Annotated in this window: 40 protein-coding genes; 16 read left to right on the forward strand and 24 right to left on the reverse strand. The window is 61.8% G+C overall.

Annotated features, from left to right (window positions below):
• Positions 1–205 precede the first annotated feature (205 nt).
• Positions 206–3,148 (forward strand): T9SS type A sorting domain-containing protein, encoded by a 2,943-nt coding sequence (locus WC326_15345; GenBank protein ID MFA7332443.1) that lies wholly within the window; start codon positions 206–208, stop codon positions 3,146–3,148.
• Between the two features lie 448 nt (positions 3,149–3,596).
• Here the strand turns inward: WC326_15345 and WC326_15350 are convergent, their stop codons facing one another.
• Positions 3,597–4,025: a DNA adenine methylase gene (locus WC326_15350; protein MFA7332444.1), complete on the reverse strand. Its 429-nt coding sequence runs from the start codon at positions 4,023–4,025 to the stop codon at positions 3,597–3,599.
• A gap of 128 nt (positions 4,026–4,153) precedes the next feature.
• Positions 4,154–4,651 carry a hypothetical protein gene (locus WC326_15355; protein ID MFA7332445.1) on the reverse strand — a complete coding sequence of 166 codons (498 nt, stop codon included), beginning with the start codon at positions 4,649–4,651 and terminating at the stop codon, positions 4,154–4,156.
• Positions 4,652–5,011: 360 nt separating this feature from the next.
• Between WC326_15355 and WC326_15360 the strand changes: the two genes are divergently transcribed.
• The 11 genes from WC326_15360 (at position 5,012) to WC326_15410 (ending at position 10,414) form a co-directional block, all read left to right on the forward strand.
• Positions 5,012–5,854, forward strand: coding sequence for a tyrosine-type recombinase/integrase (locus WC326_15360; GenBank protein ID MFA7332446.1), 843 nt, complete (start codon positions 5,012–5,014; stop codon positions 5,852–5,854).
• A 179-nt stretch (positions 5,855–6,033) separates the two neighbouring features.
• Positions 6,034–6,438: a hypothetical protein gene (locus WC326_15365; protein ID MFA7332447.1), complete on the forward strand. Its 405-nt coding sequence runs from the start codon at positions 6,034–6,036 to the stop codon at positions 6,436–6,438.
• 36 nt (positions 6,439–6,474) lie between these two features.
• The gene (locus tag WC326_15370; protein ID MFA7332448.1) at positions 6,475–6,741 is read left to right on the forward strand and encodes a hypothetical protein; all 267 of its coding nucleotides are present in this window, start codon (positions 6,475–6,477) and stop codon (positions 6,739–6,741) included.
• A 205-nt stretch (positions 6,742–6,946) separates the two neighbouring features.
• Complete coding sequence (locus WC326_15375) at positions 6,947–7,183, forward strand: hypothetical protein (protein ID MFA7332449.1); 237 nt, start codon at positions 6,947–6,949, stop codon at positions 7,181–7,183.
• Positions 7,184–7,211: 28 nt separating this feature from the next.
• Complete coding sequence (locus WC326_15380; protein MFA7332450.1) at positions 7,212–7,406, forward strand: hypothetical protein; 195 nt, start codon at positions 7,212–7,214, stop codon at positions 7,404–7,406.
• Between the two features lie 12 nt (positions 7,407–7,418).
• On the forward strand, positions 7,419–7,544 hold the full coding sequence (locus WC326_15385) for a hypothetical protein (protein MFA7332451.1): 126 nt from the start codon (positions 7,419–7,421) through the stop codon (positions 7,542–7,544).
• Between the two features lie 300 nt (positions 7,545–7,844).
• On the forward strand, positions 7,845–8,426 hold the full coding sequence (locus WC326_15390; protein ID MFA7332452.1) for a hypothetical protein: 582 nt from the start codon (positions 7,845–7,847) through the stop codon (positions 8,424–8,426).
• A 62-nt stretch (positions 8,427–8,488) separates the two neighbouring features.
• Positions 8,489–8,737, forward strand: coding sequence for a hypothetical protein (locus tag WC326_15395; protein ID MFA7332453.1), 249 nt, complete (start codon positions 8,489–8,491; stop codon positions 8,735–8,737).
• Complete coding sequence (locus WC326_15400; protein ID MFA7332454.1) at positions 8,730–9,050, forward strand: hypothetical protein; 321 nt, start codon at positions 8,730–8,732, stop codon at positions 9,048–9,050. The genes WC326_15395 and WC326_15400 overlap by 8 nt, the downstream gene beginning before the upstream one ends.
• The gene (locus WC326_15405; protein ID MFA7332455.1) at positions 9,047–9,445 is read left to right on the forward strand and encodes a hypothetical protein; all 399 of its coding nucleotides are present in this window, start codon (positions 9,047–9,049) and stop codon (positions 9,443–9,445) included. The genes WC326_15400 and WC326_15405 overlap by 4 nt, the downstream gene beginning before the upstream one ends.
• A 264-nt stretch (positions 9,446–9,709) precedes the next feature.
• Entirely contained in the window at positions 9,710–10,414 is a 705-nt protein-coding gene (locus WC326_15410) for a hypothetical protein (GenBank protein MFA7332456.1), read from the forward strand.
• Positions 10,415–10,614: 200 nt separating this feature from the next.
• Here the strand turns inward: WC326_15410 and WC326_15415 are convergent, their stop codons facing one another.
• From WC326_15415 to WC326_15460, 10 genes are all read right to left on the reverse strand, one after another.
• The gene (locus WC326_15415; protein MFA7332457.1) at positions 10,615–11,193 is read right to left on the reverse strand and encodes a plasmid pRiA4b ORF-3 family protein; all 579 of its coding nucleotides are present in this window, start codon (positions 11,191–11,193) and stop codon (positions 10,615–10,617) included.
• 1,267 nt (positions 11,194–12,460) lie between these two features.
• Entirely contained in the window at positions 12,461–13,600 is a 1,140-nt protein-coding gene (locus WC326_15420; GenBank protein MFA7332458.1) for an ATP-binding protein, read from the reverse strand.
• Between the two features lie 123 nt (positions 13,601–13,723).
• Positions 13,724–14,794, reverse strand: coding sequence for a Fic family protein (locus WC326_15425; GenBank protein ID MFA7332459.1), 1,071 nt, complete (start codon positions 14,792–14,794; stop codon positions 13,724–13,726).
• A gap of 1,763 nt (positions 14,795–16,557) precedes the next feature.
• Positions 16,558–17,136, reverse strand: coding sequence for a hypothetical protein (locus WC326_15430; GenBank protein MFA7332460.1), 579 nt, complete (start codon positions 17,134–17,136; stop codon positions 16,558–16,560).
• Between the two features lie 199 nt (positions 17,137–17,335).
• Entirely contained in the window at positions 17,336–17,812 is a 477-nt protein-coding gene (locus WC326_15435; GenBank protein MFA7332461.1) for a hypothetical protein, read from the reverse strand.
• Positions 17,813–17,854: 42 nt separating this feature from the next.
• Positions 17,855–18,475, reverse strand: a complete 621-nt coding sequence (locus WC326_15440) for a hypothetical protein (protein MFA7332462.1) — start codon at positions 18,473–18,475, stop codon at positions 17,855–17,857.
• Between the two features lie 103 nt (positions 18,476–18,578).
• Positions 18,579–21,500 carry a toprim domain-containing protein gene (locus tag WC326_15445; GenBank protein MFA7332463.1) on the reverse strand — a complete coding sequence of 974 codons (2,922 nt, stop codon included), beginning with the start codon at positions 21,498–21,500 and terminating at the stop codon, positions 18,579–18,581.
• A gap of 77 nt (positions 21,501–21,577) precedes the next feature.
• On the reverse strand, positions 21,578–21,904 hold the full coding sequence (locus WC326_15450) for a hypothetical protein (protein ID MFA7332464.1): 327 nt from the start codon (positions 21,902–21,904) through the stop codon (positions 21,578–21,580).
• A gap of 1,088 nt (positions 21,905–22,992) precedes the next feature.
• Positions 22,993–23,619 (reverse strand): hypothetical protein, encoded by a 627-nt coding sequence (locus WC326_15455; protein MFA7332465.1) that lies wholly within the window; start codon positions 23,617–23,619, stop codon positions 22,993–22,995.
• A gap of 295 nt (positions 23,620–23,914) precedes the next feature.
• Positions 23,915–24,424 carry a hypothetical protein gene (locus tag WC326_15460; protein MFA7332466.1) on the reverse strand — a complete coding sequence of 170 codons (510 nt, stop codon included), beginning with the start codon at positions 24,422–24,424 and terminating at the stop codon, positions 23,915–23,917.
• A gap of 993 nt (positions 24,425–25,417) precedes the next feature.
• Here WC326_15460 and WC326_15465 point away from each other — a divergent pair.
• Both WC326_15465 and WC326_15470 read left to right on the forward strand, forming a co-directional pair.
• The gene (locus WC326_15465; GenBank protein MFA7332467.1) at positions 25,418–29,479 is read left to right on the forward strand and encodes a T9SS type A sorting domain-containing protein; all 4,062 of its coding nucleotides are present in this window, start codon (positions 25,418–25,420) and stop codon (positions 29,477–29,479) included.
• Between the two features lie 8 nt (positions 29,480–29,487).
• On the forward strand, positions 29,488–32,037 hold the full coding sequence (locus WC326_15470; protein MFA7332468.1) for a T9SS type A sorting domain-containing protein: 2,550 nt from the start codon (positions 29,488–29,490) through the stop codon (positions 32,035–32,037).
• 103 nt (positions 32,038–32,140) lie between these two features.
• Here WC326_15470 and WC326_15475 read toward each other — a convergent pair whose 3' ends face one another.
• From WC326_15475 to WC326_15485, 3 genes are all read right to left on the reverse strand, one after another.
• Entirely contained in the window at positions 32,141–35,872 is a 3,732-nt protein-coding gene (locus WC326_15475; GenBank protein MFA7332469.1) for an AAA family ATPase, read from the reverse strand.
• Positions 35,869–37,131: an exonuclease SbcCD subunit D C-terminal domain-containing protein gene (locus WC326_15480; GenBank protein MFA7332470.1), complete on the reverse strand. Its 1,263-nt coding sequence runs from the start codon at positions 37,129–37,131 to the stop codon at positions 35,869–35,871. Before WC326_15480 ends, WC326_15475 begins: the two co-directional genes overlap by 4 nt.
• A gap of 235 nt (positions 37,132–37,366) precedes the next feature.
• Entirely contained in the window at positions 37,367–41,179 is a 3,813-nt protein-coding gene (locus tag WC326_15485) for a hypothetical protein (protein MFA7332471.1), read from the reverse strand.
• 730 nt (positions 41,180–41,909) lie between these two features.
• Between WC326_15485 and WC326_15490 the strand changes: the two genes are divergently transcribed.
• Together WC326_15490 and WC326_15495 are read left to right on the forward strand one after the other, a co-directional pair.
• Positions 41,910–43,097, forward strand: coding sequence for a tyrosine-type recombinase/integrase (locus WC326_15490; protein MFA7332472.1), 1,188 nt, complete (start codon positions 41,910–41,912; stop codon positions 43,095–43,097).
• Positions 43,098–44,503: 1,406 nt separating this feature from the next.
• The gene (locus tag WC326_15495) at positions 44,504–44,719 is read left to right on the forward strand and encodes a hypothetical protein (GenBank protein MFA7332473.1); all 216 of its coding nucleotides are present in this window, start codon (positions 44,504–44,506) and stop codon (positions 44,717–44,719) included.
• 7 nt (positions 44,720–44,726) lie between these two features.
• Here the strand turns inward: WC326_15495 and WC326_15500 are convergent, their stop codons facing one another.
• The 9 genes from WC326_15500 to WC326_15540 all read right to left on the reverse strand — a co-directional run.
• Positions 44,727–45,233, reverse strand: coding sequence for a transglycosylase SLT domain-containing protein (locus WC326_15500; GenBank protein ID MFA7332474.1), 507 nt, complete (start codon positions 45,231–45,233; stop codon positions 44,727–44,729).
• Between the two features lie 86 nt (positions 45,234–45,319).
• Positions 45,320–45,535, reverse strand: coding sequence for a DUF350 domain-containing protein (locus WC326_15505; protein MFA7332475.1), 216 nt, complete (start codon positions 45,533–45,535; stop codon positions 45,320–45,322).
• 9 nt (positions 45,536–45,544) lie between these two features.
• The gene (locus WC326_15510) at positions 45,545–45,919 is read right to left on the reverse strand and encodes a hypothetical protein (GenBank protein ID MFA7332476.1); all 375 of its coding nucleotides are present in this window, start codon (positions 45,917–45,919) and stop codon (positions 45,545–45,547) included.
• Between the two features lie 9 nt (positions 45,920–45,928).
• A complete protein-coding gene (locus tag WC326_15515) occupies positions 45,929–46,672 on the reverse strand; it encodes a hypothetical protein (GenBank protein MFA7332477.1) in 744 nt (247 codons plus the stop codon).
• Positions 46,669–47,106: a hypothetical protein gene (locus WC326_15520; GenBank protein ID MFA7332478.1), complete on the reverse strand. Its 438-nt coding sequence runs from the start codon at positions 47,104–47,106 to the stop codon at positions 46,669–46,671. The genes WC326_15515 and WC326_15520 overlap by 4 nt, the downstream gene beginning before the upstream one ends.
• Before the next feature lie 24 nt (positions 47,107–47,130).
• Entirely contained in the window at positions 47,131–48,117 is a 987-nt protein-coding gene (locus tag WC326_15525) for a hypothetical protein (GenBank protein ID MFA7332479.1), read from the reverse strand.
• On the reverse strand, positions 48,117–50,741 hold the full coding sequence (locus tag WC326_15530) for a hypothetical protein (protein ID MFA7332480.1): 2,625 nt from the start codon (positions 50,739–50,741) through the stop codon (positions 48,117–48,119). The genes WC326_15525 and WC326_15530 overlap by 1 nt, the downstream gene beginning before the upstream one ends.
• Positions 50,742–50,750: 9 nt before the next feature.
• Positions 50,751–51,365, reverse strand: a complete 615-nt coding sequence (locus WC326_15535; GenBank protein ID MFA7332481.1) for a fibronectin type III domain-containing protein — start codon at positions 51,363–51,365, stop codon at positions 50,751–50,753.
• Positions 51,365–51,557, reverse strand: a 193-nt coding sequence (locus WC326_15540; protein ID MFA7332482.1) for a hypothetical protein, incomplete at its 5' end; no start/stop codon positions are given. The genes WC326_15540 and WC326_15535, both read right to left, overlap by 1 nt.

The raw sequence follows: 51,557 nt of genomic DNA on the forward strand, positions 1-51,557 counted from the left end.
ACAACACGGTGCGGCCGCACAGTTCTTTGGGCTACCGGCCACCGGCGCCGGAAGCGATTCAGCTACCGCCCATCGGGGCCGTGGCCTAACTTATCGAGTGGTACAAGCATCGGGGGCAGGTCAAATACAGAAGCTATCTCTGATAATAGACGATTCCCTGAGTTGATAGGCTAGCCGCTGTCCGATGCGGCATGATGGAGGCATCATGTATCACTTTCTGGTCTTGCTCATTCTCAGCATGGCATATCAGGCCGCTGCCCAATCGCCCCTCTGCCTCCGGAACCGGTTACACCATATGGGAGCCTTCGATCTCAACCTGACCACGACCGGCCTATTGGGCAGCAAGGACACGCTCTGGGCAATGCCGTGCCACCCAGGCCAAACATGGCCTCGGCTGGAGTATCCAAGCAGATCGGGCTCGAACTATTTGTACGAGGCTGGATTGTGGGTTGGTGCGCTTCTACAGAATTCGGATGGCAGCTGGACCCCACGCGTATCTGTGGCCAAGGAAAGCGGTGATGGCCACGCGGGGGAGCTTTACCCGGGACTTGTTTGTAGCGGGGCGTTGGAGGAACGCTCGCGCCTGTCAGACGCCACAACTTGCGAAGGGGAATCCATTTTCCATTCCGAGGCCCTGGCGGACCAGGAGTTCATCATTCACTACACGGACACGCTGGCGAACTATCCGGACTGGCAGACCGGGCAGCACTTCGATGTGGACGATGGCGATCATCGGCCGTTGGGGATTTCAGTCACTCAGCACAGTTTCCAATGGATGACGGAGCCGGACATTGGACAGATCCTGCTCCTTCGTTATGACATCGAAAGCATCAGCGATGACGTGTTGCGTAGCCCCTATGCCGGTCTGTTCGTCGACGCCGACATTTGTCTGCGCGACGACACAAACGACAACTTGTGGAACGACGATCTTATCCTGAGCCGCTCCATTCTTGAAGAGGACGGAACACGCCTTAGTGCCATGGTCTTCCTTGACAACGATGGTCGAGGTCAGGGGGGCATCATCTATCCTCACGCCATGGCTATTCTGGCAAAGGGGCAGCAAGGGGCAACGCACAGCATCAACTGGTACATGCATTGGTACGAGGGTATTTCGTATGGACCCTTCTGGCGCTACTACCGCGAGCATCCGGAGTTGGGATTGGCCTGGCAGGACACTACGCGCGTTCCTCTGGCGGACCGACACAAGTACTCCCTGATGGGCAACGGAGAAATCGACCCACCTTTCTATGGAGTAGTGGGCACGATTCCCCCACAGCCCATCTACAACGAGCAAGGCCAAGTGATCGCCGAACGATCTTGGATCAGCGCATTTGAGAATTTCCCAGTCACTGGGCAGGATGTCCGCGGCCTCATCAGTATCGGCCCCTTGGGGACTCCTGACGGAGTGGACTCACTGGGGCGCCCTCAAACGGTGCTCGCGCCTGGCGAGACTCTCCAAGCCTGGTTTGCAATCGTCATGGGAGATGACATCCATGACGCGGCCCATCCCCAGGAAACCCCGTTGGAAGAAATTGACCCAGACTTGTTCGATTTCAGTTCCCTGGATCAGCGACTGCGTCTGGCCGCAACCGAGCTGGCACAGCTGCCGGTGGATGTGCCGGAAGCGCCAAGCCTGGCCAGCGAGGTTGTGATCCCCGGACAATTGCGTCTTCATTGGACGCCCGCAACAAATGCCCCTCCGGCCAGCTATCGTCTTCAGCGAGTGAACTTGCGGAACGGCCAAACCGTCTTGCTGGCGGATAGTATTCAAGTGCTGGAGTATGTGGCATCCTATGCTGCGGGCGATTCACTGCGCTACCGTCTTACCACCACGTGGGGCGGTCAGTGGGCGGCCCGGGAACTCGATTTCACCGCGCCTCGCCTGTTCCTGGTACCCGGCGATGGATGTGTCGACATCTCGTGTTATTGCAGCACGCCCGTTGTGAGGATCGTCTATGGCCGGATGCCTGAGCAACCGAGCGGGGAGGGCTATTGCTGGCCACCTGATTGCCTTCTTGACACGGACACACTAAGAGTCCTCAACAACAGGGTCACGCACATTTCAGACCTCGAGAACCTCCAGCGGTACATGTTCCGCGTACACAGTGAGTCCAACGGCAATGTTCTGACTCCCCAATTCGACTGGGTGTCAGCCATCCCAGCCGGCCATGACCAGGGTTGGCTGGTGGCACATGTGAGTCACGGCTTGGGCGATTCCGACACCAGCGTCACTCGGCAGAAGTTCGTCGAGCTCTTTGCCTCGGCGGGGTTGGATTTCACCTGGCGGACCACCGGGATCGATAACGACCCGCTGGACCGCAGCATCCTGCAAAACCACGCGGCCTTGTGGATCGATGTGGACTGGCGCGACGACGGTTCAGCGGTCTTCCAGACCTTTCGTCCTGTTGACCTCCTTCACTTCCTGGAGACTGGGGGCCGCTTGGTGCTCTCAAGCAACTCACCCGTGAACACCACGATGGGACTGCCAAGGGATCCCGCTGACGCCGAAGACATCATAGTGGTACAGATACCAATGCCGAATCCCTCAAACGGTCAGGGCGGCATGCTCGCCCCGCCCTGGAGCGCGCAAGTGGAAGACCCGCTTTGGGGAAACCTGCATGTCACGAGCTCTGAAGAGCCCTTCTTCCTTTCCATTCCGGTCCTGGAACAGTGGTCTCACGCCGGTGTGCTGGCGGGAAGCGGCAACGATCAGTTCGACGGTCTCCTTGCCTCAGCGGCGTACCTGGAGCCCTATCGCGTCGACCTCCTGTTGTTTCCACTGAAATTCGTGGATCTGGATGCTTCGCGGGAATTCCTAACCGCGCTGTTGGAAGCATCGACAACAGATCTGCCCAAAGCAAAAGATGTGGATACCGGTCGCCCCTGGACAATGACACTGCACCCATGCGCGCCAAATCCCTTCAATCCCAGCACTCAAGTGAGTTTCAGTCTACCCCAAGCGGGCCCCATCCGCTTGTCTCTGTTCAACCTGAAAGGCCAGCATGTCCTGGAACTACTTGACCAGCCCCTTGCGGCCGGCGAGCATACGGTGTTGTTGAACGGCACCAGGATGGCCAGCGGCGTATACCTAGTGCGCCTCGAAACTCCCGTAGGCTGTGCGACACAAAAGGTGCTGCTGGTGAAATGACCGATTTCAACTCAGGGATTGATTCCTTGTTGTGATGGAGGACGTGGACAGAAAGCCCCGGTTACCAGTGAAGCGGACCAGCCTTGCACCGTGTGGAGCGCTCGACGCTGGAACGATATCCATCGGTTCATGCCACTGTGACCACTCGACTGCGCCCGCGCCCCATGGGCTCCACACGGATCTGGGTACCGATGCGCTCGGCCATGTCGTGGACATGCGAGATGACACCAACTCGACGCCACTGGGACTGCAGTCGGCCAACGCCCCCATCACCATGTTAAGCATGTCGGCGTCCAGGCTGCCAAATCCCTCGTCGATGAACAGTGACTCACCCGGCCACGCTCTGAGGACAGCGTGGCCAGCGCCAGTGCAAATCCCAGCGACATAAGGAAGCTCTCGCCACGCGACAAGAAATGCACCGTGCGCGTCTGCACGCCGAAGTCGCGGTCTACTCGTCCACAATGGCCCGCACGTGGTCAATGGCGCTATGGATCTCGGGCTTCCAGAAGAGGCCCTTGTAGGTATCTCGCACAAAGGAGCCCGCGTCCGGGTTGTCTTCGCATAGCGCCGCGATCTCGTCCTCGTCCAGCGTCTCACTCTGGTTTACCTCCACGGCCCGGGCAATGTGGAAGGGCCAGTGGAGGCTGTCATTGGCGTGGACGGCCAGGCCTTCGTTCTTCAGCCGGTAGCCGACGCTCGAGCCGCCCGAGAAGGCGTCCACATCGCTCGTCGTGCCGTCCGGGATCTGTTCGACGATCCAGTCCAGGAGCTTCCTCTTGCTGCCGACGTACGACACGGCATGGGACGGCGCGTCCCCCTGGGCGCCCTGGGCGGTCAGCTCCGGGAACAGCGCGGCTTCGACACAGAGAAACGACATGGCGGACTCCTTGCAGGTTGTCCATCAGGATGGGAAGGGAGGAGGGCAGGTCCCAGAACGCGGGAGGACATAGGAGGAACGAGGAAGAAACGAGATGAAACGCGCTGGCCAGGCAGGCCGAGTTTGTCTCACCGCAGGCGCGGACCCCAGACGGGGCCACCGCCCACCGGAAGGCCCAGGATGCGATCGGCGCGTAGGTCCAGGGCGTGTCCCATCTGGCGCCGGCTGCGCGCCCGCTCCACGGCGAAGAGGATCTGGGCACAGCCTTCGGGCGACACGGCTGGATGTAGGTCTACCGGTGCCGCATGCTGCCACGAAGCCTCGGCCATGGCGGCGCGGGGCCCCACCACCACGCAGGCCCCGTCGTACAGGTAGGAACGGCCCCCGCGCCAGGCGCGATCGCCCCCGACGCGCCAGCCGGCCGAAATGGCCAGGCGCTCGGAGCGCCAGCGGCTGGTCAGGGGCGTCCAGGCCGAGAGATCGCCCTCCACGGCCACGCACACATGGGGCCGGACCTTGATGCGCCGCGACCCCAGGGTGGCCCACACATCGCGCCGGCCCTGCAAGCGCTGCTGATCCAGGTACACGACCAGGCCTACCTGGATCTCCGCCTCGGTAACGGGCACAGGGTCTCCTTTCTTTCTTCGCGAACCCCTCAAAGAGGGCTCAACATACGGGTTGAACGGGAATGGGGCGAGACCCTGGACCGCCCGTGTACCCCCTTCCCGCGCATCTTTCCATTCAACCTGGATCCCTGCCCCTCTCTCGCCCACGTGCAGTGACCCGTTCCCGCCTTTGGCCACCTTTGATCCGCCCGTCGGTTCCGCCGTTCACAGCCCGGCTGTGCAGAGAAATATCAAGCGGATCATGGACTTGACTTCCCGCCACTCCCTCTGCATCCTGGTCCCGGGGGTAGCTCCAGCGGCAGGAAAACACTGCCGGATCACGGGCTCCCCGCATGCGGACACAAAGAAAGGACCCCATTCATGCACCCGACCACCGACGCCTTCCTGGTCCACCTGGCCGATTTGGGCCTGAGCGCCGCCAGCCTGGCGGCGTATCGCACCGAGCTCCTCCGCCAAGAACGGCTCCTTACCGGCCTGGGCCAGAGCTGGGAGACAGCGGGCACTTCCACGCTCCTGCATGCCGTGGCCGCGGGCAACCGGGCCCCGGTCACGCGCCGGCGCGCCCAGCACCTCATCGGGCGCTTCCTGGCCTTCGCCGGCCTGCCCCAGGGCCCCGAGTGGCGCCGCCTGCCCGCCCCGCGCGCCGTCTGCCCCGCGCCCGACTGCCTGTCCGAGGCCGAGGAGAAGGCCTTGCGCAAGACCCTGGCCAAGCGCGTGGACCAACCCACCCACGCCCGGGACCGGGCCCTCTTCTGCCTCTTGCTCGATACGGGCCTGCGCGTCTCCGAAGCCGCGGCTCTAACCGTGGGCGACGTGGACCGAGACGGCCGGCGCGTGCGCGTGACGGCCAAGGGAGGCAAGAGGCGCTCGCGCTTCCTGCCCACGGAGACCCGGGATTTGCTGGCGGGAATCGCGGGCACGCGGGATCTGGAAGCCCCGCTCTTCGTCTCCTCCACGGGCGGGGCCCTGACCGATCGCCAGATCCGGCGCTTGCTCTCCCGCTGGGCCCAGCTGGCGGGCCTGCAGCGGTCCGTCCACCCGCATTTGCTGCGCCACACCTTTGCCACCAGCTTGCTGAAGAAGACGGGCAACTTGCGCTTGGTGCAACTAGCCCTCGACCACGAAAGCCCCAAGACGACCGCTATCTACGCCCATGTGGCGGATGAAGAGCTTCGGACTGCCATTGAAGGGCGGCGGGACTAAACCGGGTCTTCGTAACCACCTAGACGTGAAGCCCCCTCCCTGGGGGGCTTTTCTTTGGGATCCTGTTCGATCACGAAAGGTCTTTTCTCTTCTTATCTCCTTCTTAAATAAAGCTACACGTACTTGACTTCGGAAAGTCATTCCGCGTAGTTATGCCCACCAAACGAGGAGACGGACCCATGACGAAGATGACGCGAAAAGGCTTGGTCAACCTGCTGGGCGAAGACGAAGCCGCTTTCATGCAGCTCTTGAAGACCAAGCTGATCCAGCTCCTCGCAACCGACCGTTTGGACACGGTGCAGCTTGCCAGGGACGAGATGGCCAACCGCGGCCTGGGCACGAACGGCGAGTGGATCGGCTTCCCGGCCGCGGCGAAGCTCTGGCAAGCGCCGGCTGCCGCCACCCAGCCGGACGCGCGCGAAGAGGCCATCGACGCGGGCCTTACCGCCCTGGCCCACCTCCACTGCGGGATTAGGACCCTGGAGGCCCGCCACATGGACGCCCTGGACTTCCACGAAGTCGGGGTCTGGAACCTGAAAGACGCCTTGCGCGCGGCCTTTGAGCTGGGCCGGGCCCACAAGTAACCGACACCCACAACCCAAAGACAAGGAGACATGATCATGGCAAAGCCGACCTGGGACGTGAAGGCCTTCGTGGCTGGGCAATTGGCGGATGGCAAAACGAACCTGGACGGGGCGCGCAAGCGCCTGACCCGCCTGGAGACCGTCCTCCAGCAGGCCTTCCTGCAGCTGGGCCAGGATCCCGACCTGCAGCAGCAGATGGGCGCCGTGATGGGGCGCCTGGAGGAACTGAAGCAGGGGGTGGAGCTGGTGGCGGGGTGCTTGGAGGCCAAGCTGCCGCATGCTGCGCCCAGCCAAGAGGCGTGAGCGGTTCCGCCTTGGATCAGGAATCGAAACCGAAATCTCCACAGTCACACCCGGAAAAGGCGCCCAATGGCGTCTTTTCCACTTATTTTCGATTATTCTTTCTCTGGCATTTCTAGCTATTTAAACAACCTTTTTATTTTCGCTTTAAACTTGACTAACGCTAACGTATCTGCGTTGTTATGCCCAACACTAAGGGAGTGACACCATGACGCACAAGACTACGTTTGAAACCCAGGACGCCATCAACACAACCCCCCACATCCTGGGTCGCTTTTCCAGCCCGGCCTTGGCGGTCTCTTTCGCTGCACGCGTCCCCCAGGCCTGCCGCTTCTTCATGGGCGAAGACGAGCTGATCTGGGTGGTCACGATGGCCGAGGCCGAGCGCCTACTTGCCGCCGGATACGAAGAGTTCAGCTTCACCAATCCCTCGCACCGGAGATAGACCCATGACGACCGAAAGGAGCCCGACCATGCTGCTGCTCACCAACGCACCCACGTGGGTCTTCCACACGCAGGCCGAAGCTGGCAAAGCCGCGGCCGAGCTGGCATCGGGCGAGACCGAGGGCTGGACCTACACGGTCGTCCTGGACCCCATGGGCTCCGGTCGCTGCACGATCGACGTTCGCGATGAGGACGGCGAGTTCGTTTCCAAACTGACCAACTGACAGGAGCACCCTATGAACCGCTTCCTCGTCACGCAGACCGGAACCGGCGCCATTTTCGGGACCCTCATCCTCGACCTGGATCCCAAGACCACCGCCACCCTCATGGCCTTCACCGCCAAAACCGGTAGGCAGGCATAGGGCATGGACCTCCAGCCCTTTGTCGATGCCGCCCACTGGCTGGTCAAAACAGAGGGCAATCCCCACATCACGGGTGTCTGCTTGGCATCAGGACTGACCATCAGCAGGCTGCCCAGATGACCCGCAACATCCATCGAAAACCCTAAAAGGCGCTCCGACAAGAGCGCCTTTCGTTTATTCCCATTTAACTAAGTCTTTGACTGTTTCAAGTTTTTAAATAAGTCTAAAGACTTATCACGTTTAACTTGCATCTGGAAAGTGTGTCTGCGTAGTTATGCCCAACACAAAAGGAGAGACAGCATGACGACCAAGGCCAACACCCAGAACACGACGGACACACAGAACGCCACGCCGCTGCAGACCCTGCTGGCCGAACTGGCCGAAGCCAAGCGCCTGAGCCTGGAAGCCGCCCTAGCCTACCACAATCACAGCAAGGCGGACTGGGCGGACTACCAACAGGCTGCGGCGCGCGCGCAAAGCACCTTCAGCCAGCTGCGCGCCAAAGAGCGGCTGGTTCACGACTCCTTCGCCGCCCAGGTCCAGGTCGGCGACCCGGTCACGCGCAGCGGCTACTGCGACTGCCACGCCGGCTACGTCATCCAGATCAACGCGGCGCGCACCAAGCTCGCCATGAAAGACGGGGACGCCCGCCTGCTGAACGGCGCGGGCTCCGGCGAGCCCGACGCCCTGCACTTCTCCCCCGGCGGATTCTGCGGCCACACCAGCAGCACCCAGCGCTGGGAGATCAAGCCCAGCAACCTCGCCCGGGTGACCGTTTTCACCCTGCGCAAGAACGGCCGCTGGATCGAGACCGGCCTCGCCCAAAACCAGGGCCGCCAGCTCTGCGCCGGCCACCACCACCACCACGACTTCAACTTCTAAGCCCAGCAAACACAAGCCCCGCGCCGGCCGCAAGGCCGGCCCGGCCCGCAAAGGAGATCCCCATGTACGAGCAGATGATCAAAGAAGAACTCGCGCGGCAAGGTTGGGTCGACCTCTCCTCCCGCTGGGTCGAAGGCTGGATGCGCCTGGAGCTGGGCTGCCTCGATTGGCTGGACAAGGACCGCTTCCAGCGCGAGGTCGCCCTCGCCGCCGCCTGCACACGGGCCAGCACCGAGCACGAGAACGAGACCCTGGCCACCAGCCTGCTCGGCCCGCCGCGCAGCCAGCGACTGGAGACCACCCATGCCTGACTTCACCCAGATGACCGCCCGCCAAGCCCAAGCCCTCCTGGCGCGCGAGGCTGCAGCCAGGCAGGCCTTCCCTCCCGTGGCCAAGCCCACGCCACCCCAGCCCACACTCGCCGACGTCAGGCGCCTGCTGGTGGCTGCAAACCCGGATGCCCATGGCCTCCAGATTACCTGGCGCCACAAGCCAACCCTCTACTTCGACCGCGTCGACAAGATCAGCCGCTTCTGGACCGCCGTTATCGATGTCACGGCTGTCGGCTACCATCCCCGCTGCATGGTCCTCACCCGCACGAGCAACGGAACCGACCTCCGATGAGCACGTTCCTCGCCACCGACGGCGGCCGCGCCACCAGCCGCCGGCCCCGCCAGAAGAACGACTGCGCCGTGCGCGCCTGCGCCATCGCCACCAGCACGCCCTACGAACAGGTCTACGACGAGCTCGCCGCCCTGGGCCGGCGCTGCGGCCGCGGCACGCCCAAGGAGGCCATCGCCGCCTGGCTGCAGGCGCGCGCCACGCGCCACGCCTACCCGGCCGTCGCCGGCCAGCCCCGCCTGCGTGTGGACACCTTCCTAGCCAGCCCCGGCGCCCAGGGCCGCTGGATTGTCCGCATCGCCGGCCACGTATTCGCCGCCCTGGACGGCGTCGCTTACGACACCAGCCGCCCGCGCCCAAACGCCTGCGTCTACTGCGCTTGGCGAATCAGCGAATAGGCCGCCCACCTCGCCCAGACTGTTAGAAAGGGTCGGCCCGTTTTACTTACCTGGGGAACCCGGCACCCCTGTACCATGTTCCATCTTCCACAGTGCGTTCCGCTTCGGCGGCCGTCCCCTTGAATCCAGGTGCGGGGGCGGCCGTCTTTTTTAATCTCATCCCGTCCTACTTTTGTTTGTCTCTCCTAACTTTAACACGTTGGGGATCGTGGTGGAGCGGCATGGCAGCCCCCGCCGCGACATGGTTATCAATCGGAGGACAACATGACGATCAGGCGCTTGGCATTCGCTGCTGCGGCACTCATGCTCTCAACGAACACCTGGGCCGACCAGCGCCCCTGGGTCTGGACTTATGGCTCGGCCATGATGAAGCCGGGTGAAGCGGAGCTGGAGCATTATCTGACCGTGCAGAGCCCAGACTGGGCGAAGCGGGAAACCAACCTTAAGACGGTCCACCAGGCCGAGCTGGAGATCGGCATGTCCGACCGTCTGGACGCGGCCGTGTACCAGGTGTTCTCACGGACGCCGGGTGCCCCGCTGGACTGGGATGGATTCAAGGTTCGCTTTCGTTACCGGCTTCTGCCGGATGCCCAGGCCTTCCTCCATCCCATCCTCTATCTGGAGCACAAGAACAACAGCACCCTGAGCGAGACGGTCTGGGAAGCAAAGCTACTCCTCTCCCAGACCTTCGGCCCGATTGACCTCGCCGTGAACCCCGTCGTGGAATTCGATGAGGATGAGACGGAGTTCGAGCTGGCTGCCGGGCTCAGCGTTCCCCTGCTGGACCACTTGCGCCTGGGCGGGGAGCTGCGCGCCAGCGAGGAGAGCCTGTTCCTGGGGCCTACGTTGGCTCACGGCGGGGACGGCCTCTGGATGGCACTGGGTGCGGGCTGGCGGCTGGATGAAGCCGACCTGGGGGATACAACGCACGAAGTCCGCCTGATCATGGGCGTCCAGGTGAAGGAGTAACTGGCTGGAAGCCCGGCAGGAAAACCTGTGTAGATGAACTTGGGGCTCGCACGTCTTGTACCGCGCCCGATTCACGCAGCCAGTGGCAAGTGAACCTGGAAGCACGCTCACACAGTCAGTAAAATCCGCACCTGGTTACCGGGGGAAAATGAGCCTTCGATGGAATCGGCGGCCCAGTGCCCCCAGCCCGTCTGCATCACTCAGGAGTTCCGGTCCCGCATCAACTGCAATAGGCGGAGGCGGGGATGGTCGAACTGGATCCTTTTGGGATCGAACGCGGCGGGATCAAACGTGCCACCCAGCCACTCAAATATGCTCTCGTGTTCTTCGTGGTTCGGATCCCCCAAGACTGCCAGCAAGTTCTCATACCCCGAAACCCCGCCGCAATCCTCTGGCGGACACGCGCCGGCCCCGTCCAGACAGCGGGGGAGACGGGTTCTGGGAGCGACTTCGCTGATGGCCTCCAGCACGATCTCGTGCTCCCAGCCATCCCCGAAGTCATAGTCATACTCTGCCAGGTTGCCCGGGTGCTGGAAGTATTTCCGCAGCGGGACCTCCCATCCCACGAGACCAGGCTTCTCATCCTCGAAGAGGTCTTCAATGGGGAGGCCGATCTCCTGTGATTCATCCGTCTGCGGATGCGATACCCGGAACTTGTGCAGGTGCTCATCCTCCCAGCCCATGGCGTTTTGGAGGGCCACGTGCAGGTCCCAAAAGGTGGCGTCGTCCGGCACCAGGATCCGGCGCCATACTTTCGGCTCGACCCATTTGAGGGTCACACAGAGCTAGAACACGGTGCGGTTCGGCTTCACTGTCCCTCCGGAGATAGTCGGCGGTGAGGGCGTCGCTTGATGACGGGACGGGATGTGGATACCCTGCCTATGCGCCACTGTCCCCGCGTTTTTTGATGGTTTGGGGAGCTCTCCTGGAGCCGTTTGGCGGCAGGGAAACAGACTCCCCACCACCTGAACCCGCCCACGGATGGTCCCGCCTAAATGTACGCGTGCCACACAGCTTGACCGAGGGACGGCTTGCACGGGCTCTACTGATTTGGATCCTTTCTCCCGTGAAGCCATTTGATGCTTAGGTGTGCTGACTGCATTGTATCACGGCCGTCGCCGCGGCCATTTCAAAAACCCGCTCGCGGGGAAAGACACCCCTTTGGGCCATTGTTGGGGGGTATGCCTTCCCGCTTTGCCAAAAACCACCCCCCCCCTCCCTCCATCCGAAACAAGCCCCTCCAGGGCGGTGCTAGGTCGGATGCTCAGGAAGGAGCCTGGGGAACCTCACTGGGCGAGCCACCCCTCGGACGGCCCTTGGCCCGCCTTTGCTCTCCGCGTCTCTCTACGGAGCCCGCAGGCGCTTCGCTGGAGATTCCAGCCGTAGGCGATGGTCGGCCCCTCTGTGACGGCTTGGCTGGCGTTCAGGCGTGGATGCTCAGGAAGGACCCTGGAAGCCTTTCTGGGAGATCCACCCCCTCGGACGACCAAAGAGTCCGCTTTCCCCCTCCGCGTCTCACAACGGAGCCAGCAGGAGCCTCGCTGGAGATTCCAGCCCCGGTGCATCGGGCCGGCTTGCATCCCATCGCCTCGGGAACGACCGCTGGGGAGGTCCGGGATTCGTGAATCTCGGACCTGCACAACGCATGCTGGCAAGCGATCCCTTTGACACGCAAAAGCCGCCCTAGAGCGAGCTGGCATGATCTCGGACGTAGATCTGGCGTTTTCGGCACGAAGCCGGGATTCATTCGCGGAGTGACCTGAAGCTTGGCTCCCAAATGCCTCGATCGCGCACGCGAGCGAAGTGCGGGGCTGGGCTCATCAGGATGTTCTTCGGCTGGGTTTCATTTTCTGCGATCGATGTGGTCGCGCAGGGGCAGGGCATTCCCGAAATCATAGGGCGAATCAAACGTTTTACAGCGCATTTGCCATATGATTCCAGAGCTTCGGTCCACATCCGGTCTGGATGCAGCCACCCTCCGGAAACGATGGGCGAAAGCGACAGATTTCGGCGGATTCACCCGTCATATCCGGAGCCTATGGGGATTCAGCGGGCCGGGGCGTCTTCCACGAGGAAGTCCCGGAAGCTGTCGCGGTGAAGGACCTGGAACGTGGCGTCCGGATAGCTCTCCCGAAAGGCCACCGGGCACGGTGCGCGCTTGGAGGGGCTCCACTTGAACTCCCAGGCGGTCAAGCGCCCGTCCCGTTCCTCCACCAGATCCACTTCCGCGCCGGAATGCGTGCGCCAGAAGCACAGCCGGGTCGGGACCCGCTGATAGGCGAGGAGCTTCCGCCGCTCGCTGACCAGGAAGTTCTCCCATAGGGCACCGGTGTCGGTGCGCAGATCCAGCGGCTGGAAGCTGCCCAGCAGGGCGTTGCGGATGCCGTTGTCCCAGAAGTAGACCTTCCGCGTGGAGCGGATCTCGTCCCGTCGATTCCTCAGGAAGGGTGGCAGGGTGAAGACCACATAGGCTTTCTCGAGCAAGTCCAGGTAGCTGTTGATGGTGCCCCGGCCGGCTTGCAGCAGCCCCGCCAGTTCGTTCGTGGAGACCTCGTGGCCCACCTGCAGGGCCAGGGTCTGCAGCAGCCGTCCCAGCAATTCGGGTTTGCGCAGACCTTCGTACGCCAATAGGTCGCGTGTGAGGCTCTCCCCGGAGAGCTGTGTCAGCAGGTCCCGCTCGAAACCCGGGCGGCTGACCACCTCGGGATACATGCCGTAGACCAGCCGTTGCTCCAACTGGCGGCGGGCGTCGAACGCGCCGACATGCTCCTCCAGCTCCTGCCAGCAAATGGGGAAAAGCGGGAAGTCCCACTTGCGCCCGGTGAGCGGCTCGTGGACGTGGTCCGCAAGCTCCAGGGAGGAGGACCCGGTGACCAGGATCTGCAGGTCAGGGAAGTGGTCGACCAGGAGCTTGAGGGTCAGGCCAATGTTGGGGATCCGCTGGGCCTCGTCCAGGAAGAGCACGGCCTGCCCTCCCAGCAGTCCGCGCAAGCGGGCCAGGTCCGGGTCGGTGAGAAGCTGGCGGGTCAGTGCTTCGTCGCCGGTCAGCGCCAGCACCTTCTCCCGGCCCGCCAGCAGGTTCCGGATCAGCGTGGTCTTGCCGGTCTGACGCGCCCCTTGCACAAGAATCGCCTTGCCGTCCCCCAGGCGCCCGGGGATTTGCCGCTCCAGCATGCGGGGGATCATGGGATCTCCTATTGGCAGTTTTTAAACGAAATCTGCTAACACGATATCAGAATTCCAAGGAATCTCCGCCAACAGGATTGCTCGACCGGCGGCTGCCCGGCCGCTACAACGCAACGTGCGCCGCTACCCACGGCTCACGATGATTTCCACCAGCCGCCGATTGATGTAGAAGTTCGAGCGCCCCACCTTCTGCTTCTCCAGGAAGCCCCCTTCGGTTAAGGCGTCCAGGTAGCGCGTGGCCGTCAGGCGGGAAACGCCCAGATCCTGCATCAGGAACTCGATCTTGGTGTAGGGGTGGGTGAAGAGGTTGTTGATCAGGTCCTGGCTGTAGAAGCGGTAGCCCGCGCGGATGCGCTGCTTGGCGTCCTGCAGGGCTGACTTGATCTGGTGGATGGTGGCGATGGCGCCTGTGGCACTCTCCTCCACGGCGCTCAGTAGGTAATCCACCCACTCCTCCCAGGCGTCCCGCTCGCGCACGGCCTGCAGCAGCCGGTAGTAGTCGGCCTTGTGGCGCACAATGGCACGGCTTAAGGACAGCACGGGGTTCTCCAGCAGTCCTTGCTTGACAAGGTAGAGCATGTTGACGATCCGCCCGGTGCGGCCGTTGCCGTCGTAGAAAGGGTGGATGCTCTCGAACTGGTAGTGGATCAGGGCCATCTTGATCAGCGGGTCCGCGTCGAAGAGGCTGTCGTCGTTGATGAAGCGCTCCAGCTCGCCCATCAGCTGCACGATTTCGGCGGGATCCTGCGGCGGCGTGTAAACCGTCTCCCCCGCGCTGTTCTTCAGGGTGGTGCCGGGCAGGCAGCGCAGACCGGCGCTGTTCTGCTCCAGCTCGGCCTGGATCTGCAGCAGGTGGTTGGTCAGCAAGAGGCCGTGGGTCGTAACCAGCTGGAAACCCACGTTCAAGGCCTGGCGGTAACGCAGCACTTCCTTTGCGGCGGATTGGGCGACGGAAGCGGGAAAGGCGGCGTCACGGAACAGCTCGTCGTGGGTGGTGACGATGTTCTCGATGGCCGAGCTGTCCTTGGCCTCCTGCAAGCCCAGTGTGCTGATCAGGATGTTCTGGTTGGGGATGGTGGCCGCCACGCCTTTCAGCTCCGCCAGCTTGCGGCTGGCCGCGGTCAGCTTGCGCAGCAGGGCCGGGCTTTCGAAGCGCCTGGGAGACAGGTCGGTGAGGCTGGGCAGGGTGGTCATGGTCGTGCTCACGTTGTAGACATGTCCGTCACAACATGCATAGAAAAGTTCGAATCTCTATGCATTTCTTCCAGCACATGTATCAGAAGTGGCGGTCTGTGAACATTGGGCAGTGGAATAGGGCCGGCACGCCCGCCATGACAGAAAGGTTGAGCAGAGCGATCACCAGATCGGTGGATGGAGATGACTGAGTTCGTCCCTTACTCCTCAACGACCGCCTTCAAGGCCGCGTGCAGGAAGGCCAACCTGTGGCACTGACCTAGTGGTCCGGTCCATCGGAGAGGTGGATGGAGGCCAGGCACCTGGGTGGAAGAATGCGGGTAGCCCATCCGCTGAGTCCAGTCAAGCGGCGCGAACCCCCAGGAACCATCAAGCTGGCTTGGCGGCCATGTCCACCTGGAAAGCCAGGGGCGCCCGGTGGGCAGCGCCGGCGAGAACGCCTTCCACTCGTTCGCTTGTATAGCATCCGACGCTATTCAAGCAAATCAGTGTTCGCTTTCATAAACGTCGGCCCAGAATTCCAGCCCGTAGCTGGTCGTGTTGCCTCGGGCGCGCGTGTCCCCGAAGTGCGGGCGCGAGACCACACGCGGAACTTTCCTGTCAAGAATGGCCGTGCCTTGTCCGTTTCGAATTCCGGCGCAGCCTTCCATATACGCCTTTGCGAAAACACGCTCTCGGGCCGCAGGCAATCCTGTCTGATGCCAACCCTCTGAGCGTTTGCGCGAAGAACACCCTTTGGCCTTCGGCCGAAGCGCTCTTCCAAGCTCAACTCGGAATCCCATCAAGGGTACCGGGTGACGCGCGCAGTGGGTGCCTGCTGGTACAAGGGATCGCCTAGCCATGGCCCGACTCGCGGGCCCGCAGCCACCGCGGATTCCCAGACAAGTGGGGCGAATGCGGTGGTTGTGGTAAGAGCCCGTGGGCGGGGCGGTGCACGCTCGGTTACCCGCCTTCTTCAGCAGCTCATTTTCCGCTCAATCCAAGCCAATCTCTTTTCCACTAACTGAGTTTCCGCATCCCACTCTCGGAGCGCCGCCCTGCGCGGCAGTTCCATCACCCTCCCGCGGAAATCTCCCTTCCGCCTTCTTCTACCGGCACGTCTCCATGACCGGCACATCCGCGGGTTCTTCCTACCCATCTATCCTGCCCCAGCCTGCAGCATGTGGGTGGTTCTGTCCCATACGCGAAAGGGCCTTGTAAGCATGTAAGGAGAAATCCCCCCCGGGGGGGGGCCTGCCACGCGTTCGCGCGGCGAAGAGTGGAACGGCTCCGACGGCAAGACGTAGTCCTTCTTCTTTTTTGGGAGAATCTTCGCCTTCCCATCCTTTCCATCGCAGCAGCCCCCTCCCCCCCTTTATTTCACTTACATCCTTCCCGCAAAGCTAAGAGGCCTGTGAACTTGTAGGGAACGCTTTCCAAATGGTCCCGAAAAACGGGACCACGGGACCACCGGAGGTGGGGATGGGCTGGCTCCATCTAGGTCGGTTTGGTCCCTTGGTCCCGTTTTTCGGGACCAACCGCTCACCAAACCTGACAATTCCAACATCCAGACAGAGGGTAGCGCCGCCCACGGCGGGGGTCCCGGCGGCGACCGTGCTGGGCGGGTTGCACAGGCCGCATCCGTCCCTGGTGCCCGGGCCCATCAACAGCCAGAGGCCTTGCAAGGAAGGCCTCTGGCGCGCCCATTGGCGTGTCTTGCTTAATGCCCGCTCCATCAGGCGCGGATCCCACGGTTCAACGCATTGGCAGTTCGCGAGCTGCACTCAATTCCTGTCCAAGTAGCTTGCCCTCCACGGGTGCTTGAGCTTGCGGGAGCCCGGCCTTGACCCCGATGACGCGTCCACATCGTTATCGTCCCCGGAGTCCAGCTCCTGGTCTACCGCGTGCGCGCGCTCGCTTCGTTTCACCAATGCCAACACCTTTTGAAGCATAGGTGCGGCTCTGGACCGGCGGTCATTCTCGATCAAGGCTTCCGCCCCATTGGGCACGATGAGGCTGAGGGCCAGGGTCACATCGAACACTTCGGCACACGGCAGGTCTTGCACAGCCAGGGGGTGCCCGGGATCCAATCGCCGCAATTCCTCGAACGGCCGGCGCAAATCGGCCATTTGCTTACGCGCAACCTCCAGGGTGGCCTGATGCCGGAAGATCTCCAAGGAGTCATCTTCGGTTAGCAGGTTGCGCAGTGCGTCTGCAGCAGTCTGCCGCAGGGGGTCGAAGTAGAACATCCACCCTGGATTGCTGGTCATCTCCAGAATCTGCTGCGCCTCGTTAACGAGGCGCTCCACCTGCTCCCGGTCAGTTTCCGTTTGAGTGGGTTGTCCGATACCTGCACGTTTCATGGGTAGCCTTCCGATCTGTGTGATGTTGGGTGAAACATCGTGGTGGGGTAGGACTCCATCTGAGCCAGAAGGGGCTCTGGGTAGGGCAGTAGTATCACCCATGGAAGCGGACATGGACTCGATTTCCGCCAAGGAGAACCCCATGAAAAAGGCCACCACCGGATGCCGGGATGGCCCTGTGACTCTCGAAGACGCGGGGCTAGGTGTCCGGATCCCGGTAGTTGCGGGCGATCCAGGCCCGCAGCGCATCCCGCGTGGCCGCGTCGCGAGGCGCCTTCTTGCGCTGCAGCCAGCTGGTCAGGGTGCGAACGTGGACGCCCAGCTCGTTTGCGAGCTCTGTCTTTGTCCAGTGGCCATCTGCAAAGACGCTGGCCACAGAGAGCAGGAGATCGTCCTTGAGGCGCCCTTTCTCATCGCGGCGCTTGGGGGGCACCCAGTCCCGTGGATGGGCATGCACCCGCCGCTGATTGTCCTGAAGCGCCCCCACCTGACGCTCCAGCTGGGCCACGTGCTCCTGCAGCCGGCGGATGGCGAGATCGGGCGGCCGTTGCATCAGCGTCTCAAGGTGGGCGTCCAGCTGGCGCGCCACGTGCTCGCGTTCCCGCCGGAAGCGCTGGTCCAGATAGGCCTTGGCCTCCGGCCCAATGGGGCCGGTGTCCGCCGAGGATGAGGGCATGATGCGTCTCCTTTCCGCCTTCCGGATGTGCCTGCCGCGATCTTACACGCACGATTCCGCTGTCACGTGACGATCCGCGATCAGGCGCCGAACTCGCCACGCCAAGTCCCTGAGGGCCGCACGGTCGGTCGAGGTCTCCTCTGTGGAGAGGCGGGGCACATCGGCGTCGTCCAGCGCCAAACGGACTTGGTGAAGAATCTCCTGGACCATGTCGCGCTCATGACAGGCCTCCTCGACCTGCCCGACCAGTCCCTCCGCCGCATTCCACACGGCATGGAACCCGTCCGAGAAGGGCGTGTCCGCGCGGCGGGCCAGTTCCTGGTGCAGTGCCTCCACGCGCTGAAGACCGGCCAGGCCTCCGGTTCGGCTGGTCAAGAGGCGCACGGCCTCTTGCGTGCCCCGATTCCAGTCCACAGCCGCCGCCCCCTGGGCGTACAAGGCGTCGTGGTGCGTGAGGTGGCGCTGCAAGGATGCGTGCCCTGCCTGGAACCCCAGTCGGAAGACGAGCCGGCTCTCTTCTGTGGGTTGATGGGCCGCCAGCCGGTCCAGCTCCTCAAGGGGCGTGCACAGGCCCCGCTGATAGCCGTCCAGGCAGTGATGGCACAAGGCTTCCACGTCCAGCGCAGGCGTGGCCGCGGGAGTCGTGCGAGTGTCGTGATGCATGGTCGTGTCCTCCTGATGAGTAGTGGTTGGATGATGCGGATGCTTCCGGATTTCAGCAGACCCGCCCACGACGCCGGTCGCGCAAGGGGTGGGCGATGGATGGCTAGAAGGGAAGGTCATCGTCCCCTCCGGCATCGTGGGCGTTCTCCTGGGCTACGGGTGCCGTGCCATCTGTCACGATGCCCGAGGCGATGCCGGTGAAGCCCAGCTCCATCTCCTCCCCACCCACCAGGCGCCGGAGGGCGTCCTCCACCCGCTGATCGTGCAAGAGGACGGCGTGGACGGTTCGGCCCCCGTCGGACACGCGCGGCGTGTGGTCGGCCTCGCTGGCCACGTTGTTGCTCCTGAGAATGCGAGTCAGTTGCCGGGTCCCGAAGGGCCGGCTCGGGAACCACGCTCCGGAGGTCACCAGCATATCGCGAATGGCCTCGGAGAGCTTGGTGACATTGAATTTGTGCGGGTGCATGAGGAGTTCGAATTGCCGTCTGTCGTCGCCGAGCAGGATGTCGCGCAGCGCCGACAGGACCAGCACATGCTCGTTCTCCAGGCGCGCCCGTTTCTCCTGCAGTGAGGCCATCCGCTCCTGGGTGGCCAGGATCTGGTCTTCCACGTCCATGATCTGGCCGGCAGAGGACTCCGCGTCCACCAGACGGGCGAGGGTGATCGGAGGCAGCCAGATCTCGCGCTGCCGGCCCTTCAGCCCTTTGAACTGGCCCACAAGGTCTTCAGTGTAGATGCGATACAAGAGAGGAAAGACGGACAGATTCCAGCAGTGCAAGTGGTTGCGCAGGTCCTGGCACAACCGATCCAGCCGCGGGCCGCTTTGGATGGCGTCCTCGAGCTCCACTTTGTGATCCGGCGCCAAGCAGGGAATGACAATGCACCGGCTGCCCAAGACAGCGTCCAGCTCTTTGATGGAGGCCAGGCACTTGGGGCCGAACGTGGAGAAGCGCTCGGGCTGCAGGGTTTCCGGATTCGTGCGAATGACCATGCCATTCACGCGATAGGATTCGTTGAGGATCAGGCGCACGGCCTCCTCGGGCGTGTCGCGGCCCGGGTTGGCCAGGCGCTCGGCCTCGTCGATGAGCAGCGTGGGCCGGGTGGCGTGAGTCAGCCGAAAGAGGGCCGCGCCCGTGATGCTGCCAGTCTTCAGGGCGTTGAAGCACAGGCGCTCCATGAAGTCCATGGACAGCGACTTGCCGGAGGCGGCGTTGCCGTTGAAGTGCAAGAGACCCAGGGAGCCAAAGAGGGCGAAGACGTAGCTCAGCAGCACGTAGATGGCCACCACGAACAGACTGCCCGGATCGGGATACCACAAGAACTGCTGCAAGAGGGTCCTGATCCGGGCGAAGAGCTCGGCCGTGTTGGGCCGGCAGGCTGCCGGATTCGTGATGAACTGCTTAATGCTGAAGGGCGTGCCCTCTTCCAAACTCCAGCGCGGCATTCCCTCCATGGGAAAGCGCGCCAACTCTTTGTCGCCCACTTGGCGCTGGGCATAGAGCACGCGGCGCGCCGTAGGGCCGTCGGGTGTCCACTCCACCTCCACCAGCTGCTTGGTGGGGACCCAAAGCCCGTCCACGCGCTTGGACAAGTGGAAACCGATGTTGCCCCGGGGCGGGCCGTCGCTGGGGAAGACGAAATCCGTGGCGGCAATGCAAGGCCGTTGGGTGTGGTAGTCGTAGTCGTCTTCGCTGTCCTCGTCGGTGCGCGTGGCCCCTTCACCAGCCGCAGACCGGGCCGCGGCCTCCCGGCGTTCCCGCTCGGCCTGGCGCTCGCGGATGAGGCGCCGCAGGTCGCCCGGCGAGGTGATGATGCGCTTACCCAAGGCCGTCAGGTAGGCGCCCTGACGGGTCACAGGCAGGCGGCCGATGTCATCCAGGAGGGCGTCCAGGGCCATCTGGGCCTTGACGTCCAGCCGCTGGCCCTTGCTCGCATTCGGCACCCGGTCCAGCTGGTAGCCGATCAGGTCGGGTGCTTGGGCGGCCAGCACCCGGAAGTCCTCCGGCGTGCCGCCCGCCTGGGCCCAGTCGCTCACGTCCTTCTGCTCCGGCACATGGAGGATGGCCACTTCACCCGTGTCGCCCAACACGTCCTGGATGGCCCGGGCACTTCGCACTGCGCGACCACGGCCGGTGGTATCGTTGTCCCAGGCCAGCACGACGCGGGTACAACCGGCAAAGCGCTTGGCATGGGCCACCGCCTCAACGCCCAAGTTGGCCACGGCGGCGATGCCCCACTGCATGAGCGTCCAGCAATCGGGGATGCCCTCGGTCAGGATGATCTCCCGTCCACCCTTCAAGGCGTCCAGGTTGTAGAGGCCCGCCGGCTGGCCAGCCAGGTGCATGTACTTGCGCTTGTTAGTGGGATCCAGTGTCCGGAAGGTCATGCCCACCACGTGCTCGTGGTGGAGGACGGGAATGGAAATGCGCGCATCGCGGAAGCACGGCGCGAGATTCTCCAGAAATAGTCCCGCTCGAGCAGCGTCGTCGCGCGAGATCCCCTGTAGCTTGGGATCGCGGCCCAGGGACTTGGACAACGTGTCCAGGTCCATCCAGCCCAGGCGCTGGGAACGCAGCAGGTCCTCGCCAAAGCCCCGGCCCGTCAGGTATTCGCGCATGCGCCGCGCCTGCACGTGGTCACTCCAGAGCCGGTCCTGGGCCCAAGCCGTCACGGCCTCCAGCACCGCCTCTCGCTGCAGGCGCTCCTGGACCTCGGCTTTCTCCTTTTCCGTGGGCGGGCGATGGCGAATACCAGCCAAGTCCGCGCAGTACCGGATGGCTTCTGGAAAGGTCCGACCGGTCAGGGCTATGGCCAAGTCCGCCACGCTACCTCGGCACGGATCAAAGGGATGGCTCCAGCACACCCAGGTGTTGCGCTCGGCGTTCACCTCGAACGACGGGTTCTCGTCGTCGTGCCCTGGAATCGGGCAGCGGATCTTCTTGTGCGGCGTCACGCCGCCGGGCAAGAGGAGGCCGATAGGCACATCGCGCTTGACTTGGTCGATCAGCTCACCGAATGCACCCACTGGCCACCTCGCTTGCCCTGCACCGTCGATTACCCATTGCTAGTCTGGACTCTGGACTGCCGGCCCCCCCCGGGCCCTTAGGCCCCGGTCAGCAGGAAGTCCACGACATCCAGTGGTTCGTACATAACGCTACGCCCGACGGTCAGGTACCGGGGCACAGGCAGACCAGCCCAGCGCCGGTTGCGCAGGGTGCCGATGGTGCGCTTGAGGACGCGGGCCACTTCGACTTCGGTCAAGAGGGCAGGCAGGGCGCTGGACGTGTGGCCCAACTCCCGATGGACGGCGTCTAGCAGCCGGGAGCGGCGCTCGTCATCGGGCAGGTCCTGGAACGGCGTGCGGGTTTGGCAGACGGCAATCTGGCGTGCCGGGCGCTCGTGGATGCGGGGAGAAAGGGGAGGTGTCATGAAATCGACTCCGTATGGGTTGCTGGGACGATCCGCGTGATCCTGTCAACATGTGGCCAGAATGACGGGTCATGGAGACAATGGTCTTGTCATCGATGCCGACCCTTCCAGCCTCTTTTCCCTACGGTATCCCGCCCGTGAAGCACTTGCAATACCGCCCGCCCACTTTCTTTCATTCACTTACTTTGACTACCTAAGCTTCCCTATTTTGATTTACTCCTTTCACGATATTTTGATGACGAGTGTTTACCTATTTTTCACTCGTAACGAAATGGGAAGAATGCGGAGCTCTGCGGAATTCTGCGGAATTCTGCGGAGAATTCGTGAATCACAGAGAAGATTCAGTTTTCCCGATTTTGTGATATCGCCGCGCGATGCTGTGATGACCTCAACCGGAAACGAGGTCAGAAGAGGGACACTGAAGTCGAGGGTCGGCGTGGAATTTCATTCAGATATCGTCAACCCGGGAGATCAGTTGCGCTCGAGGAAGCTCCAGGGTGTGGCTGGTTTCTGCTTCCAGTCCTAAGGGGCGGGTTTCGTGTGGGATGTTCAATCCGCTGCCGAGGACCCACACGTTCTATGTAATCCGTGAGCACGGCTGGTCTCGCATGCAGCTATCAATGGATAGGCGAAGGGGCAATTGGGGATAACATGGTGAAGTGAGAATCTCGAGACGTGACCCAGGGGACGATCTACAGTCCTGAGGTCAGGAAGGAAGAAGGCCAGGAATCAGGCAGACTGGTTGGGAGGAATGGTTCGGAACGGAAGTCCTAGGGGTATGGTCGTCCAGAAGAGCAGCCGTTGGGAATCACTGTGTAGGAGTCTCTTGTCGCAATTCAGCCTTTGACGATGACCCTCTTGCGCCCGCGCCCTGTGAGCTCCAACGCGGATCTGGGCGCCAGTGCGCTCGGCCATGTTGTGGGCGTGGGAAATGACGCCGACGCGGCTGCCCTTGTTCCTGAGCCAAGCTTGGTGGGCCTGCCATTCATCAGCTTGTCTCAATCACTCTCTCCCCGCTGCGGCCGGTCTTTGACTTGCTGGCAAAGGACGACTGGTTCTGCAGCTTCCTTTAGCCTTCGATCTATGAGTCAGCGCGCTGAAAGCCGAGTGGCCACCCCTGCGATGTGGGTAAACAGCTCCTGGACGCTGCGCCGGGCCACGGAGCTGCGGCGCGGTGCCGCCACGTACAAGCCGCTGACCTTATGGTCCAATTGGGTGCCCGCCCAGATGACCACCAGGTCTGCCCAGGCCACATCGTCCCGGGCTTCCTTCAGGGAGCGCGTGGCTGTCCCGTCCACCAGACGGACGTCCAGCTCTCGTGGCAGGCTGCGCCGGATCTCCTCCCGGCTCTTGGGCGATCCGCCCAGGACGCACAGCTTGGTGATCCCAGCGTGTTGGCAAGCCGACCGCATGCGGTCACATGCCTGAGACAGTGCCTTGCCGCCGCAGATCTGGCAGGCCTCCGGTGTCAGGGCCGCTACCGCAACTCGGTTCCCCGCATCCAGGTGGGCCGTCCGCCGGCAGTCGCCGCGTCGGCATACCCGAATGAAGTCTTCCTCCAACCGAGTCGCCGCCGGGTCCAATTTGGTCAGTTGGATGCGCGGCTTGTCCAACCGGGTCAGGCCCGCCGCAGCCAGGGCTTGGTTCAATTCGTCATGGTGATTCGCATATCCCAGACGTATAAAGAAATCGCCCTTGGGTACATCGGTCTGCATGCAACAACCCTTCCTTCGTCGACAATAGCCGTTTCGTCCGGCGCGTATGGAGATGTATGAAACGAACGGGTCCGTCTCACGTAGTATAAAGTGGGAAGGCAAAGGCCTTTCCGAGTGTCAACGTGTGATGGGCCACTGTAATCCCTGGATCTTGCAGCCAGGCCAATGGGAGCGTTTTCCAAACAATGGGATCGGCCCTTTAAATTGGGCTGGCATGAGGTGTCAATCTCTTTTTCCGTTGGGCTTCGAACGCTTCAAGGTCGGGTGAGATAGAGTACGTAGACCCCGAGCACCTTCACGGCTTCATCTCCCGCGTGGCCAGGAGATCCTGGGTCCATTGGGTTGCTTGGCGGTCCAGCAGCGCCTGCAGCGCGGCCTCGCCGCCAAGCTCCTCCACCGCCTTGGCCCATGCGCGATACACGGCGGCCTGCCGCTCGTCTTCCTCGTGCGGGTCGTTGTGGCAGACGAGGAAAGTGTAGGTACGGCCCAGCTCCTTCAATTCCAAGTGGAGCGGGTGTTGCCGTAGCACCTCACACTTGAAACAGTGCACGGGATGTCCACAGCCGTAAATGTCGAGGATGGCCATCTCGGCGAACAGCAGCCAGTAGCGCCAGCGCATAATCTCGCCCGTTGCTCGGTTGAAGATGGGCGTGGCCGACAGCACGCGTATGCCGGCCGAGAAGTACACGATACTCTCCTGTTCCGCCACCCAGTTGACTCGCACCGTACAGCCCGGGTCCTCATGGAGCTGGTCCAAGTCGGCCTGGAAGGCCCGCTGATGCTCGACTCGGATGTCGTCTCCCATCCCTTCACCCTCACTGGGTTATCAATCCGCTGACCGTCCGGCAGGCTTGGGGATCCCATGCCTCTTGGACAGGGTCACCACATTGACCTTTGGACTTGGGCTGCCTATCACGAGACTGGAAAAGTGCTCCAACAGTGGCACAGCGCCCTGAAAAATGGTCTCGTTGGAACTGTGCTTCGCCATGTGCTTCCATGCCGGGCCATGTCCGAGAGACGGGTCTCCCACGTGAAGTCGTCCACCATCTTGCCGGTCTTGTCACTGACTTAGCGAATCACGTCGGCACGACGTAGCGGGTCCGGACTGAATCGCATGGACTTGTACTGAACGAGGTCGGCCCTCAGGAGGCGCTTGAGGACCAGTGCGGCGAGCGCGTCCACGTCCTTGAGGACTGGCTTCAGGCCTCTATCTGGGCCGACCGCCGACAGTCGCCTCGTCGGCATACCCGAATGAACTCTTTTGCCAGCCGAGCCGACACCGAGTCCATTTGACCCTACTAGATTCGTGGCATGTCCAAGCGGATCAAGCCACCCGCCGCAAGTGTTTCGTTCAGTTCGTCATGGTGATCCGCATATCCAAGACGCTAAAATGGATCGTCATTGGGTACATCGGGTTGCATGTGGACGTCCATCCCCTTATTCAGAGCGCGCCGACAAATGGAGTACACCTCCTCATCACCATAAAAATGAAAGGCACCACGCACCCGGGTTTCGCTCTCTACCACGCTCGCGGAGCATAATTCCATGGTAAACTCTTGACGAGGCAACGAATATTTTTCAAGGACGAAAGAATCTTGTTGCTTCTCCGTAGGTTGTTAGACATTCTACAGGCAGCAGGATCAACCCTCTGCTTGTCAACTTCATAGAGCTCTCAAGCCATACATGATTTATGCACAGACACCCAATGGCGAGAAATCTACCTCGAGAATTGAAGTCTCTCTGCATCCTCTCACTCCATTGCTCAGTGCAAAGGCCCCCGACTAATTGGAGTTATGCCATGTCTCACCTTAATCTGCGGTTTCGCTCAACAGCGAGTCGTATAAACATTTCACTATTTTTGTTGGCATTCTTATTCTTGCCAACATTTGCTCAAGAAACTGCTTTACCCTGCTTTAATGATATCGGATTCTCCCATCCGTTTGGTGGAACAGAATCAAATCAACGAATTGATAGCCTTCTTAACACGGCCAAATCTGTTGGGAAATGGCTTCGAGTTGAAATCCCATGGGCCGCAATACAGCCTGATACAAGCACGTTTGTTTGGATAAATGATCTGATTAATACTGATAATGTTATTACGAAACCATATCAGAAGGACCTTACACTGATAGTGGTCATCAATACAACCCCCTCTTGGGCAAGACCGGAAATATTCCAAAACAGTCTTCCCTATTGGGAAGACACTCTTAAATTTGCTGGCCCAGACTCTTCAGCAATTGGAGCTTTTGCGCATTTATGTGGACGTTTTGCCGCACGCTATGGAAGTTATGTTCATTATTATGAAATTTGGAACGAACCCAATGGCCTGGATTTCTATAGAAGGACAGATTCAACCGCCGATTACGCTCTTTTGCTGAAGGCTGCAGCAGATTCAATTCGCGCATCGGACCCAGATTCTGCATATATTATCACCGGTGGGCTGGTGCCAATTGCGCATACAAATGGCAATGGTGAATGGATCAGTTCGCATGATTGGGTAGACAGCCTTTATCATTATTCTTATCCTGACACGAGTCAACATTCTCGTGACTATTTTGACTTTTTAGGTTATCACCCTTATGCGCCTTATGATATATCTGCAGGTTTTGATACGAGTTTAAGCTGGGATCCGCTATACGATTATTGTGATACTCTTGGCAATCTTAATGATGACTCACATCACCCTGAAGCACTCTTTCTTTATACATATGACTTGCATGAACTTATGAGAGATCATTTTGATGGAGACAAGAAGATATTTGGAACTGAATTCGGTGGATTGCAATACTATCACCATATGTTTGAAGATAAGCAAGCAATGAGGATCAATCATTATATTAGCAAATGGAAAAGCTGGGACTTTGTCGGTCCACTACTTTATTTTAACGTGAGAGATTATCCATACGATACTACATGGGTTTGTGGGGCCTTTTCGGAAACTTGGAACAGAAGACCGGTTTTAGACGAGCTACAAAATTGGGGTACAGGAAAGGCCGTTTATCATCTTGGAGAAGATAGCACAGCCTTTTCGTATCAAAAGTTAAGCAATGCGTGGATTGGTAAAAGATTGGTGGCTGCCGCAACCTATTTTGATACCGTTCGTGTCTTTCTTCACGGAGACATAACATATGACGGAGATGCATGTTCGTTTGATCTTCTAAATTTTGCTGATCTTCCTCAAGATTCTCCATTTCGATGTTTGGAACTGATCGGTGTCGGCCCCGAATTTTCGGATACCACCGGACATGCCATTCTTCATGGCGTTAGTGGATCCATCAAATTGAGATCCGATCAGACCTTGATCCTGCGAAATTTGACCTTTCAAAACTGTGGTTCCATGTCCCATTCCATGTTTACCACAACAGGTGATGTCGTGATGGATAACTGTAGCTTTATTGAAAATAGCTATCCGCAAGGTATCATTGGATGGGGTGATGCAGATCTGGAAGACCCAGAAATCAGGTCCACCCAACTTGTGAAACTGAATTATTGTACGTTTGCTGACAATGTAGTTGGTTCTGGGGCTGATCCACTTTGGTTGATCAATTGCATAAATGGCATAATCATGAACAAATGTACCTTTTCAGATAACAGCTACCCGGCAGGAGATGTCTACCTACGACAAGGAGCTCCACAGATTTCGAATTCCATATTTCTTTCGCATGGTGACGGAAGCAGGTCATCCATTGTCAATGGCTACGCGGAGCCTGAGATTGATCATTGTTTGTTTGATCAAAATACTTGGGCTGCTTCCTACTGCTGTCTTAGCAATGGCGGAAATCTGATTGTTGATCATGACAGTTCTGCGACACAAGTGACTTTTGTGGATCCGTCACAACACGACTATCGGCCCAGATGGAATTCCATCGCCTTGGATGCCGGACGCCAAGATTCGCTGGACTTCGACCTAACCTATCAGGATATCGGTTGGTCGCCCAGGTATAGGGTGACGGAAATCAGCGGCACGGTGCCGCTCCAACAGCGCGGTTGGTATAAAGTGGTGGGCAACACCACGTTGACCGGTGGCACGGATCCAGATCTGGTGATTCCGGATGGCACCATCATCTTGTGTGATGGCGCATATGAGATGGTCTTTCGGGACACCGATATCGACAATGGCTATCTAATCACGGTGGGAAGCTCATCTGGCGCCCGCACCTCGCTGGTCAGCCACGGGCTGGGCAATCTGACCTTTGGCTCCACGACCACGGCGCCCCTTTCCACGGCCGTGACCACCAAGGGCGTGCTGTTCAACCGCGGACCCGATTGGTGCACCGGTTTTGGATTTGTTTGGTTCAACACCTGTGATGTAGATATCGACGGTCAGGGTGGCAATACCATATTCAATGACTATGATGAAACGTGCATTTATTTGGATAATGATTGTGGTGGAACAATTCATAACATTGATTTCAGGGAAGTGCGCCAGTATTTGCCAACAAATGGCATCGGTCAGATATGTGCATTTGTATCGGGATTGATCATTGACAATGTAACATTCGATCAAGTTTCGAACTCTGAGTGCTATTTTGATTGTAAAGTCAACATTGGCTTCATGAATGCCAATGCTGCGACGAACGTAATCTCTAATTGTCATTTTTTAGATGCCGAACAGGATCCTGGAACATCACAAATACTCATGTATAGCAGCAATAACTATCTACATCACAATGTCTTTGACGACGTTCGGGATGCCGCCATTGACATATCATGTTCTACGGTGAAAATGAACAATATTGCGGAGAATTCATTTTACAAGCCATTTTCTAATAACAATACTTTCGATAATAAACCAGTTGTCAGAAGTTATCTTGGATCCATGGATTTAAATTGTGGATACAACTCGTTTGTCGTGTCTCGTTTTGATGTGCCAACAAAATTTGTGACCGCTTCCAGCGGTACCACCGATTGGTCATCAAATTTTTGGGGGCAAGCATGTGATGAGCCGCGAGATCCCATCGGCCACATTCCGACCTTTGTCACCAATGTCAGCCCGACCTTGCCGGAATGCCCAACCGCGGTGTTCGAGGATCCCTGCAGTTCACAACAAAGCCCGTCGGCTCTGTACAACGCGGCCAGGAGCGCGCATACCAATGGCAACTACCCGGCTGCCATCTCCTACTGGAACGAACTACTCCTGCTCTATCCGAACACGCTCAACAGCATGGAAGCCTGCAATGCGATGAAGACCATTGGCGTGTGGACCGAGTTCGGAGCCGAAACCTACTCGGCCATCGCCTCCATGCTGGACACCATTGCGGTGGTGTCCTTGCCATTGAACAGCAGTCTCTCCCTGCATGAGTTCTGCAACGGGTTGTGCGTGGAAGGCCGTCATGGCGATCGGCAAGCTGTGATTTCATCGTTCGACAGTCTGCTGGTCGCCTTTGCAGGGAAGAAGGACGAACTGGAAGATATCCAGATCTCAAAGGCGGAAGTGCTGGGCTATCCCCTCCAAGGGCAATCCAGCGCGCTGGCGGATCCGTTCGCTACGCGGGCTCACCGGCGCCTGGCCATTCGCAACCTGCTCAACGTGATGGCGGGCCGGGACGAGGAGGCAACGGGCACGGTTCTGGAAGCGGCCGTGGCCAGCCAGCCTGCCACTTTCCAGATCCGTTCGGTCCATCCCAATCCTTTCAATCCCATCACGACATTGGACCTTGAGTTGAGCCGGGAATCTTTGCTGCGGGTGGAGGTCTTCAATCTGCTGGGCCAGCGGGTGGCCCGCGTGCATGACGGGCCGGCGCCCGCGGGCGGGATCCACCTGGCCATCGATGGCGCCGGCTGGGCTTCCGGCGTGTACTTTGTGCGTGTCCAGGTGGACCAGCAAACGGAAACGCGCAAGATTCTCTTGACCCGCTGAGGACAGCCATGCGACGACTCCCCTTGCTCTGCCTGCTGGCCGCTTTGCTGGGCTTGCCACGGCCCAGCCAGGCTGTCCTGCTCCAGGTGCCCCAGCAGTTCGCGCTGCTCCAGGCCGCGCTGGATTCCTGCGCCAGCGGGGATACCATCCTGGTAGCGCCGGGCGAGTACCACGGCAATTTTGTGGTGCCGGACAAGACGATCACGCTGGGATCACAGACCCTGCTCACCGGCGACACGCTCTTCATTCCCCAGACGATCCTGGACGGCGATTCGCTGGGCACGGTGCTGACGGTGCGGACGGGCAGCACGCACCGCTTCGTGATGGATGGCTTCTTCCTGCGCAATGGCTACGGAACCCAGTGGGTCAGCGCTGGGATCCAGTTTGCCGATTCAACCGACGCGGAATTGCGAAATCTCTACTTTGGCCCCTTGTTTCATGACCCCCCACCCAGCGATGGACAAGGGTTGGCCATCTATGGGAGCTTTTTGAATGCAGACAGTGAATATGGAATTAAAAGTATTGTGATGGATGGATTTCGATATTTCGGAGTTACCAACCGTGCTTCTTCAACTCTGATTTATATCACATCAAGAGCTGATATCACTGCAAGGAATATGATTTTTGACCACATGCAGTCTCGTTTGCTGCGTTTGGATTCGCAAGCGGGAAGTATAGACCTGGATAACATCACGGTTCAGGATGGGGTTTTTCTAAGTGGTGCGATTTCAGCGGGAAATGTCTTTTCTTCAGTTGATTGTCACCACCGAGTGAAAAATGTCAAGTTCATCCGAAATCAATATAGAAGCAGCTTGTTAGGACATGGTGCCAAATCACCAACTGAGATCGAGAATCTCAGTTTTATTGACAATGTGGAACTGGAACCTCGAACAACGATCGCATATCCTTATGGGTTTTCTCAGGGAATCAATTCCATGCACGCCAAGAACCTCGTCTTCCGGGGAAATCGTGGCTTGCGGGTAAACGCGGCGGTAGGGGAGATCTATGCTCATGCGCCTGTAGGCCAAACCATAGGCTACTCGGAGATTGATGGATTGGTGGTGGAGAATTGCGTCTTGGGGGACAGTAATTATACGCAGTGGGACAGCGCTTATAGACCAACGATGTTGACTGTGGAAGATATCTCAATCAAGAATGCACGGTTTGCCAACAATACCACCATTCTGACTCCGGGCGAAGACACCGCGGAGAATGGCGGCGTATTCAATGCACACCTGTTGTACGTGCAAAACGATCTGGCGGATAGCATCCTGTTCAAGAACATCACCTTCACGGACAATCTGGTGATTGATCGGGACAACTATGACGAAGTCCCGGTAGCGGGGGCCAGCAAAGGAAGATGTTTGTTCTTGTACACCAGCGACTTTCGTAGCTTCCTTATGGACAGTGTGTCCTTTATCCGCAACCGGCAGCCCAACATGACTCCGGAGAATCCGGCCAGCAATTTTGAGACCTATAGTGGCACGATCGGCAGTGTGTTGGGAATGTACAGTGGGCGCAGCACGTACCCCGGCGATCCCGTGAAGGTGCTCCGGAATCTGCTCTTTCTGGACAATGACGATGGCGGCATCCAAACGGATGGCGGAGGGGACGCGCGTCAGGAAACCCACTTGGTCTTGGAAAACGTGCAGATGCTGCACATGTCGCGGCAGGCGCTGGATCTGCGGGCCAAGTCGGTCAGCCTGGACAACGTGCTGATCGACGGCTGCACGCCGTACCTGCCCCTGGCCCAGCGCTCGGAGCAGATGCCCCTGCGCCTGACCTGCGCGGAGCCCAGCACCGTGCGCAACTGCACGGTCGTCAACTGCACCACGCCGTATGTGCTCATGGCGGGCCTGACCTACTCTGAAGAGGTGCGCGAGCCGCGCATCACCTTCGAAAACTGCCTGTTCGCCAACAACACTTTCAATCGCTTCGAGGCCTTGGTGGCGCAGTACGACGAGCCGGGCTGGGACTGCTTCCGGCCCGGGCGCTACAATTACTGCCTGCTGCCCCAGGCCATGAGCTACGGTGAGCAGAACTTGGTGGGCGCGGCGCCGCAGTTTGACGCCGCGCTGGGGCCGCCCTATCTGGACCCGGCCTCGCCTTGCGTGGACGCCGGCAACCCCGCTTCCGCCAGCCAGGACCTCGAGGATCCGGCCCAGCCCGGCTTCCCGCTCTGGCCCAGCCTGGGCAATCTGTGCAACGACATCGGCTTCACGGGCGGGCCGCACGCGGCCCTGCGGGACACGACCTGGAGTGCGCTGCCGGACTGGGAGCCCACCGCCCAGCCCCGCACCTTTGTTCTCGGTGCGCCGTACCCTAATCCCTTCAACCCGGTGACACAGATTCCCTTCACGCTGACTAGACCGCTAACGGTCAAAATCACCATTCACAATCTTCTGGGGCAGCAGGTGGCCGTGCTTGTCAACTCGATCAAGCCAGCTGGAACGCATCAGGTCGCCTTGGATGGATCACAGCTGGCCAGCGGAATCTACCTGGTTACAATGCAAGTGGCAGGTAGAGCAGAAACAAGATCCGTGACAATGGTGCGTTAGTTTTCAACCCCTTTCAGCATCTCATTCATCTCTTACTCCAAGCTGCCCCTCTCCACATCCGTGCCGTTAGGAAGGGTCGTCATTGATGGTCAGGTCTATCGCATCATCGCACCGTGACTACCCGACTTCGCCCGCGCCCCGTGGGCTCCACGCGGATCTGGGTGCCGATACGCTCGGCCATGTCGTGGACGTGGGAGATGACGCCCACGCGGCGCCCTTGCGACTGCAAGCGGTCGAGGGCCTCCATCACCAGGTTCAGCGTGTCGGCGTCCAGGCTGCCGAAACCCTCGTCGATGAATAGCGATTCCACGCGGACACGCTCGGAAGACAGCGTGGCCAGCGCCAAGGCAAGCCCCAGCGACACGAGGAAGCTCTCGCCGCCCGACAGGGAGTGCACTGTCCGCGTCTCCTCGCCGAAGTCGCGGTCGATGATGAGCAAGGACAAGGGCTCGTTGCCCCTTCGCAGCTGGTAGCGCGGGGCGAAGCTGTCCAGGTGCTGGTTGGCATACTCCAGCAATATCTCCAGTGTGAACTGCTGGGCGTACTTCTTGAACTTCGAGCCATCTGCCTGGCCAATGAGGGCGTCCAGCCGCAGCCACTTATTGGCAGCTCCTTCCAGTGCCTCCACCTGGCGGACCTTCTCTTCGAATCGCTGGCGGTTGGCCACATCCTGGTCCTTGGTGGCGGTCTTGAGCGCCAGATCCTGGCGCACGGACTCCAGGGCAGTGGAGACCTCCCCGCGCGCCACGGCCGCGTCTTCCGCTGCGCGCGACGACCCCGCCTCGCGGTCGTGGTCCGCCAAGCGCCTTTGCGCCGCCTCCACTCGCAGCGCCGCCTGTCGAAGCGACTCCTCCCGCTCGCTCAAATGCTCCTGCCGCGTCGGGACATCATCCGGGATCCCCGCGAGGGTCTCGTCCAGCGTATCCAACGGGGGAGCTGAGTCTCCGGATGCCGCCATGTCGGCCATCATCCTTTCAAGGGAAGTCTGCGCCCGGGTCCTTTGCTCCTCCCAGCCGCGCCCCCGTTCCAGCAGGGTGCCCAGCTCCCGCCCGCACTGGGACTGGTCTACGACAACCTTCTGGTGGAGGGACTGGCATTCGTCCCGGTGGGCCAAAGCCTCGGCCAGGGCGTGGTCCAGCGACAGCGCAAAGGCCTCCGCGTCGCGTGCCTCGAGCGCCTCTTCCCGCTCCAGGCGAATGAGCCGCAAGCGATCGTCCACCTCGGACAACACCAGCCCGAGGTGTCGGATCCGCTCGTCCACAGCACGCAACTGGTCTTCCCGTTGGGCGAGATTGGCCTCGGTCGTGGCCAGTGGAACCCGGGCCGCCTCAGCGTCATGCCGGATAGACTCCCCTTCGCCCCAGGTCGAACGCAAGGCGTCTCGTGCGTCTTGGTCTACCGGCAGCACAGCCCCCGCTTCCAGACACTGCCGACCGAGCGTGTCCACCCGCTCTTCCAGGGACTGCAAGCGGGTGGTTCGTTCTCTCGCGGCCGACTCCATCGGCTCGATGGCTTGTCGCAAGTCTCCCTGCTCTTCTTGCACGCGCTCCATGTCCTGGACACAAGCGTCAAGCGTCTCCCGCGCGGTGTCCGCGGCCTGTTTGGCCGCCTCCACCTGCCGCGCGCGCTGCGCCAGCTCATCTTGTGATCGATGGAGGTCGCCGCGCAGTCTCTCCAGCTCCTCCTCCGCGTCGGCGGCACGCAGGGTCCCATCGGCGGACAAGCGCAGTCCCAGCGCTTCCGCCACGTCCAGCACCTCGGCGCGGGCTTGCTCCAAGTTGTCCTCTTCGTCCTCCTGCAAGCGGAGCGCCTCGTCGAGCCTGCGCTGCAGCTCCACCATCCGAGCCACCAAGTGAGCCAAGCGCTGGTTGGCCTCGTCCAGCTCCGCCTGGCTGTCGCGGACACCTGCGTCCAGCTGACCCAGCAGCGCGGACAGAGGCTCGTCCATGGTGGACACGCCGGGGTGAGTCTGGGAACCACAGACCGGACAGGCTTCGCCCTCGACGAGAGTGTCACGCAGTTGCTGGGTGTGCGCGTCGGCCACCAGTCGGGCCTTGTCCAGGGCGGCTTGTGCGGCATCGCGACGGTTGCGGGCCGTGTCCATCGCCTGCTCGGCCTTCTCTAGCTCCGCGCCGGCGTCCGTCTGTTCCTGCTTCAATTGGGGGATCGACTCGCGGGCGACCGCGAGCGCGCGCTCCACCCGGGCTTGCGCCTCGACCCGTTGGGACAACCTGTCCGCCAGCCGCGCACGCTCCTGGTGTGTCCTCTGCGCACGGTCCAGCTCTTCCGGCTGCTGGCTCGTCAGTTCCTGTCGCGCCTGGGCGTCGGCCTTCCGGGCAGCCACCAAGGCGGTCTGAGCGGCTTCCGCTTCCTGGGCCAGCCCGCTCTGCCGCGTGCGCAGGTCCTGGAGTTCGCCCGCCTGCTCGTCGCCGGCCTCGCGCAGATCCCCGGCCGCGCGGATGTCCTCCTCAAGGGAACGCAGCCACGCTCCCACCGAGGGCCAGGACGAGTCCGCCACGCCCGCCAGGGCCGGGTTCCCGCTCTGCCAGACGCTCCATGCCTCGACATGTTCCAGATGGACCGCCCGTTCGTCTTGAACGTCCACCTTCGCCTGCTCGATCTGCGTCCGGGTCTCTTCCGTCTCAGACTTGGCCCGCTCCACCCGCTCGCGCTCGTTGCTTTGCAGCGCGATGGACTGGTCAAGCTGCCGTGCGCGCTGGATGCGGGGTTGCGCGGCGCGGCGGCCTTCCTCTGTCTCCTGCAGCGTGGATTGCGCGGTTTCCAACCGGGATCGCGCGGTCTCCACATCCTCAAGAAGGGTGCTCGTTCTCGCGTTCAGCGCCGCGATGTCATCCTGCATCCGGTCGATCCGGCCGGTCAACTCGTTGCGGTCGGCCCAGTCGCCCAGCAAAGGAAGCAAGCGGGCCCAGGCACGCAGCTCGTTGTCCGCGTCGCGGCGGGACTCCCGTTCGTCCACCAGCCGTCCATGGACCGCCACCTCGGTGTTCAGCTCACGCGTCCGGCGCTCCCGCTCTGCATGCCAGCGCTGTTCGACTTCGATCCCATGCAGGTCGGCTTCCAGTCGAGCACGTTCGGCTTGCTGGCTCTCCAAGGCGGATTGCAGCTCGGCAAGCTCCTCGGGAGTCAGCAGTCGCACAGCGCCCGCTTCCGCACGCAGGCATTCCACATCCGCGCGTTCCTGGGCACATCGCTCATGGGCCAAGCGCGAAACAACCGAAAACACTTCGGTGCTGGTCAGGGCCTCCAACAGGCTGGCGCGCTCGTCCTGCTTGGCCTTCAGCAGCGTGGCGAAGTCGTTCTGGGCCAACAGCACGGCCCGGCGGAACTGGTCGAAGGTCAAGCCGACTCGCTCGACGATGGCCGTTGCGGTCTCGCCGACCTGGGTGGCGAGCGTTGTGCCGCTGTCCATATCCTGCAGGCTGACCGCCACCGCCTGCAGTCTTGCATCCGATTTGCCGCGGGCCCGTTTCACCTCCCAGCGGGCGCGGTAGCGGTTGCCCCCGATGCCCATGAAGTCCACTTCCGCGTGGCCCTCCCCACAGCCGCGGCGCAGCAGATTGCGCGGATCGGACGGCGTGGTGGATTGCTCGCCCACATCCGGAACCGTCACACCCCGTTCGCCGGCAAACAGCAGCCGGGGAGTGTCGTGGTAGAGGGCCAAGCAGAGGGCGTCCAGCAACGTGCTTTTGCCGGATCCCGTGGGGCCACTGATGGCGAACAGGCCGCTGTCCCGCAGAGGTTCAGTGGTGAAGTCGACCTCGAAGGGGCCGGCCAAGGAGGCCAGGTTGCTGCCGCGGATGGCCAGGATCCTCATGCGCGGCCTCCTTGCGTCTGGAGGGCTTGGTCCAGCAGCTCGGCGAATGCCCCTTCCAACTCGGCGCGGTCCGGGAGTTCGCCTTCATCGTCCAAGCGGCGGGCGAAGACCTGCGCTGGATCCAGGCGCCGGACATCCGGGCCCTCCGGCGCGGATGGCGCCCCGCCAGTGACGGGTGCGGGCAGGGCCGGCTTGGATCGATCGATCCTCGCCAGATGCACGGATTTGCCGTCCAGGACCTCCTCGAGCCGCTGCCGGAACTGGACGGGCAGGATGGCCTCGCGGATCCGAACCTCAAGCAGCGGCCAGATGCCCCGCGCCGAGGGCGTGAACGGATAGGCCGCCAGCTCTTGCAGCACCTGTTCCAATGGAAGGGGCTCCGCCGGCAGGCGCAGCAGCTCCACGGCCCTGGGTGTGGGCAGGGGAGTGGTCACCGCCGTGCCCCCGTCCAAGTCAACTTGCAGCACGTGGTGGGAGTGCTCCTCTTCGGGAAAGGACAAGGGCAGGGGCGAGCCCGCGTAGCGGATGTCCGGCCGGCCGGCCACGGCTTGGGGCCGGTGCAGGTGGCCCAGGGCCACATAGGCCGCCTCGGCGGGGAACACGCCGGCGTCCACGGCCTCCTCTCCGCCGATGATCAACCGGCGCTCCGACAGCTCGGAGACGATGCCGCCCTGGACATGCAGGTGCCCCATGGCCAGCAGCGCCTCGCCGTTCCGGCAGCGTTCCAGCGCAGCGTCGGCCAGGCGGCGGTAGACCGCCCGCAGGGCGTCCTGGTAGCCTAGGCCCGAGCCGTCCCGCAGGTCGCCCGGGCGCAGGAAGGGCACGGTCAGCACCCAGGCCGCGATCTCGCCCCCCGCGTCGCGCAGCGGCGCCAGCAGGCGGTCCAGCACCGCATCGCCGGGCGTGCCGGACAAGTCGTTCTGCAGGTTGCAGTGGCCGGCCACATGGATGCCGAAGTCCTTAAGCAACCGCCTGGGCGCTTCCAGCCGGCCGGGGGAGTCATGGTTGCCGGCGATGGCCACCACATCCAGGCGGGGCAGGCGGCGCCGCGCGTCCGCCAGGAAGTGGTAGAACTGGGCCTGGGCCTCGGCGGAGGGATTGGCCTGGTCGAAGATGTCCCCAGCAATGAGCAGGGCATCTGCGGCACTCTCTACTAGGGTCAGCAGCAGCCAATCCAGGAAGACCTGGTGCTCACGGGTCCGGTCGAAGCCGCGGAGGGTTTGGCCGAGGTGCCAGTCGGAGGTGTGGATGACGCGCAATGGCAGGCCTCTCTCTTGCTGATGTCTTGGGTTTTCTCCCCTTGCCTGTCACGCGCAGTGGGCCGCCAGCCAAGCCTTCGCGTCCACCAAGTCCCGATGCAGGCTGGCGTAACTGCGGCGAAGCAGGTCGTCCGGCAAGGCCCAATCCCACTATTCGCATCTCCGAAAAGGCGTGCACTACTTGCGTCACCACGCCTGAGTCGAGGTTGTTGTGCAGGATCTGCTTGGCCCATCCCTACTCGAAGCGCTCTTCCGACCGATCTTGATCCATCTCGGCCTCCATGCGCCGCAGGCTGTCGATGTGTCGCTGGCAAGTGGCCTTTCCCTTCTCAATGGCCGGGGCCAAAGAGACCGGCAACAAGTCCGGTAGTAGATCCAGTAGCTCGCAATAGGACTCGAAATCCACGGCAACGGATCTGCTTGGATTCCCACTTCCAAAACGTTGGACGAACTCAAGCAGGACGGCTTCCGGGTTCGGGGCCTGGCGAATCAAGGCCAGCGCGGTATCCGTCCACGTTCGCGGCCCTGAGGGTTCCGCGCGATGGGCGAAGGGCACCAGTGATCCGGCGATGGGGAACCGCCGGGCTGGATCTTCTGCGCACCACGCCAGCAGGTCCTCACAGGACACAGCGCTCAAAGGATTCGGATGGTGGTCATGACTTGGACTTAACAATCGGGCAGCCACATGAAGTTCCTCATCCGATCCCGTGAAGAGCGCATCCAGGACGGCAAGCGGATGCATGCGAAGCAAGGTTCGCATCAGGTTGTCCACGTCACTTGAGTGGAGAAAATGACGATGCCCATCTCGGCGCACATGCAGGGCCAAGCGAACGGCTCCGGGTGCCCCATCTACGCCTTCCAGGCACATCGCCGCCAGTCCGCTGGTATCGTTAAAAATACCACTTGGCCCATCCAACAGGTCGCTGCGGTCAAGCAGTTCAAGACCACAAGAACGCAGCGCGGGGCCAAAGGCGCGGCCCGCCGAACGATCCACGTGAGACCGCATGGACAGCACATCAAGCCCCACCTCCACACCCTCTGGATGCTCGGCGATGTGGAGCAGAAGGCGGCTGAGGTCCTCCTCCGCGACCGTCTCTGTGGCACGACCGCCCGCGAGATCCCGGTAACTCTTGACGTCAACGAGATCCGATTCGAGAGCGCTGATGAGGCGATCCACCCCGATTGTATCCAGGCCGATCGCCGCGTGGAGTAGAGCAAGACTATGGGCCAGAAGGGGGCGCGACAGGGCATCTTCCAGAAGTCTATGCGCCACGGCGCGGTCGTGCCGGGCCAATTGGTCCAGGAACCCACAAAGGATCCGGGCGTCCCGCCCCTCCATGGGTGCGGCACAGAATCCATCGGCCAACAGGGCCCACATGAGGTGGGGATCCTCCGCCCCAGTGGCAATTCCCTGCCCCAAGACCCAGATCCGCATGCCTCCCCGCATTATTTCCGGCAGTAGTTCCGCCAGGGAATCCGGATCGACGGCCACCGTGGCGCTCAGCCGACGAACGATCTCCTCTTGTCGCTCACGGTGTGCTGATCGCGCGTCCACGTCCATCTCGATGTCTTCATAGCCTTCTAGATCCAGACCCGCCTCCCACTCTCCCAAGGCCATGGCGCGAACCTGGTCCGCCAAGCGAGAAGGGCGAAGGGATCGTTCCAGCTCCTGCAGTCTGGCCAGTCGACCGGGCTCCATAGATCCGCCGTGGTGGTGCAAGGTCTCCCGGCAAGCTGCCCAGCCCGTACGCCAGAACCGGTCGCCCGCCAAAGCGAGCATCAAGGCGCAAAGAGGGTCCTGAATGCGTGTCTGCGTCCAGAGATCACGAAAGCGGCTGGCGAGCACCGACATCAACTCCGGGCGTAGTTCCGGCATGGTCCAAGCAAATCGCTCGATCAGAGCCAGCGTCGTGCCGTACCAGTGGTCGATCTCGCCATTCGTCTCTGGCCAGTAGCCGAAGTCGCGCGGCTGTCCACCGAAGGAGTGGGAATGGTGGGACGAGAAGTGGTTGGCCTTTAGGACCTTTCGCAGGGTTTCAAGCCCGAGTCGACGCAGCGGCTCGAACGCCGAACCGAGCAAGCTCTCCACGATGGACAGACGCTGCTCCACGGACGCGTGCGTGCCGGAGAGGATGATCGGGAACAGTGACTCCAGCGCAGTACGGGCTTTTTGCTGGACTCCTTCGTCAGGTTCTTGGGCCGCCATCGCGATGAGCAGTCGACACGCACGCTCAAAGGCCTCCGGATCATAGGCCAACTTGCACAACAGGTCCTGGCTGCCGCTGGCCACATGCCGTTCCATGGACAGCGCCTCGCCGCCCGCCCGCTCCAGCGCCTCCAGGGCCCTCTCCGGAGCGACAGGCGCGATGTTGCGCAGCATGTCCCACTGCTCGTGGTTCAAGGCGCACACGTCGCCAAACCGGCCCTCGGGTTCCAGCCATCCCGCTGTGATCTCCTTGGCCTTCCGGCTGGAGACCAGAAAGGAGAGCCGGTGAGTGAACGACTTGAACAGGCGACCGCTGGACTGGGACTCCAGGCGCTGCAGGATCCGCGCCGTCGGTTTCTCCTCAAGCACCTCCTCGGCCAACTGGTTGGCCAAGGCATGGGGCAACACGGCCCGCCATCCGCCGCGTTGCTGCACCAGGTGTTTCCGTTCAAGAGCCGCCACATGTCCGAACAACTCATCTGTGGATTGCCCGGCCAATGCTGCCAATTGGGGCAGCTCGGACTCCTCGCCTTCAAGGGTCACCCCATCGAAGGAGTACACCAACGCGCACGCCTTGGCGGCATTGTGGAGGTCGGGTTGTTGAGCAGCTCCTTGCCAGAACAACCGGTTGAACAGGTCACGTTGAGCCAGAACCGACAAGGACCTCTCACCCTTGCAGGCCTCTGCCAAGGCTAGGGCAATGCGGGAGTTTCCATCCGACTGGTCGGCGATGGTGCGGGCGTTGACCTCGGAAATTTCGGGGTGGCGCTGGCGGATCAAGATCTCGATCATGGGGCTGGGCAGCCCGCGCATGATCAGGACATCCGTCCCTTCGGGCTCGTCGCCTCGCACGTCGTATTCGATGGTGAGCACGCTGACGCAACTGTCCGGCTGCTTGCAGATCTGGACCAACCGATTGTGTCGATCAGGGCCGCAGTTGTCCAAAAGTAGGATGGCGCGTCGCCGCTCCGCGATCAGGGTCCGCGCCAGCGTCTCCGGGGTCGGGTCGGGTTGTTCCTCCAGATTGGTGTAAGCCACCAGCGAAGCGGGGAGCGCATCCTCGCCGACTCGCTTGTCGAACAGGGCTTCGGCGAAGCGGGTCTTGCCCACGCCGGACAACCCCACCAGACGGACGGCGTGGCCAGGCTGGACCAGGGCACTACGGACCCGGTGGATCCCCTCCAGGGTCGTCAGCGTCCCCTTTCGATCCTCAACTCGTTGAAGGTTGAAGCGGGGCGCCTCGTCCAGCAGGAATCGTGCTTCAGCGTCTCGGCCCGGTTGGCTCCACGAGTCGTAGGGCTGCCAACCCGTCAGCGGGCGCCCAACCTTCGAGCGAACCCAGGCCACCAGCCCGGGGAACTGCCGGATCAGGGTGGCCAAGCGCTGTTGGTCGTAGAACTCCACCAAGAGCTGGTCGTGGTTGAGCAAACTGGCGATGGCCTCACGCATGGCTTGCCGGCGCTCGCGGAGAGCACGAAACGCCAATGAACTGCGTGAGCTGACCATGAGGTAGGCACCGCGCTTGTCCGATAGATCGCGGAGGATTTGCCGGGGAGCTCCATTGGGCGCCATTTCGTCCAGGATGTCGCTCTTGAACATGTTCTGCGCTTTCACCTGGTAGCCCGTGAAGGCGCGCGGAATGAACCCCATCCCGGGACTCCCAGATGCAAGCTCAACACACACGTCCAAGCCGCCGTCGGCGGCGTTCTGGTCTCCGCCATAGGTCACACTAGAAACGGGAAGACCCGCCTGGTGGAGCTCCGCCTCGCAGAGCCTGCCCACCAGATCCCGCAGGGTCACATCGTCCAACGCGGACACATCGTCTTTGGTGACATCGAACATGCCGGCCTCGGTTTTTCGAATGGAAAGTGGAGAATCCTCTGGATGCTGCCAACGGAAGCCGGTTTGGACACCAGTCAGGCCCGAAAATGGCCCAACCAACTGATGGATTTCTGCCGCCGCCCCGCCACGCCCTTTCCATGGACTCGCCGCTGCTTCGCCGGACTCGTTGCGGACGCTTCTGCTTGATCATCAACTCTTTCTTTCGCGATCCAGGCGCCTTTCATAGGACAGCCAGGTGCTGGTCCCGGCCTGGCCGCCCGCAGGCGGCGCTGGCGTCCTCGCAGGCGGGAGAAGAGGCGGCTCGGGGGCCGGATTCTCGACTTCCATTTGGAAGCCCTTGCCCTCAAAAGCCTTCCGTGACCCATTGGTTGGTAGCCGGATTCCAGGTCCGGGATCAGCCGTGATACAACATGAGAATGGGGAAGTTGGTGCAACCGGTGTGCAACGGGGCAAAAAAGAAGGGTCCCGCGCTGGCGGAACCCTTTGATGATCAAATGCTCCAACAGGGACTTGAACCCCGAACCAACTGATTAAGAGTCCGACCCTGAAGATTGTCAGCCCGCGCTGATTCGCGATTCTTCCGTCCGAAACGTTTGATACTCAAAGGCATTTTTTCGACTTTCTCTCGCGCGATTGTCCGCCCGGTCAGCTCATCCGGGGAAAAAGGTGGGACCGGGGTGGGACCAGACGCGTGATACAAGGCTAGTCAGTTAGGCGGGGAGATGCCGACATGAGGCGATTCAGATTTTCCGTCGCAGCTTTGAATGCCCTCACCACGGACAAGGCCCGGGAGTACGTTCACGACGACCAAGTGCCCGCCCTGGCCCTGCTGGTCACCGCATCGGGCGCCAAGTCCTTCTATGTCGAGAAGAAGGTGGAAGGGAAGAAGGTTCAGGTCCGCCTGGGATCCCTTGCGGAGATCACAATCCCGCAGGCCCGGGCCAAGGCAGCGGAGATCATCTCCCAGTTTGCCTCCGGCGACACGCGCCAAGTCGTGCGGCGGCGTCCACTGCCCATGGAGCAGGTGATGGGGGAGTATCTGGCTTTCGCGCAGGAGCATCTGAACGCCAGGACGTTGAAGGAGTACATCCGGCAATGGGAGCGTTACGTCAAGCCCTGGATGGGCAACAAGCCCCTTGCCTCCATCCGAAGGCGCGATGTGACCGCCTTCCACCAGCACATTGGTCAGAACTTTGGACGCCCAACGGCTAATCGGGTGATCGCGCTCCTGCGCGCCGCCATCAACCGGGCCATCCGGGAGCACGAACTGGACCTGCCCAATCCTGCCCGCTCCATCACCTTCTACCGTGAAGAGGGCAGGACGCGCCGCCTGAGCAAGGCTGAGCTTCCTTCCTTCATGAAGGCTGTCGGCGAATACCCGAATCGGACCGTGCGCGACATGCTCTACCTGGCCTTGTTCACGGGCGCGCGCAAAGGGAATCTGATTGCCATGCGCTGGGAGGACATTTCGTTTGAAATGAGCCTGTGGACAGTTCCGGCTGCAAAATCGAAGAGCGGACACGAGTTGCCCGTGGCCTTGTCCAGCCACGCCATGCGTATTCTGACAGCCCGTCGGTCCTTGAGCCCCAGCCCCTTTGTGTTTCCTGGCAATCACGATGGCCACATGGGATCACCCAACAAGGCTTGGATCTGGATCCTTGAGCGTGCCGGCATGCCCGGCTTTCGCATGCATGACCTGCGTCGCAGCCTTGCCTCCTTCCAGATCGATACCGGCACGCCCCTTGAGGTGATCCAGAAAACCTTGGGACATGAGTCCAAGGTCACGACGGAAGTCTACGCGCGGATGGCCATGGGTCCGGTCATGGAAAGCCTGGAGCGTGCGACGGAAGAGATGTTGAAGGGGTGCGCAGGCCTGGATATCGCGAATGGCCTCCCGGAGGAGGTCACAGACCTATGACGTCATTGAAGTGATCCAGCAGGATCAGGCCTGTGACCGTTGAACAACAGAACTGCAGCACATTCGGCGCTCCTTGGCACGTTGGGCACGTCAAACGCTGCCCCCTGCGCCTGTGGAGACCCAAGCGCAGGGGACCGTGGCTATTTTTTGGGGCGAACCGAGAGCGGCTCAAAGATGGCCTTGGCCAGCTTTCACCCTTCTCATGCCTTGTATGCTCACAAGAGCATGTGGAGAACCGCGATGTTGGGTAACATCGGGGCTACGATAAACCCCACCACGATGAATGTGGTAAGCCGAGCGATGCGAAGATCATTTCTCATTCAATCCTCCTTGAATTATGTATAAGGCTGCCCACTCTGGGCCCCTCTGGTATCTACTCCCGAATTCGCTTGTCACGAGAAGTAATTCGCTTTTTCTGACGAGGGTGGCTTGGGCTGTCGCGGATTGGACGACAGCCTAGGCGCCAAAAGGTTAGCCAGCAAACCGCATAAGGGAAAAGTGTAACGCAGGGACAGTAACGCCACAGAAGGTCCAGTCACAGGCCAGGATGATCAGGCCCACGTGTGCCAGAATTCGCCAGTTCTTAAAATCTTTCATCTTACCCTCTTTAAAAAACTATTTTTTTCAACTACCGGTTATTCCGGTATCATATCTATCAATATACGAAATTTTAGCGGCAATGTCAATGGGTTATGTGGAATTCGGTTAACAAACATAAAATTAAAACTTTCAAATTATGGAACTTTAGACTGTTTACCTGGCCTATACCAGACCATTGCCGCGGGTAGATCGTTGCTCCTGAGGGTTCTGTGACGTTAGGCCCGGCTCTGTACGTCTGCCGTATTGTCTCACCAAAAAATTCAAAGCTGAACGGGTGAACACCAAAACTGACTATTCCCTGAATACGCCAAAGGAATACTTCAAGAGACCCGGAAATCAGACAACCATACAGATTGACGACTTGTCTACAATCGGGACAGAACGGTGGGGTTCTGAAGAGCCGCGGGCATTTGCCAATGTGCTGGCGCATGGATACCGGCCCCATTGTTTGGCAGCCGGCCCTTTTGTTCGTCACGAAGTGCCCGAGCGAAGTGAGGAGCACCAGTCGCGTATAACAACTGATAGTCCCATCGGGGCCGCGTGGGATTACACGACCGTATACGGATCAGTAGGTAGGAACTCGACTCCTCTGGGATGCACTGATAGTCAAAGGTTTCCGCCACCGGCGGGACCCTTTTTCGTTTCTGGTCTCCTCTCCGTCTCCCTGGCTCAGCACCCGTCTCTTTCCAAAGGAGACAGGCCCATGGATCCCCACGTCTTTCCACCAATCCACCTTGATCCTGCAAACGAATCCCTGGCACGTCCGCATACATGCCCAGGGCCAATGCCAAGAAGGAGAGTACGTCATGCTGGTAACGTTCAAAATGGTCTCGTGCGAAGGGCACATCGAGGTGACCCTGCCCGTCTGGGAGGCCGTGGAAGAACTCGCGCGCCTCAGCGCCTCAAGCAAGTGGGTCTACATCGATGGTCAATTCTGGAATGGAAAGCCTAATGCCTGCACGGAGACAATGCTCCTAGAAGCCGAAGACATCACCGTGACCAATCAGCTTGCTGGAGGATGAACGCAGGCTATTCTGCGCTTTGCAGGACTTTGACGTAGCGACAGATCCGGACGACGTAGTCCCGCGTCTCCTCCGCGTGCCTGCCCGTGACCCGATGAAGCTCTGCAGCCACTGGCGCCCAGAAATTGGAACTCGCGCCCGGCACGACCATGAGCTGGGCCTGCAGGATGTTGCCCGCGCCGGCGTTGTAGCTGGCCAGGGTTAAGGCCAAACGCTCTTCCAGCGGCCTGGGCGCCTTCCAAATGGCCCACATGCGGGCGTCGTAGTAGATCCCGGCCTGGATGTTGTCCTTCACCAGCCAGGGCGAGTCCACTTCCAACTTGGAGGCGATGCCCTCCCAAGTGCCTGGCATGATCTGCATCAGGCCTTGGGCTCCACACCAGCTCCTCGCCGTCGAATCCAGCCCGCTCTCGGCGATGGCCTGGGCCTTCCACCAACGCCAGTCGAAATCCGCCCCGAAGTAGCGCTTGGAGTACTTCTGGAAGTGGGGATCGAACCGGGTGGTCCAGGGCAAGGCTTGGCCGACCAGGAGGAGCCCCACGACCAGAGTGACCAAGATCCAGTGCGAGGACCACACTCGGCCCGTGTGCCCAGCTCCCATCAGTTCAGGCCCGCCGACACCAGGTGGGCGCAGAAGAGCAGCAGCACGCCCGCCAAGATGGCCGCGGCCACGTTGCCCTTTCGGATCTCCGGGATGAAGTCGATGCCCGGGAAGAGCCAGCGGTCGGTAGCCTTCCACAAGCCCACGGCCAGAAAGATCATCAGAGCCGTGTAGCTCAGGTTCACCGCGGCCGCGCGCACCAATTGCTCGAACATGGGTCCCTCCTACAAGCCAAAGCCGATCTGCAACACCATCGAGCCCAGCAGCACGCCCCACAGATCCACCGCCACATCCGACCAGGAACAGCCGTCCGCCCGCAGCAGATGGTCCCGCCAGTCCCTGTAGGGCTCTTCGAACCAGAGGGGTTTGATGCCATCCGCCACCTCCCAAAGGACGCCCAAAAGCAGAGCCAAGCCAGGTCCCCAGAGATCCGGACGCGCGGTCCCGGTCCACCTCATCATCAGCCACAGCACCACGCTCAGGCCTGCGCTTCCCAGGAAGTGCGTCCAGGAATGCCGGTCCAGTACTGCCTTGCCGTTGAATCGGAAGGGCTGCCCAGCCAGGACGAACAGGGTCTTGATGTGCTCCGGCTGCTCCATTCGTCCCCCTTAGAAAGCCTTGAAGACGTAGACACCCACGGCCCCGGCTCCTGCGGAGACGGATGCACCCCAGGGATCCAGTCGGGCGCCGGCCAGCACTCGCGGGTGACCATCCTGAACGCCCAAACCGGCCAGCAAGTGGAAGCGGTCCTTCCACATCAGCTCCCGCGGCTGAACGGCCAGGGTGACGCCTGCCGACACCGCCGGGCTGCCAGTGCGCGTGATGGCCCTCCAGCCTTCCTCGCCCTCCACCAGGTCGATGTCCACGCGGCTGCGGACCTGCAGCGCATCCAGCCGGACGGCCAGGCTGGGCAGCCAGCCCGGGCCGGGCTGGTCCAGGGCCACCAGCCCGGCCATATGCACGCCCTGCAGGCTGTCGCCCTGATCCAGGACGAATGGCACCTCGTAGCGGGTGAGGCCGGAGTCCGCCGGCGCGCTGCGCATCTCTCCCAGCTGGACGTGGGCCTGGGCCAGTTCCACGTCCCGCAGATCCAGCATCATCTCCAGAGTGAGTTGGGTACGCGTGGCCGCCTTTAGCTCGCGCGTCAGGCGCCGGATGCTGGCATCCCGCTCCAGCAGGATGCCCTCCAGCCCGCGCGTGACGGTGGTTGAATCGTCCACTTGGACAGGCACCTCGGCTTGGGCAGCGGCATTCAGCGCAGCGCCGGCGTTTGCCTGGGCCTGGTGGACACGCCACTCCTGCCAGCCTAGAAGGGTCAAGACAGCAGCCAACCAATAGGGCCACGTCTTCATGCCGCACCCTTCAGGTGCAGGCGCCGGATCTCTCCCACTTCAGTCTCCAAGCGTGACAGGGAGGCGGCCTGGCCAGCCTGCGTGCCCGCCACCTGGGCCAGGGAGCCCTCGATACGCCCCAGGCTCTGTTGGATCTTGGCCTGGGTCTCCACGTAGATGCGTAGCGTCGTTTCCGTCTCCACCTGCTTCATGCGCAGGTCGTCGAGGCGCTGTTGTTGGTCGTCACGCATCATCTCCAGGCGGCCTTCTTGTTCGCGCCGCAGTTCAGACAGCCGGTGGGCATGATCCTCGCGAAGGGCCGTCAGCTCGCGCTCGTTGCGCATGCCGCGGTCGCTGATGGGCTTGATGATGTAGGCCAGCACAATGGTCACCAGCAGCGTGACCGCCCCGAAAAGCCAGCCGCCCCAGGTCGCCAGTCCGCTTTCACCCAGCATGTCCGACTCCTTCCAGCAAGCCCCTCACGTAAGCGTCACCTCTGTCCCCGCCCCATTCATGGCGACCGCGCCATTGCGCACGTAGATACCCTTGGTCGCCCCGCCCGTCACGGCGAACCACTCGCCGTCGTCCACCTGGAGCTGGGTTGGCATGGACGTGAAGGAACGCAGCCGGACCTTGCCGGCCGTGGCATTGAGGATCTTGCCCGTGGGAAGCGTGGCCGTTGAGCCCGAGGCGGTGAGGATGCCGCCCGAGACCCTGGTCAGGCTGCTGACGCTGCTAGCCAGCTGCGTGGCGCCCACCGCGCCGGAAGCCAGTTGGGCGCTGCCCACCGCGCCGGTGGCGATCTTGGTGGACGAAACGGCCCCATCGGCGATGTTGGCCGCCTCCACGCCGTTCTTGTCGATCTGCTTGGATCCCACCGTGTCCAGCAGGGCCAGCGATCCCCGATTCTTGATGGAGGGCGATGCCAGGTTGAGGTCGCCACCCGCCAGATTCCCCGCCTTGATGCGGGCGTAAGTGGCGCCGTCGGCGATGGCGTCCAGCGTGGTCCCTTCCACCAGGAGACTGGGCGTCCAGGCCGGCAACCACTCGCCCGGTGCCGCCTGCACGGCGTCCACATAGGCCACGCCGATGGCCGTGCCGGCCCCGTCGGTGATGCCGAAGCGTAGCCGCACAAAGCGCGTGCCGGCGGGCAGCGTGCTCTTCTTCAGCTGGGCCATGTACTGTGTGAAGTCTGTGGCCAAGCCGGCATGGTCGGCCCATACAACCTCCGAGCCCAGGTCGGTGCCCAGCACGCTGAAGCAGTGGACCTCCGCCTTCAGGCTCGCAGCACCCGTGAAGGCCTCGCCCGACACCCAGCAGGAGAGCATGAGAGACGTGGCGAAGTGCTGCACGTCGATGGCGTTGGACCATCCGCACCAGAAGTCGGCACCCAGCGCCTCGATGCGCATGGTGTAGCCGCCCAGGAAGACGCGGTTGGTGGACTGGGTGGCGCTTCCCGTGGCCATTACACCCAGGCTCCGGTCTCGAAGGAGCCGTTGATCACCAGGTTGACGGTGGAGAGCTCTGAAAAGACGCCGGCATCCACCTTGTCGCGCGTGACGGCTCCGGTGGCGAGCTTGGCCACCGTCACGGAGTCCGTTGCCAGCTGGTTCGTTCCGATGGCCCCGGCTGCTACATGGCCAGCCCCCACGGCGCCAGAGGCGAGCTTGGTGCCTGAGACCGCGCCATCCGCCAGACGGTCCGTGGCCACGGCTCCAGGAGCGAGCTTGGCGGTTCCCACCGCCCCATCGATGAGCTGAGTTTGCCCCACGGCCGCACTGCCGATCTTGGCCTGGGTGATGGCCGCATCGGCGAGCTTGGTGGTGCCGACGGAGGCGTCGGCCAGGTTGCTGGAGCCCACGGCCGCCGCGCCCAGCTTGGCTCCCGTGACCGCCCCGTCGGCCAGTTTGGCGCTCGTCACGGCGCTGGCGCCCAGCTCCGTCGACCCCACTACACCTGCCGCGATCTTGCCGCTAGTCACCGCACCCGTGGCGATCTTGCTGGAGCCCACCGACCCATCGACGATCTTGGCTGCGGAGACAGAGCCGTCCGAGAGCTTCGTGCCCGTCACCGCTCCCGTGGCCAGCTTGCCGCCCGTCACCGCCGCATCCTGCAGGGCGCCCTCGGCCACCTTGGCCGCACCAATGAGGCCCTGAGCCGTCACCACCGTGGAGCCATCCGCCAGATGCACCAGGGGCGTGCCGCTGCCCAGGGCGATGGAGCCGTCCGCTTGACGCTGCAGGGCGTTGGAGGTCAGCTTGCCCAGTGAGGCCGTGTCCGCCGCCAGGCGCGTGTTGTCCACGGCACCCGTGGCAATCTTGGCCGTGGAGACCGCAGCATCGGCCACCTTGGCCGTGGTGATGGCCGCCGCGCCCAGTTTGTTCGTCGTCACAGCGCTGTCGGCGAGCTTGGTCTCGGTGACGGCGCCGGTGCCCAGTTTGGTGTCCGTGACGGCCCCGTTTCCAAGCTGCTGGGGCCCCACGGCCGAGTTGGCCAGTTTGGTCTGCGTCACCGCCCCGTCGGCGATCTTGGGGTAGGTCACCGCGCCGTCGGCGATGGATGACTGGGCCACCTTGCTGGGCGCGATGTTGCCGCTCGAGTCGGTCAAGTCCATCAAGCGCCGTGGTGGGTTGACGGGCGAGTTCCACTCGTCCGTGCCCTTCATCTCCCAAATGGTGTTGGTGATGTTGGGATCCGCCTCGCCGGAGATGACCGCCTTCTTCACCAGGGCATTACGGCCCAGGGCCCCCACCGTGTTGCGCCGGCTGTAGAGGACCTTGAACTGGGTGACGCCCGCGGCAGGCTGGGCCGAGAGCTTGACGAAGACCGTCGAGAGCGGCACCGCTCCGCCGTCGTTCATCCACCAGCCCGCGCCCAAGCCGGAGCCGGTCTGCGCATCGCCCGGCGTGACTGACGTCGTGCCGTTCTGGTTCAGGCAGATGCCCGTCACGGTGACCGGATTGCCACCGGCGTCGAGCAGGTCGCCGCCGGCCGCGTTCAAGAGGTCAAAGAGCCCGGCCAGGGAATCACCGACCTCGCCGATGTTGATGGCCGCGCCGGCCGCCTGGTAGCCCAGGCGGTAGGTGTAGACCCCGCCGCCCGCGCTGTGGATGGACGCTACCGGGATGCCGTCGTCCTCATGGGGCTCGGCGATGGCCCGTGCGTGCAGGGCCGCGGCGTTGCGGATGGCCGTGTCCACGACCGTGCCGTCGGAGGCCTTCAGGTCCGAGGTCACCTTGCCCGAGGCCGTGTCGATCAGGACCCGCACGCCGCCCGGCGCGCCGGCATCCTCCTGCACCAGATTGCCCTTCACCCGGCCGTCCGTGCGCAGGGCGGCGAGCTTGCCCTGTGAGGCGGAGTCCAGCTTGGTTTCGGGCAGGATGCCGTCGGCGATTTTCGATGGCAGGTCGATGCGCGCCAGGTTGGTGTTGGGCAGCTCGCCCACCACCTTGGTGACTAGGTTCACCGAGCCGTCGGCGATCTTGGTCGTGCCCACCGCCCCATCGGCCAGCTTGGGATTCTCCACCGCTCCGTCCTGGATGGAGCCGGGCGTTACCTGGCCACCGGGATTTACATCCTTGACGCGCCTGTAGACCACGCCGTCCGACACCAGATCCAGCGAGTCCTGCTCTTTCAGGCCGTAGGGCGTCCAGTGGGTAGGAAAGGAACCCTGCTCGGCCTTGACCGCGTCCACATAGGCCGTGCCCGACGCCAAGGCGCCGTCCCAACCGAAGGAGAGCTTGAGGAAGGCCGTGCCGAGCGGCAGCTCGCCCGCGTCCCCCAGCTTGGTCATGTCGAAGGAGCGCCAGTAGCGCGTGAATTGGGTCTCGCCCGACTGGGTCAGCACGGTCCAGTCGAGGCTCGCCAGGGGCGTCAGGTCGGCGAGGTAGGGCGTGACCCGGGCGTAGAAGGTGCCGGCATTCCGCAGATGCATGCGCATGTAGGCCGAAACGCAGGCCTTCGTCAGCCCGCGCAGGTCGATGTAGTTGACCTTGCTCAGGTCCGTCGCCACCGGGCCGCCCTGGGCCTGGATCTTCATCGAGTAGCCACCAAACACCGAACAGTCGCTTGACCGCGTGATCAGTTCCATCTCGTCCTCCTACCAGACACGTTCTTCGAACGAACCGCCCCATTGCAGGTTGGCCGCGTTGTCTCTCTCATCCTCGCCCGTGGTAGCCACGAGGCTGCGGCTGTAGCCCCGGTAGCGCCCCTCCACAGTCTCCTGCCGCACGCGGAAGGCGTAACTGGTCCCTCCCAGAAGACCAGTCACCACCAGCCGGCGCGCTTGGAGGTCCCGGGTCTCGGCAACGTCCCGCCAAACCGGGCTGCCTGCAGCTTGGGCTTGGGCCACCACCCGATGCCCCGCAAAGCCGTCCGCCGGGTGCGTCCAGGCGAGCTCCACGTCCAGGCCATCCGCCACCGCCGAGAGCAGGATGACGGGCGGAGGTACCACGTGCTCCAGGCGCCGTCGGAACGTGGACCGATCCCCCACGTCGATGGAGAGCCGGGACTGGTTCACCAGGTGCAGAGGTCGGAACAGGAGGGCGTAGTTGGAGTCGCGCAGGCCGCCCAGGCTGAGCACGCCCGTCTCCGGGATGGTGCCCGTGCGAACGAGCAGGCCATGCTGCCGGCCGCCCCGGTCCACCAGGAACAGATTGTCCTGGAGGACGAAGACCGCGCCGACCGGCAGGCCGCTCTGGACCAGCGTGGCCATCACGCACTCGCCTGCAGCTCTTCCAGGGTCTTGACGACCGTGGTGAACTGCTCCTGGGTGGGCGCCTCAGCCAAGAGCCGCTGGATCTGGAAGACCTGCTCTTCCAGGTCCGTGGCCATGCGGTCACGCTCCACTTCGAAACGGGATCGATCCTGACTGCGCCGGCGCGCCAGGATCTGGGCCAGGGTCTCG

This window comes from Candidatus Delongbacteria bacterium (assembly GCA_041675285.1).
GTDB lineage: Bacteria > CAIWAD01 > CAIWAD01 > CAIWAD01 > CAIWAD01 > CAIWAD01.

Bases quoted from the DNA above. Each gene is read 5' to 3' on its own strand.
- WC326_15400 (MFA7332454.1), top strand. From the start codon at position 8,730: ATGCCTGACTTCACCCAGATGACCGCCCGCCAAGCCCAAGCCCTCCTG.
- WC326_15405 (MFA7332455.1), top strand. From the start codon at position 9,047: ATGAGCACGTTCCTCGCCACCGACGGCGGCCGCGCCACCAGCCGCCGG.
- WC326_15380 (MFA7332450.1), top strand. From the start codon at position 7,212: ATGCTGCTGCTCACCAACGCACCCACGTGGGTCTTCCACACGCAGGCC.
- WC326_15365 (MFA7332447.1), top strand. From the start codon at position 6,034: ATGACGAAGATGACGCGAAAAGGCTTGGTCAACCTGCTGGGCGAAGAC.
- WC326_15470 (MFA7332468.1), top strand. From the start codon at position 29,488: ATGCGACGACTCCCCTTGCTCTGCCTGCTGGCCGCTTTGCTGGGCTTG.
- WC326_15360 (MFA7332446.1), top strand. From the start codon at position 5,012: ATGCACCCGACCACCGACGCCTTCCTGGTCCACCTGGCCGATTTGGGC.
- WC326_15495 (MFA7332473.1), top strand. From the start codon at position 44,504: ATGCTGGTAACGTTCAAAATGGTCTCGTGCGAAGGGCACATCGAGGTG.
- WC326_15510 (MFA7332476.1), bottom strand. From the start codon at position 45,919: ATGGAGCAGCCGGAGCACATCAAGACCCTGTTCGTCCTGGCTGGGCAG.
- WC326_15520 (MFA7332478.1), bottom strand. From the start codon at position 47,106: ATGCTGGGTGAAAGCGGACTGGCGACCTGGGGCGGCTGGCTTTTCGGG.
- WC326_15345 (MFA7332443.1), top strand. From the start codon at position 206: ATGTATCACTTTCTGGTCTTGCTCATTCTCAGCATGGCATATCAGGCC.
- WC326_15485 (MFA7332471.1), bottom strand. From the start codon at position 41,179: ATGTTCGATGTCACCAAAGACGATGTGTCCGCGTTGGACGATGTGACC.
- WC326_15525 (MFA7332479.1), bottom strand. From the start codon at position 48,117: ATGGCCACGGGAAGCGCCACCCAGTCCACCAACCGCGTCTTCCTGGGC.
- WC326_15455 (MFA7332465.1), bottom strand. From the start codon at position 23,619: ATGCAGACCGATGTACCCAAGGGCGATTTCTTTATACGTCTGGGATAT.
- WC326_15505 (MFA7332475.1), bottom strand. From the start codon at position 45,535: ATGTTCGAGCAATTGGTGCGCGCGGCCGCGGTGAACCTGAGCTACACG.
- WC326_15530 (MFA7332480.1), bottom strand. From the start codon at position 50,741: ATGGAACTGATCACGCGGTCAAGCGACTGTTCGGTGTTTGGTGGCTAC.
- WC326_15420 (MFA7332458.1), bottom strand. From the start codon at position 13,600: ATGATCCCCCGCATGCTGGAGCGGCAAATCCCCGGGCGCCTGGGGGAC.
- WC326_15490 (MFA7332472.1), top strand. From the start codon at position 41,910: ATGAGGCGATTCAGATTTTCCGTCGCAGCTTTGAATGCCCTCACCACG.
- WC326_15450 (MFA7332464.1), bottom strand. From the start codon at position 21,904: ATGACACCTCCCCTTTCTCCCCGCATCCACGAGCGCCCGGCACGCCAG.
- WC326_15430 (MFA7332460.1), bottom strand. From the start codon at position 17,136: ATGAAACGTGCAGGTATCGGACAACCCACTCAAACGGAAACTGACCGG.
- WC326_15535 (MFA7332481.1), bottom strand. From the start codon at position 51,365: ATGGCCACGCTGGTCCAGAGCGGCCTGCCGGTCGGCGCGGTCTTCGTC.
- WC326_15350 (MFA7332444.1), bottom strand. From the start codon at position 4,025: ATGTCGTTTCTCTGTGTCGAAGCCGCGCTGTTCCCGGAGCTGACCGCC.
- WC326_15370 (MFA7332448.1), top strand. From the start codon at position 6,475: ATGGCAAAGCCGACCTGGGACGTGAAGGCCTTCGTGGCTGGGCAATTG.
- WC326_15440 (MFA7332462.1), bottom strand. From the start codon at position 18,475: ATGCATCACGACACTCGCACGACTCCCGCGGCCACGCCTGCGCTGGAC.
- WC326_15375 (MFA7332449.1), top strand. From the start codon at position 6,947: ATGACGCACAAGACTACGTTTGAAACCCAGGACGCCATCAACACAACC.
- WC326_15465 (MFA7332467.1), top strand. From the start codon at position 25,418: ATGTCTCACCTTAATCTGCGGTTTCGCTCAACAGCGAGTCGTATAAAC.
- WC326_15385 (MFA7332451.1), top strand. From the start codon at position 7,419: ATGAACCGCTTCCTCGTCACGCAGACCGGAACCGGCGCCATTTTCGGG.
- WC326_15435 (MFA7332461.1), bottom strand. From the start codon at position 17,812: ATGCCCTCATCCTCGGCGGACACCGGCCCCATTGGGCCGGAGGCCAAG.
- WC326_15425 (MFA7332459.1), bottom strand. From the start codon at position 14,794: ATGACCACCCTGCCCAGCCTCACCGACCTGTCTCCCAGGCGCTTCGAA.
- WC326_15390 (MFA7332452.1), top strand. From the start codon at position 7,845: ATGACGACCAAGGCCAACACCCAGAACACGACGGACACACAGAACGCC.
- WC326_15410 (MFA7332456.1), top strand. From the start codon at position 9,710: ATGACGATCAGGCGCTTGGCATTCGCTGCTGCGGCACTCATGCTCTCA.
- WC326_15395 (MFA7332453.1), top strand. From the start codon at position 8,489: ATGTACGAGCAGATGATCAAAGAAGAACTCGCGCGGCAAGGTTGGGTC.
- WC326_15460 (MFA7332466.1), bottom strand. From the start codon at position 24,424: ATGGGAGACGACATCCGAGTCGAGCATCAGCGGGCCTTCCAGGCCGAC.
- WC326_15515 (MFA7332477.1), bottom strand. From the start codon at position 46,672: ATGAAGACGTGGCCCTATTGGTTGGCTGCTGTCTTGACCCTTCTAGGC.
- WC326_15475 (MFA7332469.1), bottom strand. From the start codon at position 35,872: ATGAGGATCCTGGCCATCCGCGGCAGCAACCTGGCCTCCTTGGCCGGC.